The organism is Providencia sp. PROV182, from assembly GCF_028480325.1.
In the GTDB taxonomy this organism is placed as follows: Bacteria; Pseudomonadota; Gammaproteobacteria; order Enterobacterales; family Enterobacteriaceae; genus Providencia; species Providencia hangzhouensis.
This window is the reverse complement of the sequence record NZ_JAMPOL010000018.1, coordinates 1-57,671: the sequence shown is the minus strand read 5'-3', so window position 1 is coordinate 57,671 and position 57,671 is coordinate 1. Positions and strand designations below refer to the sequence as shown.

General features: G+C 41.1%; 55 protein-coding genes, 1 tRNA gene and 3 pseudogenes (1 of these 59 running past the window's edge). 26 read left to right on the top strand and 33 right to left on the bottom strand.

All coding sequences use genetic code 11. From position 1 onward, the window contains the following. Positions 1-933: the 5' portion of a sensor histidine kinase gene (locus PR834_RS14955; protein WP_272525361.1), read on the bottom strand. 753 nt of this gene lie to the left of the window's left edge; 933 of the gene's 1,686 nt are visible here — the first part of the coding sequence; it begins with the start codon at positions 931-933; its stop codon lies off the left edge, out of view. Positions 934-1,466: 533 nt separating this feature from the next. Between PR834_RS14955 and PR834_RS14950 the strand changes: the two genes are divergently transcribed. The 5 genes from PR834_RS14950 (at position 1,467) to PR834_RS14930 (ending at position 5,465) form a co-directional block, all read left to right on the top strand. Then, on the top strand, positions 1,467-2,438 hold the full coding sequence (locus tag PR834_RS14950; protein ID WP_004905881.1) for an HlyD family secretion protein: 972 nt from the start codon (positions 1,467-1,469) through the stop codon (positions 2,436-2,438). 11 nt (positions 2,439-2,449) lie between these two features. Then, a complete protein-coding gene (locus PR834_RS14945) occupies positions 2,450-3,595 on the top strand; it encodes an ABC transporter permease (protein ID WP_004905879.1) in 1,146 nt (381 codons plus the stop codon). Continuing rightward, positions 3,595-4,749, top strand: coding sequence for an ABC transporter permease (locus tag PR834_RS14940; RefSeq protein ID WP_004905877.1), 1,155 nt, complete (start codon positions 3,595-3,597; stop codon positions 4,747-4,749). The genes PR834_RS14945 and PR834_RS14940 overlap by 1 nt, the downstream gene beginning before the upstream one ends. 130 nt (positions 4,750-4,879) lie before the next feature. After that, on the top strand, positions 4,880-5,167 hold the full coding sequence (locus PR834_RS14935) for a type II toxin-antitoxin system RelB/DinJ family antitoxin (RefSeq protein ID WP_004905876.1): 288 nt from the start codon (positions 4,880-4,882) through the stop codon (positions 5,165-5,167). Beyond that, positions 5,148-5,465 carry a type II toxin-antitoxin system YafQ family toxin gene (locus tag PR834_RS14930; RefSeq protein ID WP_004905874.1) on the top strand — a complete coding sequence of 106 codons (318 nt, stop codon included), beginning with the start codon at positions 5,148-5,150 and terminating at the stop codon, positions 5,463-5,465. Before PR834_RS14935 ends, PR834_RS14930 begins: the two co-directional genes overlap by 20 nt. A 39-nt stretch (positions 5,466-5,504) precedes the next feature. On the opposite strand, the gene PR834_RS14925 is transcribed toward PR834_RS14930, so the two are convergent. Together PR834_RS14925 and ubiU are read right to left on the bottom strand one after the other, a co-directional pair. Next, on the bottom strand, positions 5,505-6,380 hold the full coding sequence (locus tag PR834_RS14925) for a U32 family peptidase (protein WP_112308102.1): 876 nt from the start codon (positions 6,378-6,380) through the stop codon (positions 5,505-5,507). A gap of 17 nt (positions 6,381-6,397) precedes the next feature. Beyond that, positions 6,398-7,393 (bottom strand): ubiquinone anaerobic biosynthesis protein UbiU, encoded by a 996-nt coding sequence (ubiU, locus tag PR834_RS14920; RefSeq protein ID WP_094961644.1) that lies wholly within the window; start codon positions 7,391-7,393, stop codon positions 6,398-6,400. A 514-nt stretch (positions 7,394-7,907) separates the two neighbouring features. On the opposite strand from ubiU, the gene ubiT reads away from it, so the two are divergent. After that, entirely contained in the window at positions 7,908-8,432 is a 525-nt protein-coding gene (ubiT, locus tag PR834_RS14915) for a ubiquinone anaerobic biosynthesis accessory factor UbiT (protein ID WP_112308101.1), read from the top strand. Continuing rightward, entirely contained in the window at positions 8,426-8,929 is a 504-nt protein-coding gene (locus PR834_RS14910; protein WP_272536756.1) for a GNAT family N-acetyltransferase, read from the top strand. The genes ubiT and PR834_RS14910 overlap by 7 nt, the downstream gene beginning before the upstream one ends. Here the strand turns inward: PR834_RS14910 and PR834_RS14905 are convergent. Continuing rightward, positions 8,902-9,240: a GIY-YIG nuclease family protein gene (locus PR834_RS14905; RefSeq protein ID WP_004905864.1), complete on the bottom strand. Its 339-nt coding sequence runs from the start codon at positions 9,238-9,240 to the stop codon at positions 8,902-8,904. The two genes, PR834_RS14910 and PR834_RS14905, sit on opposite strands and share 28 nt — an antisense overlap. Before the next feature lie 270 nt (positions 9,241-9,510). On the opposite strand from PR834_RS14905, the gene bhsA reads away from it, so the two are divergent. Both bhsA and PR834_RS14895 read left to right on the top strand, forming a co-directional pair. Further along, positions 9,511-9,762 carry a multiple stress resistance protein BhsA gene (gene bhsA / locus PR834_RS14900; protein WP_094961642.1) on the top strand — a complete coding sequence of 84 codons (252 nt, stop codon included), beginning with the start codon at positions 9,511-9,513 and terminating at the stop codon, positions 9,760-9,762. Between the two features lie 290 nt (positions 9,763-10,052). Further along, positions 10,053-10,490, top strand: coding sequence for a YhbP family protein (locus PR834_RS14895; RefSeq protein WP_196725062.1), 438 nt, complete (start codon positions 10,053-10,055; stop codon positions 10,488-10,490). Here PR834_RS14895 and nrdG read toward each other — a convergent pair. From nrdG to phnR, 12 genes are all read right to left on the bottom strand, one after another. Beyond that, positions 10,487-10,951, bottom strand: a complete 465-nt coding sequence (nrdG, locus tag PR834_RS14890; protein ID WP_112308098.1) for an anaerobic ribonucleoside-triphosphate reductase-activating protein — start codon at positions 10,949-10,951, stop codon at positions 10,487-10,489. The genes PR834_RS14895 and nrdG overlap by 4 nt on opposite strands. A gap of 4 nt (positions 10,952-10,955) precedes the next feature. Next, complete coding sequence (gene nrdD / locus PR834_RS14885; protein WP_262960869.1) at positions 10,956-13,094, bottom strand: anaerobic ribonucleoside-triphosphate reductase; 2,139 nt, start codon at positions 13,092-13,094, stop codon at positions 10,956-10,958. A 401-nt stretch (positions 13,095-13,495) separates the two neighbouring features. Further along, positions 13,496-13,882, bottom strand: a complete 387-nt coding sequence (gene ridA, locus PR834_RS14880; protein ID WP_004907508.1) for a 2-iminobutanoate/2-iminopropanoate deaminase — start codon at positions 13,880-13,882, stop codon at positions 13,496-13,498. A gap of 162 nt (positions 13,883-14,044) precedes the next feature. After that, complete coding sequence (gene pyrI, locus PR834_RS14875) at positions 14,045-14,509, bottom strand: aspartate carbamoyltransferase regulatory subunit (protein ID WP_004905852.1); 465 nt, start codon at positions 14,507-14,509, stop codon at positions 14,045-14,047. A gap of 12 nt (positions 14,510-14,521) precedes the next feature. Then, on the bottom strand, positions 14,522-15,457 hold the full coding sequence (gene pyrB, locus PR834_RS14870; protein ID WP_172767474.1) for an aspartate carbamoyltransferase: 936 nt from the start codon (positions 15,455-15,457) through the stop codon (positions 14,522-14,524). Positions 15,458-15,816: 359 nt separating this feature from the next. Continuing rightward, positions 15,817-16,332: a hypothetical protein gene (locus PR834_RS14865; RefSeq protein WP_196725029.1), complete on the bottom strand. Its 516-nt coding sequence runs from the start codon at positions 16,330-16,332 to the stop codon at positions 15,817-15,819. 109 nt (positions 16,333-16,441) lie between these two features. Continuing rightward, the gene (locus tag PR834_RS14860) at positions 16,442-16,945 is read right to left on the bottom strand and encodes a hypothetical protein (RefSeq protein WP_272536755.1); all 504 of its coding nucleotides are present in this window, start codon (positions 16,943-16,945) and stop codon (positions 16,442-16,444) included. A 403-nt stretch (positions 16,946-17,348) separates the two neighbouring features. After that, on the bottom strand, positions 17,349-18,146 hold the full coding sequence (gene phnV / locus PR834_RS14855) for a 2-aminoethylphosphonate ABC transport system, membrane component PhnV (RefSeq protein ID WP_047757060.1): 798 nt from the start codon (positions 18,144-18,146) through the stop codon (positions 17,349-17,351). A gap of 2 nt (positions 18,147-18,148) precedes the next feature. Further along, on the bottom strand, positions 18,149-19,009 hold the full coding sequence (phnU, locus tag PR834_RS14850; RefSeq protein ID WP_112308095.1) for a 2-aminoethylphosphonate ABC transporter permease subunit: 861 nt from the start codon (positions 19,007-19,009) through the stop codon (positions 18,149-18,151). A 1-nt stretch (position 19,010) separates the two neighbouring features. Then, positions 19,011-20,120, bottom strand: a complete 1,110-nt coding sequence (phnT, locus tag PR834_RS14845; RefSeq protein ID WP_272536754.1) for a 2-aminoethylphosphonate ABC transport system ATP-binding subunit PhnT — start codon at positions 20,118-20,120, stop codon at positions 19,011-19,013. A 6-nt stretch (positions 20,121-20,126) separates the two neighbouring features. Further along, entirely contained in the window at positions 20,127-21,140 is a 1,014-nt protein-coding gene (locus PR834_RS14840) for a 2-aminoethylphosphonate ABC transporter substrate-binding protein (RefSeq protein ID WP_094961637.1), read from the bottom strand. Between the two features lie 127 nt (positions 21,141-21,267). Continuing rightward, positions 21,268-21,987 (bottom strand): phosphonate utilization transcriptional regulator PhnR, encoded by a 720-nt coding sequence (gene phnR / locus PR834_RS14835; RefSeq protein WP_112308094.1) that lies wholly within the window; start codon positions 21,985-21,987, stop codon positions 21,268-21,270. Between the two features lie 139 nt (positions 21,988-22,126). On the opposite strand from phnR, the gene phnW reads away from it, so the two are divergent. From phnW to PR834_RS14815, 4 genes are all read left to right on the top strand, one after another. Next, a complete protein-coding gene (gene phnW / locus PR834_RS14830) occupies positions 22,127-23,230 on the top strand; it encodes a 2-aminoethylphosphonate--pyruvate transaminase (protein WP_112308093.1) in 1,104 nt (367 codons plus the stop codon). A gap of 9 nt (positions 23,231-23,239) precedes the next feature. Beyond that, positions 23,240-24,049: a phosphonoacetaldehyde hydrolase gene (gene phnX / locus PR834_RS14825; protein WP_112308092.1), complete on the top strand. Its 810-nt coding sequence runs from the start codon at positions 23,240-23,242 to the stop codon at positions 24,047-24,049. Positions 24,050-24,200: 151 nt separating this feature from the next. After that, positions 24,201-24,740 carry a hypothetical protein gene (locus PR834_RS14820; RefSeq protein WP_144139671.1) on the top strand — a complete coding sequence of 180 codons (540 nt, stop codon included), beginning with the start codon at positions 24,201-24,203 and terminating at the stop codon, positions 24,738-24,740. Positions 24,741-24,834: 94 nt separating this feature from the next. Next, positions 24,835-24,987, top strand: a complete 153-nt coding sequence (locus tag PR834_RS14815; protein WP_153673787.1) for a hypothetical protein — start codon at positions 24,835-24,837, stop codon at positions 24,985-24,987. Positions 24,988-25,105: 118 nt separating this feature from the next. Here the strand turns inward: PR834_RS14815 and argF are convergent, their stop codons facing one another. Further along, a complete protein-coding gene (argF, locus tag PR834_RS14810) occupies positions 25,106-26,131 on the bottom strand; it encodes an ornithine carbamoyltransferase (protein ID WP_196725026.1) in 1,026 nt (341 codons plus the stop codon). 169 nt (positions 26,132-26,300) lie between these two features. Between argF and rraB the strand changes: the two genes are divergently transcribed. Further along, a complete protein-coding gene (gene rraB, locus PR834_RS14805) occupies positions 26,301-26,714 on the top strand; it encodes a ribonuclease E inhibitor RraB (protein WP_172412242.1) in 414 nt (137 codons plus the stop codon). A gap of 58 nt (positions 26,715-26,772) precedes the next feature. Here the strand turns inward: rraB and PR834_RS14800 are convergent, their stop codons facing one another. The 5 genes from PR834_RS14800 to pepA form a co-directional block, all read right to left on the bottom strand. Next, positions 26,773-27,126 (bottom strand): hypothetical protein, encoded by a 354-nt coding sequence (locus PR834_RS14800; protein WP_196725025.1) that lies wholly within the window; start codon positions 27,124-27,126, stop codon positions 26,773-26,775. A 166-nt stretch (positions 27,127-27,292) separates the two neighbouring features. Continuing rightward, positions 27,293-27,787, bottom strand: a complete 495-nt coding sequence (locus PR834_RS14795) for a GNAT family N-acetyltransferase (RefSeq protein WP_004264338.1) — start codon at positions 27,785-27,787, stop codon at positions 27,293-27,295. Positions 27,788-27,945: 158 nt separating this feature from the next. Then, positions 27,946-30,816 carry a valine--tRNA ligase gene (locus PR834_RS14790; RefSeq protein ID WP_196725061.1) on the bottom strand — a complete coding sequence of 957 codons (2,871 nt, stop codon included), beginning with the start codon at positions 30,814-30,816 and terminating at the stop codon, positions 27,946-27,948. A gap of 37 nt (positions 30,817-30,853) precedes the next feature. Further along, positions 30,854-31,303 (bottom strand): DNA polymerase III subunit chi, encoded by a 450-nt coding sequence (locus PR834_RS14785; protein WP_272536753.1) that lies wholly within the window; start codon positions 31,301-31,303, stop codon positions 30,854-30,856. Positions 31,304-31,560: 257 nt separating this feature from the next. Beyond that, the gene (gene pepA / locus PR834_RS14780; protein WP_004264329.1) at positions 31,561-33,072 is read right to left on the bottom strand and encodes a leucyl aminopeptidase; all 1,512 of its coding nucleotides are present in this window, start codon (positions 33,070-33,072) and stop codon (positions 31,561-31,563) included. A 339-nt stretch (positions 33,073-33,411) separates the two neighbouring features. On the opposite strand from pepA, the gene lptF reads away from it, so the two are divergent. Then, positions 33,412-34,509, top strand: a complete 1,098-nt coding sequence (lptF, locus tag PR834_RS14775) for an LPS export ABC transporter permease LptF (protein ID WP_036958756.1) — start codon at positions 33,412-33,414, stop codon at positions 34,507-34,509. Beyond that, positions 34,509-35,585 carry an LPS export ABC transporter permease LptG gene (gene lptG / locus PR834_RS14770; protein ID WP_004264322.1) on the top strand — a complete coding sequence of 359 codons (1,077 nt, stop codon included), beginning with the start codon at positions 34,509-34,511 and terminating at the stop codon, positions 35,583-35,585. Before lptF ends, lptG begins: the two co-directional genes overlap by 1 nt. A 56-nt stretch (positions 35,586-35,641) precedes the next feature. Here the strand turns inward: lptG and PR834_RS14765 are convergent, their stop codons facing one another. From PR834_RS14765 to ampH, 3 genes are all read right to left on the bottom strand, one after another. After that, positions 35,642-36,121, bottom strand: a complete 480-nt coding sequence (locus PR834_RS14765) for a hypothetical protein (RefSeq protein ID WP_196725024.1) — start codon at positions 36,119-36,121, stop codon at positions 35,642-35,644. A gap of 181 nt (positions 36,122-36,302) precedes the next feature. Continuing rightward, positions 36,303-36,746: a hypothetical protein gene (locus tag PR834_RS14760; RefSeq protein ID WP_110591072.1), complete on the bottom strand. Its 444-nt coding sequence runs from the start codon at positions 36,744-36,746 to the stop codon at positions 36,303-36,305. A gap of 203 nt (positions 36,747-36,949) precedes the next feature. Further along, the gene (ampH, locus tag PR834_RS14755; protein WP_110591073.1) at positions 36,950-38,173 is read right to left on the bottom strand and encodes a D-alanyl-D-alanine-carboxypeptidase/endopeptidase AmpH; all 1,224 of its coding nucleotides are present in this window, start codon (positions 38,171-38,173) and stop codon (positions 36,950-36,952) included. Between the two features lie 414 nt (positions 38,174-38,587). Here ampH and PR834_RS14750 point away from each other — a divergent pair. From PR834_RS14750 to PR834_RS14725, 6 genes and pseudogenes are all read left to right on the top strand, one after another. After that, positions 38,588-38,672, top strand: a tRNA-Leu gene (locus PR834_RS14750). A 188-nt stretch (positions 38,673-38,860) separates the two neighbouring features. Beyond that, positions 38,861-39,082, top strand: a pseudogene (locus PR834_RS14745) (Arm DNA-binding domain-containing protein); the annotation flags it as partial. Next, positions 39,069-39,281, top strand: a pseudogene (locus PR834_RS14740) (DUF932 domain-containing protein); the annotation flags it as partial. The pseudogenes PR834_RS14745 and PR834_RS14740, both read left to right, overlap by 14 nt. A 138-nt stretch (positions 39,282-39,419) precedes the next feature. Beyond that, the gene (locus PR834_RS14735) at positions 39,420-40,187 is read left to right on the top strand and encodes a hypothetical protein (RefSeq protein ID WP_272536752.1); all 768 of its coding nucleotides are present in this window, start codon (positions 39,420-39,422) and stop codon (positions 40,185-40,187) included. Positions 40,188-40,645: 458 nt separating this feature from the next. Continuing rightward, positions 40,646-40,831 carry a hypothetical protein gene (locus PR834_RS14730; protein WP_004264230.1) on the top strand — a complete coding sequence of 62 codons (186 nt, stop codon included), beginning with the start codon at positions 40,646-40,648 and terminating at the stop codon, positions 40,829-40,831. A 149-nt stretch (positions 40,832-40,980) separates the two neighbouring features. Next, complete coding sequence (locus PR834_RS14725) at positions 40,981-41,460, top strand: Hcp family type VI secretion system effector (protein WP_110591088.1); 480 nt, start codon at positions 40,981-40,983, stop codon at positions 41,458-41,460. Positions 41,461-41,588: 128 nt separating this feature from the next. Here the strand turns inward: PR834_RS14725 and PR834_RS20450 are convergent, their stop codons facing one another. The 6 genes and pseudogenes from PR834_RS20450 to hsdR form a co-directional block, all read right to left on the bottom strand. Further along, entirely contained in the window at positions 41,589-41,924 is a 336-nt protein-coding gene (locus PR834_RS20450; RefSeq protein ID WP_369097859.1) for a DUF1240 domain-containing protein, read from the bottom strand. A 55-nt stretch (positions 41,925-41,979) separates the two neighbouring features. Next, positions 41,980-42,858 carry a hypothetical protein gene (locus PR834_RS14720; RefSeq protein ID WP_112308068.1) on the bottom strand — a complete coding sequence of 293 codons (879 nt, stop codon included), beginning with the start codon at positions 42,856-42,858 and terminating at the stop codon, positions 41,980-41,982. A gap of 419 nt (positions 42,859-43,277) precedes the next feature. After that, positions 43,278-43,412, bottom strand: a pseudogene (locus PR834_RS14715) (nuclease); the annotation flags it as partial. Positions 43,413-43,422: 10 nt separating this feature from the next. Next, on the bottom strand, positions 43,423-45,111 hold the full coding sequence (locus PR834_RS14710; RefSeq protein WP_272536751.1) for a restriction endonuclease subunit S: 1,689 nt from the start codon (positions 45,109-45,111) through the stop codon (positions 43,423-43,425). Beyond that, positions 45,111-46,583, bottom strand: coding sequence for an N-6 DNA methylase (locus PR834_RS14705; RefSeq protein ID WP_094961541.1), 1,473 nt, complete (start codon positions 46,581-46,583; stop codon positions 45,111-45,113). Before PR834_RS14705 ends, PR834_RS14710 begins: the two co-directional genes overlap by 1 nt. Before the next feature lie 71 nt (positions 46,584-46,654). Then, complete coding sequence (gene hsdR / locus PR834_RS14700; protein ID WP_110591092.1) at positions 46,655-49,096, bottom strand: EcoAI/FtnUII family type I restriction enzme subunit R; 2,442 nt, start codon at positions 49,094-49,096, stop codon at positions 46,655-46,657. A 556-nt stretch (positions 49,097-49,652) separates the two neighbouring features. On the opposite strand from hsdR, the gene PR834_RS14695 reads away from it, so the two are divergent. Both PR834_RS14695 and PR834_RS14690 read left to right on the top strand, forming a co-directional pair. Then, a complete protein-coding gene (locus PR834_RS14695) occupies positions 49,653-50,543 on the top strand; it encodes a LysR family transcriptional regulator (protein ID WP_036958742.1) in 891 nt (296 codons plus the stop codon). A gap of 14 nt (positions 50,544-50,557) precedes the next feature. Then, complete coding sequence (locus PR834_RS14690) at positions 50,558-51,442, top strand: dihydrodipicolinate synthase family protein (RefSeq protein ID WP_094961543.1); 885 nt, start codon at positions 50,558-50,560, stop codon at positions 51,440-51,442. A gap of 60 nt (positions 51,443-51,502) precedes the next feature. On the opposite strand, the gene PR834_RS14685 is transcribed toward PR834_RS14690, so the two are convergent. Continuing rightward, a complete protein-coding gene (locus PR834_RS14685) occupies positions 51,503-52,882 on the bottom strand; it encodes an MmgE/PrpD family protein (RefSeq protein ID WP_272536750.1) in 1,380 nt (459 codons plus the stop codon). A gap of 77 nt (positions 52,883-52,959) precedes the next feature. Next, a complete protein-coding gene (gene purB / locus PR834_RS14680) occupies positions 52,960-54,327 on the bottom strand; it encodes an adenylosuccinate lyase (RefSeq protein WP_094961545.1) in 1,368 nt (455 codons plus the stop codon). Positions 54,328-54,718: 391 nt separating this feature from the next. On the opposite strand from purB, the gene metC reads away from it, so the two are divergent. Next, the gene (metC, locus tag PR834_RS14675; RefSeq protein WP_004264200.1) at positions 54,719-55,894 is read left to right on the top strand and encodes a cystathionine beta-lyase; all 1,176 of its coding nucleotides are present in this window, start codon (positions 54,719-54,721) and stop codon (positions 55,892-55,894) included. A gap of 34 nt (positions 55,895-55,928) precedes the next feature. Beyond that, complete coding sequence (gene dcuC / locus PR834_RS14670; protein ID WP_047756434.1) at positions 55,929-57,299, top strand: C4-dicarboxylate transporter DcuC; 1,371 nt, start codon at positions 55,929-55,931, stop codon at positions 57,297-57,299. Positions 57,300-57,671 lie beyond the last annotated feature (372 nt).

Genomic DNA, 57,671 nt, shown 5'->3' with positions numbered 1-57,671 from the left:
TAATGCAGAACCGAGTTTACAGGTGGGGCTTAATGAACACTTGTAAGGCGTTTCATTGCCATCGGCATATACAACTTCATTATTCTCAATAGCTTGCCTTGACTGACTCGACGAAATCGGTGTTCCCGGGCGATGGTGATCAGCGCCAATACCAATAAATGCGAGTATTTTTTCACGATCAGTGATGGCGACGGCGCCAATTTCTAGTTCTTGATAAATAATCTTGGCAACTTTCATACTGTTATCAGCATTAAAGCCTTTACGCAGAATTCCTTCAGTGGTTAAGGCGATTTTTAGCGCCTGAGCAGAGAATGCAGTTGTGTATTTTTCAACAATAGCGCGGCGGTCGAGTAAAATACGAATAAACATAGCTGCGCCAATCGTATTTGCGATGACCATAGGTGCAGCGATATTTTTAACAAGTTCGAGGGCTTCATCGAAAGGTTTTGCCAACAATAAAATAATTAGCATTTGTATGATTTCAGCAATAAAAGTGACACAGCTGGCAATCATAGGATTAAAAATTTTATTAATTTCGCCACGTTTCATAAAGTAACGATGAACTAACCCGCCAATCAACCCTTCAACAATCGTTGAAACCATACAGGCAAATGCACTCATACCACCCAATGAATAACGATGCAACCCACCAGTAAAACCAACGGCAAAGCCGACAGCGGGGCCGCCTAATAGGCCCCCAAGCACGGCACCAATGGCGCGAGTATTGGCAATAGAATCATTGATATGCAAACCAAAATAAGTACCGATAATGCAAAATACTGAGAAAATCAGGTAGCACATCACCTTGTGAGGTAAGCGAATAGTGACTTTAAGTAATGGGGTAACCAGCGGGGTACGACTGAGGACCCATGCGATCACTAAGTAGACGCACATTTGCTGGAGGAGGAGTAATATTAAGTCAAATTCGTACATGCTCGTCATATTTCACATTCTGGGGGTGTTGACTACGTTCAGCTCCTTGGGTCACATACTTGTGTATGCTCCCCAAGCTATCTTCTCTTGTCGCCTACCCATAATGCGAACTATTTAGAGCATGGCTCGTCATGTTTCACATTCTGGGGGTGTTGACTACGTTCAGCTCCTTGGGTCACATACTTGTGTATGCTCCCCAAGCTATCTTCTCTTGTCGCCTACCCACAATATGAACTATTTAGAGCATGATACATTGTGGGATTTTTATTTTGTGGCGGAATTATTTATTCTTGCTATCTATTATTAGTCTTTATTCGGCTTGAAATTATATCGTAAGTCACTGGTTAAGTAATCGACATTTGAGAAAAGTACACTCATCAATATTTGACATAAGGCTGAAATCGCTTCAATATTAGTCAATGACCTACCTTTTCGTGATCTTGCGCACGAATTTATTAACGCTGTATTTAACTTTCTTGTCATACTCTAGGGATGGTAGTTTCCCCCGTTATTATTTAAGGTTCACATAAATAATGAAAAAAAGAACAATAGCACTGATTTTGCTGATGCTTATCTTAATAGCAGCAGCGGCACTTTTTCATTCCCATAACCAATATTTATTGTTACAGGGGGAAGTAGATGCACCTGAAGTTATCGTAACCTCGAAAGCAAAAGGGCGGGTGATTGAGCGCCATATTGAGCGTGGTGATGATGTAAAACAAGGGCAACTTCTCTTAACATTAGAAAGCCCTGAGCTACAGGCGCAGTATGCAGCATCAAAAGCGGCAAGAGACCAAGCAAAGGCGCAGCTAGAACTCTCTATTAATGGTACTCGCGAAGAAACTATTCGTGATCTTCAAGCCACCTTGGCACAAGCCAACTCTCAATATCAAAATGCCTCTCGTGAATATGCCCGTTTAAGTAATTTAAAAAACAAAGGGTATGTTTCAGCGAATGAGTTAGATAACGCACGTAAGGCCAAAGAAGTGGCATTTTCGCAAGTCCAGGGGGCAAAAGCACGGTTAGAAGAAGGCTTACATGGTGACCGTATTGAATTACGTCAGCAATATGAGGCGGCGCTTGACCAAGCAGAACAAAAATTGGCTGAATTGCAAGTTCAGGTGGATGATTTGCAAGTTAAAGCCCCGGTTGATGGGGAAGTAGGACCTATCCCCGCTGAAATTGGCGAACTATTTAATGCAGGAAGCCCTTTGGTCTCATTAATACGCCTGCCGCAAGCTTATTTTGTCTATAACTTGCGTGAAGATATTTTAGTTGATGTGAAAAAAGGCGATAAAGTACAGCTGGATATCCCAGCGTTGGGTAATAAGGTGGTTGAAGCTGAAATTCGTTATATTGCACCAAAAGGTGACTATGCTACTAAGCGAGCAACACGTGCAACGGGTGACTTCGATTTAAAAACATTTGAAATTCGCTTATATCCTGTAGAGCCGATCGAAGGGTTAAGGCCTGGCATGAGTGTGTTATGGCACTGGGATAAGTAAAAGGTGTTGCCATGAAATTTAAGTTCGCTTGGCACGGTTTTGAGCACGCCTTTAGCCGTGAAACCCAAATGGCTATTCGTAGCCCTGTTTTTCATTGGTTAAGTTGGCTGTTTCCATTAATGCTGTTTACGTTAGTTAGCGCTAACTTTTCAGAGGGGACATTAATGGATTTACCCGTTTCTGTGGTGGATGACAACCATAGCCCCGTGTCTCGGCAAATTATTCGTGACCTTAACGCAGGCCCGCACGCTGATGTAAAAACGATTGATGATAATTTGAGTACGTCATTAAAAAGACTCGGTAGTTCAAAAGATTACGCGTTATTGTATATTCCTCATAACTTTGAAGAAGATGTCTTACGAGGGCGTCAGCCTGAGCTGCGGATGTATTATAATGCGCTCTTTTATGCATCAGGCAGTTATGCGATTCAAGATTTTAGTGGGCTAGTGGCAGAGCTGAATGCGAAGTATCGCCAAGAGATGGCCAAGTCCATGGGAAAGGCATTACCGCCATTAGCTCAAGTCACACTTTCTTATGACAGTTTGTTCAACCCGAGCGGTAGTTATATTTATTATCAACAATTTGCTGCAACTATTCATATGCTACAGCTATTTGTTGTTACCGCAACAATCTACACCATGTCACGAGGTTCTACCTTACAAAGTGTTAAACCGTTTGTCATGGCGTTACTTGGGAAGTTAGCTCCTTACACCTTATTTTTCAGTATATTGCTCGCCGTAGAGATTGCGGCGCTAGTCACTATTTTTGATGCTAAAGTGGTAGGGAACCCGTTATATATGATTGTATTAGGGTTTTTCTATGTGATAGCAGCGCAAAGTATCGGTTTATTGCTGTTTAGTTTTACCTCAAGTGCCATCATGGCGTATAGCTTGATAGGGATGCTGGTGAGTATCGCCTTAGCCTTTTCGGGTATGGCTGTGCCTGAGCTATCAATGATATTGCCTGCACAGATTATTTCTAATATTGAACCACTTACACATACATTGAATGCTATGTTTGATATTTTCTTGCGGGAGATTTCTTTTACTCGCATCGTTCAAGTGTGTCTATTTTTATTGATTTACCCATTTGTGATTGGCTTTTTAATCCGTAAGCGACTAGTAAAACGGTTAGAAAACCAAGGAGGGGTTGTCTAATGGCTATCTATTTTGCAACCTTTCGTAAAGTGCTGCTGGGGATGTTGGAAAAACCGATGTGGCTGTTATTATTGGTTTCTCTATGCGTTATGAGCTTAGTTTATGCCAAGCCTGTTCTTTGGGACTTACCTGTTGCAGTTATTGATATGGACCACAGCACAGCAAGTCGTGAGTTAATCCGTGATCTTGATGCGACGCCGAAGGTGCAATTGCAGAGTTATGATAACCTTGCTCAAGCTCGTCAGGATATGATTGCGAGAAAGTTATTTGCGATAATTATCATTCCAACAGATTTTCAACAACACTTATTGAGTGGTAAAAATATCACTGTGCCAGTGTATGGTGATGGCACCAACCGGCTAGCAAGTGGGCAAATTCAGCAAGAGTTATCAAAAGCCTACCAAACACTGCTCAATGCCTATAACACCCAGTTACTCACTAAAGCAGGCTATAGCCAAGAACAAGCGAAAGTGATTATTACCCCTATTCGCAGTGAAACTGAGCCACTGTATAACCCAGGGATCAGCTTCGCAGCAATCGTTTTTCCTGGCTTGTTAGTGATGTTATTACAGCACTCCCTGTTGATTGCCTGTGTGCGAGTCAGTATCGCGGTCCGTTCTACGCCGAAAGGAAAACCGCCATTAGCCGTTTATTTAGGGGCACTATCTGCTTTAATTCCGATTTGGTTATTTTTATCTACCGTATTTTTTGCCCTTTGGCCGTGGGTATTGGGTTACCGGCAAGAAGCGCCATTGTATGTGATTTGGATGTTCACGTTCCCATTCCTCTTGGCTGTTCTGGGGCTTGGCAAGTTAGTGACGGAATGTTTGCGCAGTGTCGAAATGATTTATTTAACTTTGGCATTTATTACGACCCCTGTGTTTTATATGTCAGGTACGATTTGGCCACTGCAAGCGATGCCTGATTGGGTTCGTATGATTGCATCAGCACTACCATCAACATGGGCCACAAACGCTATGGCAGGTCTTAACCAAATGGGACTACCGTTTAGCGATGTCCTGATGGATATCGTGATGATGCTGATTTTAGGGGTTATTTATACGGTCATTGGGGTATTTATTGGTATGCTCCGAGATGGCGAACTGCGTCATATTAGCCATATGTTTAACCGCTGGCGCAGGCATCGGCATTAATATTTAATCGTGTTTATGGTCTATTAGAAAAGGCGGCCTAAAGAAATAATGACTAATTAATCGACAAATGCTAAACTCAACCACAATGTAGTCACAATGTAGCTACGTTTGATATGTGTAGGGGGATGATATGTCAACACTATTGAAAACAACAGATGTTCGTAGTCGAATTGATGAACAATTAAAAGCGGAAGCCACGAGTGTATTACAAGATTGTGGTTTGACTATTAGCGCAGCTATTCGTTTGTTTTTAGAACAAGTAGTTCAAGAGCAAAGAGTTCCCTTTGAAATCAAACGTAAGCAACCTTCGCTGAAAACTACACTAGCGTTGAAAGAAGCTAAAGCTATTGAGCAGCACTACGATTCAATTAACGAAATGATGGTGGAGTTAAGCAAAGTTGACTCAGAAGCCAAGTAATAAGCGAGCTAAGCAACCAAGGCAGGTTGCTTATACACCAACGTTTAAGAAGTCATGGGAACGATATAACCGAGCGGGCCGTAGGGATATGAATGCGGCTGTTCTCGTTATGGAAATACTGTTTTCTCAAAAAATAATACCAAAAGAATATCTTGACCATGAATTAGAAGGTCATGAATGGCAAGGAGCTAGGGAGCTTCATATTGGTGGTGATTTCTTACTGGTTTATCGCTTGTCAGATAAAGGTAATTTAATCACTTTCGTTGATATTGGTTCGCACAGTGAATTATTTGGTTAAGGTAATGAGCTATAGTTCGAGCTCATTACCTATTGTATATCAAGGCACTAGCAACAACCCTGCAATTTGTCGCCAATAACCATTACAGTTTTGGTTTACGATATTCAGCGGAATATCCCCATTTTCATTGGCTTTAAACTGTTTGATTATCTCAAGGGACTCTATACTTTCAGGGGAAATGCGCACAATATCTACAAGATCATGCATTGAATGCAGGTCATTGCCAAGGTTATAGCAAGCACCACTGAGCGTTTGAATGCCATTCAATGTAAACACCTGTTGATGTTCTTGGGAAAGCACCTTGCGCCCTTGTGGGTAGTTTATACAGCAAGTTTCACACTCGTCTTTTTGCTTATTTTCAGAGCGCGCAGTAAAACAGCGTGCGGAATAGGCAAGTGGTAAGTGACCGTAGCTCATCACTTCAACATCAAATTTGCCACGAATACCGATGTCATCACATTGGTGAAGTAAATTGACTAGCCAATCACGAGAAAGTTCTACAGGCATACACCAGCGCACCATGCCTTGGCGTAAGAGAATATTTAAGGTTTGTGCGTTATAGCAATTCAAACCGTGGCCCGCGACAAAAGGAAGTCCTCTCTCGGCTAACATGTTGACCACACCAAAATCATGCGCTTCAACGAGAAACTCGCCATTATCAACTAACTTGCTGATCTCTTTAAGTTCTGAAGGTGCTTGAAGGAGAGCAAGGGTGCTCAGCACAATCTGTTTACCACTTTTCGCGAGTTGTTGTGCGAGTTCTATCCAATCATTGGGCTTCATTTCTCGACGTTTACTGCACACTGTCTCACCGAGATAGATAATATCGGCGTCACTTTGTATGGCGTGTTGATAAAAATCTTCCAGCGTTTGCTTTGGCCAGTAATAAAGAATAGATCCTAACGAGTACTGCATGATATTTACCTTTTAAATTACTGCCATTTACGATGATAGGCACCCAATGTAGTTTGGCTTCCTTCAGAAAGCCCACCTAATGCTTTTAGCCATTTAGGATCGGTGACAAAGTTATTCGGGTTGGATTTGTAACGGTCGATGGCTTGGCGCCAAATACGGGTCACTTCAGTCACGTAAGCAGGGCTGCGCTGGCGGCCTTCAATTTTGACAGAGGCAATATTCGCTGCCATTAATTCAGGTAATAATTCAATGGTGTTGAGGCTGGTGGGCTCTTCAAGGACATGATATTTCTGTTCATCGACAAGATAACGTCCTTTACATAGTGTTGGGTAACCGGCATTTTCATCTTTTTGGTAACGGTCTATCAACACATTATTAAGGCGTGATTCCATTCCTTCCTCAGTTTGTTGCCAACGAACAAAACGGGCTGGAGAGCATGCACCTACGGTATTTGGCGACTCACCCGTGAGATAAGAAGACAGATAGCAGCGGCCTTCAGCCATGATGCATAAACTACCAAAAGCAAACACTTCAAGCGGTACAGGGCTATTTTTGGCTAATTGTTTCACTTGGTGAATAGATAGCACGCGCGGCAGGACGACACGATGGACTTGAAAATTACGTTCATAGAAGCGTATGGCTTCAGTATTGGTCGCAGAGGCTTGAACAGAAACATGCCTTTCAATATGCGGGTATTTATTTGCCGCGTACTCTAACATTGCGATATCGGCTAAGATCAAGGCATCGGCACCGAGATCCGCGGCAAGATCGACAGAATTTTGCCAACGTTCGTAACCATTAGGGTGCGCAAATGTATTAATCGCAATATGTAATTTTCGTTTACGGTTATGGATATAGCGCTCAGCTTCGTGCAGTTTTTTTTCAGTAAAATTGAGTCCTGCGAAATGGCGCGCATTGGTATCATTTTTTAATCCAATATAAACGGCATCAGCACCGTTATCGACAGCCGCTTTTAACGCGGGCAAATTCCCTGCGGGGCAGAGTAATTCCATTGTCCTATCCCTGTATAAAATTTAATAGCTGCCATTCTAGTCAACAGAACTGTTATAGATTTTGATTTAGAGCAGAGAAATTGTTAATGGATATCAGTATTCGTTAATTAAGGTTGTTAGGGAAATAAGGGGACTGGTGGGTAATAAAGAAACTGTATCAAATAGTAGGGAATAAGTTTAATAAATAGGGAAAATGAATCATTTTTGACTAAATTTTGAACGTTAATTGGATAGTATCGGTAATTAGAGATAGTTTTTTATCAATGGGAAGTGAGAAATAAATATTGGCGGGATGGGCAAAAATTGATATAGGATCAAACCAATAATGTCATTTTTTGGCAAGATAACTTATCGTGAGTCAAATGTTAGGTTAATGACTTCAATAAGTGGGGTTATTAGCGTTGAAAATTTAATCATCTAAATATGCAATATGTTACCCTAAATAATTCGAGCTGCTACTGCGGTTAAGTAGTTACACGAAAACGGGCAGACAATTACTACGGGAGTCAGTACTGTGTTAGGTAAAATTCGTTCTCAACTCATCACAAAAGGCCCTTCATTTTTGAAACTGCCTTTAAAAGTGACCCCATTCGCATTACAGCGTCAGGTTCTCGAGCAGTTGCTAAGTTGGCAATTTCGCGAATCAGTAAAAGAAGGGGAACTTGATTTTCTCGAAGACAAATGGCTAAAGGTTGAAGTTCGTGACTTAGCGTTAGTCTGGTTTATCAGTTTGCAAGATGGCCAACTGTCTGTAAAACAGCATGCAGAGGCTGATGTTAGTGTGAGTGGTAATGCGAATGATCTGGTACTGATCGCCGCGCGTAAAGAAGACCCCGATACGCTCTTTTTCCAACGTAGATTGGTGATTGAAGGGGATACTGAGCTCGGACTCTATGTGAAGAATTTAATGGATGCTTTCGAACTCGAAAACATGCCAGCACCGCTGCGTTTTGCTCTATTACAATTAGCAGATGTGATTAAAACCGTGCATGAAACTGAGGACGCAGAGCATAAATCGCCTGCGTTAACTTCATGTTAATTCGAGTTGAAATCCCTGTCGATGCAATGGGTATTGATAAATTATTGCGTGAAACGTTTCCAACTGAAGCGGAAGCTAACCTTGTTCAACATTTGCGTGAGGATGGTTTGCTAACTCTCGGGGTTGTGGCAACAAATGATGATGGTGAAGTGATTGGCTATGTTGGCTTCACACCCGTTGATGTTAACGACGAAGACGTACAATGGGTAGGTCTTGCGCCATTAGCGGTAAGTAAAGCGCATCAAGGCCAAGGGATCGCAGAAAAACTGGTCTATGAAGGGTTAGATAGCCTTAATGAGTTTGGTTATGGTGCTGTCGTTGTACTGGGAGATGAAGGCTACTATTCGCGTTTTGGTTTTGAACCGGCTTCAAGCCACGGCGTAAGCTGCCAATGGCCTGAACAACAGGCTCATTTTTTGGTTTGTGGCTTAGAAAATGGCGAAATCGGGGAACACCAAGGTTTGGCGACTTACTCTTCACACTTCAATAATTTATAGTTAGCTAAGTAGTCAGTTAAATCATCAGGCTGGTCAATGACCAGCCTTTCTTTTATCTTTTTATTCAGTTGCTTAACTTGATATTCTATTTTTGACGCGGCTGAGCGAGAACCAATAAAACAAGAAAATACCAGTTCTAGTGGCATTTTTCCTTTCAATGCTTTTGCCCCTGTTCCTGCCTTATGTTGCTCAAAACGACGTTGTACATCGGTGGTGATACCACAATACAAGGCGTTATTTTTCTCTCTTACTAAGTAAAGATACCAATCACTTTGTTTTGATTGTTTTTTTTCTAGGGTTGTTTTTATCATTCTGTGCTGATTTATAAGAAGAAAATATTAGGTTAACAACGAATATATTCGTTAAGTAAGATATTTATAACATATTAAAATTTAAATAAAAAATGATATGAAACTGTCACAAATTTGTAACCTCAACCTAGGTTTCCATTCAAAATATTTGAATGACTATAGCAAAATTAGCTAATTCTCTTTTCAAAATAAAGCGCATAATATGATCCATATCACAGAGGGACAGTAAAAATCCCAACTAAAAATCAATTTTACAAGAAGGTATATACAATGAAAAAATCAACATTATTCGCTGCTGCTTTAACTTTAGGTGCTGTTTCATTTGGCTCAATGGCTGCTGAAGAAGTTCAACATACTAGTCAGCCTGCAGCAGGTTATGTTTCAGTAACAGGTGCTGTGAGTGTAAATGACCTGACCGCACAATTGGCCAAAAAAGCTGATGAAGCTGGCGCAACCTCATTCCGAGTGATTTCTGCTGGCGGTGAGAATAGCATGAGTGGTACCGCGGCTATTTATAAATAAATTTATTCGTCATAATTCACGTCACAGCGTTGTTGGCTACGTTTACTCGCACTAGTCACATACTTATGTATGCTCCTAGCGTCTCGTTCACTTGCCGCCTAGCTGTACCACGAATTATTTAGAATAAATACTCGAATTTAGTTGGCGTATAGGCCTAAAAAAATTTAGGTTAATATTTCAGCTAGTTAGGCTATAGTAATAGCGAATTTTATGCCTACGTTCAGAACAGTTTAAGCAAGCTTAGGGGTAACCCGAAAGCTTGTTCTGAACGGGTTTATATGGAAACCGCTATGACGCCTGAACAAGCTTTAAAACACATCCAACGCTATATTGCTCGCCAACACGTTTTTTCCCTTTTTGCTAATCACAACAATGATATCTGGCCTGCCAGTTGTTACTATGCATTTGATGCGAAAACGATGTGTCTGATTTTAATGACAGACCCGAATTCCAAGCATGGGCAATTGATGGTGGCTAACCCGCAAGTGGCTGGCACAATATCGGCGCAAACTAAAGCTGTGAATACAATACAAGGCATTCAATTTACAGGTGAAATTAAAATATTAGAAAGTGAGGAAGCACAACTCGCTCGCGGTTTCTACTGCCGCCGCTTCCCTGTGGCAATAGCAGCGAAACTGCCAGTTTGGCAGCTTCACTTACAGAATGTCAAAATGGTGGATAATAAATTAGGTTTTGGCACCAAGCTATATTGGGAATGCCAAATTTAACGAAGCCTATGGATCACTTGATTTGAGCTACCGCGCCAAATTAAGCGCGGGTCATGTAAATCCTGCACAAATTTACCGTCAATCACGGTATTAACAAAACTCACCACTTTTTGCTGTTCAAGCGTAAAATCACCCAATGTGTATCCTGTCCATAACCAGATGTCTTTATCTGGGCAAACGGCTTTAACGCGCTTTACCAACTTGAGCACCGCAGGTAAATTGGCTGGGTGTAGTGGATCTCCGCCAGAGAGGGAAAGCCCTTGCCGACGAATACGCGTGTCCTGCAAATCTTGGATAATCTGGTCTTCCATTTCTTGGGTGAATGGCACACCCGAATCCACTCGCCATGTACTTTGGTTGTAGCAACCACGGCATTGATGGACACACCCTGCTACAAACAGTGTACAGCGGGTTCCGGGGCCATTGACCACATCAACAGGATAATATTGGTGATAATTCATGGCATTAACCTATTTGGCCGTTACCTAAATGCTTAATACGGCGTTTGACTTCCTCTTGTTTTCCTGCATTAAATGGCCTTGCATCTGGGCTGCCTAAATAGCCACAGACACGGCGGATAACTGAAACGCGGTTAGTATCATGATTACCACAAGCCGGGCAGGTAAAACCTTTGCTGGTGCAGGAAAATTCACCGGAGAAACCGCATTCATAACACTCATCAATGGGGGTGTTAGTCCCATAATAAGGCACATGTTGATAGCTGTAATCCCACACGTCTTCTAAGGCTCTAACATTATGTTGTAAGTTTGGGTATTCGCCATAACAGATAAAACCGCCATTCGCGAGCGCAGGGTAAGGCGCTTCAAAATCAATTTTATCGTAAGGATTTACCTGTTTTTCAACATCTAAGTGGAAGCTGTTTGTGTAGTAGCCTTTGTCGGTAACACCTTGTATCACACCAAATTCAGCGGTATCGAGACGGCAAAAACGGTCACACAAATTTTCACTTGGTGTGCTGTATAAACTGAAACCATAGCCTGTTTGGGCTTTCCATTCATCGGTGGCTTGGCGTAAGCGGTTGACAATTTCGACGGCTTTTTCACGTAATTTTTCATCATCATACACATGAGTTTGTGTGCCAAAAAGTGCATTGATGGTTTCATGCAACCCAATGTAACCTAAAGAAATAGATGCACGACCATTTTTGAATATCTCAGCGACGTTATCATCCGCTTTTAAGCGAACTCCACAAGCGCCTTCCATATATAAAATTGGCGCAACACGTGCTTTTACGGTTTCTAAACGGGCAATGCGAGTCATTAAGGCTTTTTTGGCAATAGCTAAGCGATCATCCAGTAATGCCCAAAATGCATCTTCATTGCCTTGAGCTTCGATAGCAATACGAGGCAAATTGAGGCTGATAACCCCTAAATTGTTGCGCCCATCATGAATTTGTTGCCCATTTTCTTCATAGGTACCAAGGAAACTGCGGCAGCCCATTGGCGTTTTAAATGATCCAGTAACATCAACGACGCGGTCGTAATTAAGAATGTCAGGATACATACGCTTACTGGCACACTCTAAAGCGAGTTGTTTGATATCGTAATTAGGGTCGCCTAGCTTATGGTTTAGGCCATCTTTAATTGCAAATACGAGCTTAGGGAAAACGGCCGTTTTACGGTTTTTACCAAGTCCCGCAATGCGGTTTTTCAGAATAGATTGCTGAATTAATCGTGCTTCTTTAGAGGTTCCGAGACCAAAACCAAAGGTGACAAACGGGGTTTGGCCATTTGCGGTGTGAAGCGTATTGACTTCATACTCTAAGGATTGAAAGGCGTCGTAACACTCTTTATCGGTGCGGCTGTGTGCATAACCTTCTGCGTCTGCTATTCCCCATTCTTTGGCGACTTTTAGGTGCTTTTCGTAGCTGATAGCGACATATGGTGCTAAAATTTCGTCAATACGGTTAATGGTTGTGCCCCCATAAATATGGCTCGCAACCTGTGCAATAATTTGTGCTGTAACAGCTGTTGCGGTTGAAATAGACTTTGGTGGCTCTATTTCTGCATTTCCCATTTTAAACCCGTTAGTTAACATGCCTTCAAGGTCAATTAACATACAGTTAAACATCGGGAAGAACGGCGCATAGTCGAGATCATGATAGTGAATTTCACCACGTTCGTGTGCGATAACGACATCTCTCGGCAAAATATGTTGTTTTGCATAGTGCTTAGCGACAATACCGGCGAGTAAATCGCGTTGTGTCGGGATCACTTTACTGTCTTTATTGGCGTTTTCATTAAGTAAAGAGACGTTACTTTGTTCGATTAGCCCACGAATGTCATGTGTCAATTGGCTGCGTTTTTCACGTTCGCTGTCTCTGTCGTGGCGATATTCAATATAAGCACGGGCTAAGTCTTTATAAGGCCCCGCCATCAATTGGTTTTCGACAGCGTCTTGGATTTCAGCGATATCCACTCGGTCACGGCTGCAAAGTTGCTCTGTGACAACAGAAGCAACCTGAAGACAATAATCGTCATCCTTAACATTCACAGCAGCCGCTGCACGTTTAACGGCTTCCTGAATTCGTGGAAGGTCAAAACCGACCTGACAACCATCTCTTTTTATAACAACCGTTCCCACGGGCATTCTCCTTGTTAAGTTATCCACAATACGACTTCAGCTATTCGCCATGTTTATCACGGGGACTAATCTGTGGATAAAATGTGAATAAATACTATATGTTGTGTCATTAGGTGCAATTAAAGCACAATATGTGGGATTTTGCTTTTATTTAGATCGCCAATATTTGATTTAAAACAAAGAAAAAAATAATTTGTATGAAGATCAAAAGCGCAGAGGAAATAAATCTTTTCAGTTGCCAGTATTCATATCAGTGAGCTAAATAAAAAAAGAGATGTGATTTTCTTTATTCGCAAAGCATGAAAATGACTACTGTGGCGGGGAGTTTATTCTGTATCGGAGGTAGACAGTAATGAAAGACACCCCACCCAAAGCATGGGGTGTTTGGCTCGAACTAATCGTTATTTACGTACTGCGATTGCTTCGATTTCAATTTTCACGTCTTTTGGCAGACGAGCAACTTCAACGCAAGAGCGCGCTGGGAATGGTGCATTATGTTGTTTGAAAAATTCTTCGTAGGTTGCATTCACTGTCGCAAAGTCATTTAAATCTTTTACAAATACCGTTGTTTTCACGATATTAGCCGCACTTAAGCCAGCTTTTTCTAAAATTGCTTTTACGTTAGCCAGTGATTGGCGAGTTTGTGCTGCGATATCTTCAGGCACTTCACCCGTTTTAGGGTCAACAGGGATTTGCCCTGATGTGATAACCATACTACCCAAATCTACGCCTTGAACGTAAGGACCGATCGCTGCTGGTGCGTTTTCTGTATTGATTTCGTATGACATAACTACTCCGTTTCATCACGTAAAGAGAAAATACTCGTCATATGGCAAGCCACAGCGGTGTTTGTGGCTTGGTGTGACTTTGAGTATAACTTTATGGGGTGTTAGGCACCATTATAAACATGGATTGCACCTACACAACACCGCAGTCTACGCAAAAACAACCTATTGGTTATTGATCACAGCGTCTCTATCGAACTCTTTTTCGCAGAATTTACACGTCAGTGCGACTTCTTTGCCGATTTTTTTCACACGGAAACTGCTTGATACAGGTTCATTATGGCTAATACAGTTGCTGTTTGGGCAAATTAACACATTGTCGATATACTGAGGCAGTGTGAGTTCAAGCTTTTCTACCACTTGGTAATCTTCAATACGGTTAACGGTGGCTTCAGGGGCATACATGGCTAATTGGTTAGCTTGCTCTGGAGTTAAAAAGGTATTTTCGATTTTGATAATGTCTTTTTTACCTAGATTGCTTGATGGCAAATTTAAACCAATTGTGATGCGTTCATCTGTTTTTGTTAGTTTAAATAACTTTAGTAATTTGAAACCAATTTGAGCAGGAATGTGGTCAATAACGGTACCGTGGCTGATTGCTTCAACTTGTAATTTATGATCTTGTGTCATGGTATGTCCTCCTCAGATAGCTAATTCTTTATTTAAAACTAGAGATAACAATGCCTGCCTTGCATAAATCCCATTTCCTGCTTGTTGGAAATAGTAAGCATAAGGTGTGTTATCCACATCAACTGCGATTTCATCAACCCGTGGTAGTGGGTGTAAGACTTTTAAATTCGGTTTTGCACAATGCAGGTCAGCCGCACTTAAAATAAATTGTGCTTTCACATTCGCGTATTCAGAGGGGTCGAGGCGCTCTTTTTGTACACGGGTCATATACAGAATGTCGAGTTCTGGCATCACTTCATCAATATTATTATGCAGGCTGTAGGTTGCGCCTTTTTCTTCTAAAATGTGCAGAATATGGTTTGGCATTGAAAGCGCTTCAGGGGCAATAAAGTAGAAGTGATTGCCTTCAAATTTAGACAGTGCTTGGGTTAAGGAATGCACGGTTCTGCCATATTTTAGGTCACCGACCATGGCAATTTGCAGGTTCTCTAAACGGCCTTGCGTTTCTTGGATAGTAAACAAGTCGAGTAATGTTTGTGTGGGATGTTGGTTTGAACCATCGCCTGCATTAATGACAGGAATGTGGCCTGCAAACTGGCTAGCGAGGCGAGCGGCACCTTCTTGCGGATGGCGCATGACAATAGCATCGACATATTGGCTGATAACAGAAATGGTATCGGCTAATGTCTCCCCTTTTTTACCGAGGGATGTGTTGGTGCTATCAGAGAAACCAACAACGGAAGCGCCTAAACGATGGATAGCCGTTTCAAATGACAAGCGTGTGCGTGTAGAGGCCTCAAAGAAACAACTTGCGATGACTTTATGTTTTAGAAACTCAGGTTGCGGCTGTTTTTTTAATGAAGCCGCAACATTAAGCACTAATTCAAGGTCTGAACGGTCTAAATCATTAATCGAGATGATATCGCGGTGGTATAAAGGATTCGGCATTGTTGTTCTCCTGTGTCAGCAAGACATGTTAGGTCTATAGGCCAAAAAAAAGCCCCTCAATTGAGGGGCTTTTCTATAAATAAGAAGGGGAAAAACAGGCTGTCCAGACCGCCAGAAGGCAGTGCAGTGGAGGTATTCTCTGTAAAAAATAGAGCAGCAGCGTTCATGGTTTCTCCCGGCAAATTGTGGCGCATTATACGCATCTCATTCTATGACGCAAGCGTTTGCATAAAGAAAAATATATTTTTTTTATTTTTGCATTTACGTTTCTATTTTGTACAAAAACTAGACGATGAGATAAAAGTGGAAAAATCAACAAGATGACGGAAAATTGAGCGATAGTAGAAACCAGCCAGTATCTATGGGTAATCTACCGCTAAGTTTCCAGCAATATTAAACGAGTGTTCGCCATAATCTCCGGGCTCATTAGGGGCAACTCTGACTAATACAGCATCGATATAGTAGCTTTTTTGATTCTGAGTCATGGTAATGGCGACACTTTCATTAGGAAATATGGATTCCCCTTGCCAGCTTAATTTAACGCCGAATGCATTGCTGGAAGTTTGAAACAACTTACTGGAATATGAGGTTGGTGGAGCGTTAAAAGATAATTGTGCTTTGGCGTTCGTATTGCAATCAATATTGAGCTCAATTTTATGCGGTGCGATTTCTTGACCTATATTTCTATTTCTCCCAACAGATAATACACGATAGCTCGATATTATATCGCTCGACATATGGCATATTGCGGTTGTTGCTGAAAATGAGCCACTAATATGAATAGGCATATTTTGCGTTGCCGCTTGAGAAATAGAAATTGCACCGAGTAATAACACGTAGGGTAATAATGCTTTTAAAGGAATGACATAACTCATAGTATTTCTCAAATGATAAATCATGCTTTATCTATTTTTATATTATTAAACCATTATTGTGTGACTGAGTAATGAGCTTACTCAGCCACAAATATCTATTTTTTATATATTACTGGTAAGTAATGGCTAAATTAGCTGTAATATCAAAGGTGTGATTACCAAAGTCACTAGGACCATTTGCCGTTAAACGAGTTAGGCTGGTATTAAATGTAATATTATTTGCACCTTTTCCGATTTTAATATCATCACTTTGGCCAGGTTTAACTTCCACATTGTTATATTTTAATTTTACACCAAATGCATCGCTGGAGGTTTTAAATACATGTGGTGCGTTTGGCGCATTATTTGCCACGAAAGTGAGTTTTGCATTCGCAGGGAATTGACATGTAAAATATAAAGAGCCAGAGCTATGGTATGCAGTTTCATCACCCACTTTTTCTAATGTATTGATAGCACCAAAATTTGTTGTATTTTCAAGCTTGGCATCAGTACAAGGCTGGGTCACGTTTGAGAATGTGCCTTTAATATTGATTGGCATATTTTGAACGGCGGATAGAGCGGGTAAAGATACACACAGTAAGAGTGCTAGGCTGCTTTTTTTTAGCAAACACATAATAAAAATCCTTTTATTGATTTTGAGAAGTTTTATATTCTAATAAATATATTAATTCTATTAAATAGACGGAGATTAAATAACTATTTAATCTTGCTTTTGAATTTCAATTTGATTTAAAACTCTTTTTTTAAACCGTGGCGGTTTATCATATTTAAGCGTTTGGGTGTAAATACGTAGATAATATATTTGATTTAATAGTTATATATTTTAATGGTTATGTTTTTTTACTTAAGTAATCTGCGTGTTTTTTTATGGTTGGTTTTTTAATTTAATTTTAAGAATATAGTTTATTAATTTTAAATTAAATAATGGTGTTAATGTGAGTGTATTATCGTTAATAACTTTTAGCGTTATGGAAAATAGATAAAAACCCATTATGGGCTTTTATCTGGCCTTGTATTTATTTTTGCCCTAATTTAACCGCTATCTTTTCGAGTTTAAACATTAGGAATAATGTTACTGCAACTAATACAATTGTCAGCGCTGAGCCGTCAGCAATATTTCCCCGATCCGTTAAGCTAAAAATAGAGACGGGTAAAGTTGCCCAGCCCGGGGGATATAACATCATCGTGGCGCCAAGTTCCCCTAAAGACAGTGATAGGCTTAATGCTAATGCTGAAATCATCCATGGCATCAATAGTGGTAGGGTGACATGGCATAAACGATACCAAGGAGAAGCGCCTAAGCTAAAAGCAACATTTTCAATATCGGGAGAAATACGGGTTAACCCAGTGGAAACATTGCTAAACGTAAAAGCAGAAATCAACACAAAATGAGCACTAAATACAATCCAAAAAGTGCCGTTCATCTGTAAATAGCCTTGGCTGAATGCCACAAGGATCCCAAGCCCAATAGAAACAGAAGGAATAGCGCTGGGGAGGTAAAATGCAATACTCAGCCACTTTTGTATTTTCCCACTGTGTCTTCTTAGTGCTAACGCAGCCCAAAGCCCACAAAACAGCGCAAATAGACTGGCACTAAAACCAACCACTAGGCTGGATAAAATGGCATCCCAAGCTGGCCCACTAAACGCATTCACAAAATGTTCAAAAGTAAAGCCTGAAGGTAAAATGCCATTCCATTGGCGGCTGAAACTCGACATTAAAATCATCACTAAAGGCAGTAAAAACAATAAACCAAATAAGCTGATGGCAATGATAGTGGCAGTGGCTCGTCCTTTTTTAGACCAAATCAACATAATTAATTCCTTACTCCAAGGCGAGTGGTCGCCATTCTGTATAGGAAAAATAACCCGAGTGAAAGCAAGATGTTAATTAAGGCAATCATGCATGCCACCGCATAATCTGACTCTAATATTGCCTTGCTGTATACCATCATCGGCAAGGTATTGACGCCTTTCGCCCCGATAAACAGTACGATGCCAAATTCATTGGTGGTTAACAGCAGGCACAGGCTACCCCCTGCTAATAAGGCGGGTAGCGCCGCAGGGAAAATAACTTGCGCGATAACCCGTGCAGGGTGTGCGCCTAAAATACTTGCCGCTTCTAACTGGCTCTTGTCGATTTGCCGCAGTGCCGCCATAAGGGGACGCATGACCAAAGGGGTAAAAACGGTAATTTCTGCCAAAATCACCCCATGGATAGAATAAAGAAACTCAACGGGGGGGAATTCTAAATCAAACAATGCCATCAAGGTGCCATTGAGTAGCCCTGCAGAACCATAAATGAAGGTAAAAGCGAGGGTAATCAAAAAGGTCGGTAGAGCAATAAAAGTATCAATCACTTGCGTGATAAAACGGCTTCCCGGAAAAGGAATAAACACTAAGATCAGTGACAATACACTACCTATCACAAGGCAACCTAAGGTGGCCAAAATGGCGATGTAGAGTGTATTCCATAACCCATTAATAAAGCGTTTTGACTCAATAAGTTGCCAAAATGCATCCAACCCCCATCTACCCGCCTCATTTTGTAGTGCTTGTTGGGCTATCAACAATAAGGGATAAAAAAACAACGTAACTAACACCAGTAATGGCGGCAATATCCAATAAATGGGCTTTATCGTTATTGATGAACCTTTTGGCACGCTAATATGTGACATGTTATTCCTCAATTAAAACGGTATCCGCAGGTGAAAACCATAAAGTGAGTTTGTCGCCTATTTTAGGCGGAGAGGCCAAATGGGTGATGGCAACACTCACGGCTTCACCAGCAACATCACAAATTAAATGCGTTAAATCCCCCTGCCAGCGAATAGACGTCAATGTGGCCTGTAATTGATTGGTGGCATTGGAATTTGGTACTAGCGTGATGTGCTGTGGGCGGATACACACCCATTTGTGAGTGCCTGCTCGCATGCCTAATGTATGAGCCTCCAACAATGTTCCACCACAACTGACATTCACTTTTCCAGGGCTTGTTGAAAAACCAAGCGCAGTAGCGGCTAGAATATTGGCTCGGCCTAAAAACTCAGCAGCAAAACGGTTGGGTGGGCGGTGATATAAGGCATTTTTCTCACCATGTGCGACTAAGTAGCCATCTTTCATAATGCCAATTTTATCACCAAGTGCGAGAGCTTCAGTTTGGTCATGAGTCACATAAAGAATAGTTAAATCGGGCAGTTCGCGGTGTAAACGGGCAATTTCTTCAACCATATTATGACGAATTTGCGCATCTAGCGCAGAAAGCGGTTCGTCGAGTAACAGAACACGAGGCCTTACGGCTATCGCTCTAGCAATCGCAACTCGCTGTTGCTGCCCCCCTGAAAGTTGGTGAGGGTAGCGGGTTGCGTAATCCGTCATTCCGACGATTTTAAGGGCTTCAATGACTCGCTCGTTAATGAGTGCTTTAGGTTGTTTCTGAGCTCGTAAGCCAAATGCGACATTCTCTTCCACTTTCATATGGGGAAATAGCGCATAATTTTGTACAACCATACCGAGTCCGCGTTGGTATGGGGGAAGGTGGGTGATATCCATATCACCTAATAAGATGCGCCCGCTGTCAGGTTGAGCAAACCCCGCAATGGCTCGCAATACCGTGGTTTTTCCTGAACCAGACGGGCCAATCAACACCAATATTTCCCCAGAGTCGATGGTTAAATCTAAAGGTTTTAGCACGACATTATTATGATATGAGACACGTAAAGACTCTAATGTGATCCCAGAGTGCTCGGTTTGCTGCATTGCAGTAGTGGCTTTTCGTTTCATCAACATCACAAGTTACTCACCATCAGTGACTTTTTGCCAACGGGAAATATCATCGGATAGGGAAACTTCAACTTCATCCCAATTAGGCTGCCAAGTTTTCACACCTTCTAACATTTGGACAGCGCTCTGGTATTGCTTATCAGATGGTGTGATATCTGAACGAACAGGCATACCCCATGAAAGCTCACTAACACGGCTTTGTGATGGTTTATCCAGCAGGAAATTAATGAGTTTTTTACCGTTTTCGGTTTCAGGGCCGTTGTTAACTAAGCCGACAACATAAGGTAAAACCAGTGTACTACGTTCCCCATTGGCATCTTTTGGCCAGAAAATTTGGACATTAGGGTTACGTACCATTTGGGATAAATTCATTTGTAAGTCGCCATTAGCGACATAGAGCTCCCCTTTATTCACGAGGGCGGTAAGCTTACCTGTCGAGGCGGATGGGCCAACGTTATTAGCCTGCAACTTACCGAGATAATCAAACCCTGCGTCTTTGCCATTAAAACTGTGGAAAACTTGTAACATCACTGCAGTACCATCCCCAGCTTGTCCCGGTGTTGAATATTGAAGTTTATTTTTAAAGCGAGAATCGAGTAGGGAGTCCCAATTTTCAGGAGGAGACTTAAGCAGCTTAGCGTTATAGATAAAGGTCAGGTAATTATTGACCAACGGCGTGTAAAAGTGATTTGAATTAGGAATATTTGCTGCATTTTCTGGCATAAATTCAGCTAATAACTGGTTTTTTGCGGCACGTTGGATAAAAGGCGGAACGGTAATAAGCACATCGGCTTGTGGATTGGTGCGTTCTTTAGCGAGCCTTTCAACTATCGCCCCTGAACCACTTTCGACATATTGTACTTTAATGCCTGTTTGTTTGGTAAATGCCTCGAACTGATTTTTATACCAACTGTTGTTGCCATCGTGCAGGCCATCAGCGGAGTAAACAGTCACAACATCAGCGGCAAAAACAGAGGTAGAGCAAAGGGTTGCCATTAATAGACCAGCTAAGTAGGTGCGTTTCATGGTTATCTCCTGTTAAGGTAAAATGTATTCTGGTATATACCAGATGTTTTTTACGCTAACGGGTTTATATGACAGAAAGATGAAATGCAGCTAAATAGCTAAAATTATTTTCTATAAATAGAAATAATCACAAAGTATCGACTTCGATGCGCAAGCTATCGTGGCGCCAGTATTCAACATCATAATCTAAAATTCGCCCATGTTGGTCATAGTTTAAGCGTTGCAACAATAAGGCTGGACGGCCAACCGTAACCCCCAGTGCTTGTGCTGCTTGGGCAGGCATTGCCGTTGGGTAGAAAGACAAATGCATACTGGTATAGATTAAATTGAAATGAGCTTCGTACACTTCCGTTAAACTGCCGTTGAGGTCGTGGCGTAGCAGTTCAGGAACGCGAGCAGGTAAACAATGGTTCTCACAGTAACAAACGGGTCTGTCATCAGCAAAACGTAGGCGGGTGAGTAAATAAATTTGTTCAAATGATTGAAGTTTTAACGGCTCCATAGCTTCGAGAGGAACTGTAATAACTCTTCCATCCAGTAAAACTGTCTTCGGTTGGCGACCTTGTTCGAGGCAAAGTTTATGGAAATTAGTATTTTGGGTTGGGTCTAACCAAAGGCGCTCAGGTGTGACAAACCAACCACGACGTTCAGACCGGTAAATTGCCCCACTGGATTCTAGCTGTGCCAAACTTTCGCGAATAGTGACACGAGTGGTATTGAAAATGGCACAAAGTTCGCGTTCCGAGGGGAGTTTATCACCACATTTTAGCGAGCCATTTTGAATCTTTTCCTGTAATTGGGCTTTGATAAGCAGATATTGCGGGGCTTCATCCGCTGATAATTTCATGGTTATTTCCTGTCATTGTTTCAGTCATATTATACATAGTTATATGAATTTTTTGTTTCACGAGCACTTTTCCTTTGACCTTTTAAGCAGCCTACGACCATTATAATGGAAATCTGGTATAGACCAATAGGTGGGTTGAATGACAAACAATAATTATTTGCTATTAACACCGGGGCCGCTTACGACGTCTAAAACGGTGAAAGAAGCCATGCTGTTTGATAGCTGTACATGGGATGATGATTATAATTTAGGCGTTGTACAAAATATTCGTCAACAATTAGTGGCACTGGCAACGGCCAAAGCAGGGTATTCTTCGGTCCTGCTTCAAGGAAGTGGAAGCTATGCGGTTGAAGCGGTTTTAGGTAGTGCAATCGGTGATAAAGAGAAAGTTTTGATTATCAGTAATGGCGCTTACGGTGCTCGAATGGCTGAAATGGCTCAGCGATTGGGTGTGGCTCATTGTGTTTATGATTGCGGTGAAGTGTCGTTGCCAAATGTGCAACAGATTGAACAGTTATTGCAACAAGATAGCCAAATCACTCATATTGCGATGGTGCACTGTGAAACTACGACAGGGATTTTAAACCCGATCGAGAAAGTCGCGAAGTTAGCGAAGCAGTATCAAAAATGCTATATCGTGGATGCAATGAGCAGTTTTGGTGGGGTCCCTATGGATGTTGCTGAGCTTAACATTGATTTTTTAATTAGCTCTGCGAATAAATGTATTCAAGGGGTTCCAGGGTTCGCTTTTGTTATCGCTCGTACCGAGGCGCTTGAACTTTGTAAGGGGCATTCCCGTTCATTATCGTTAGATTTATATGCGCAGTGGCGCTGTATGGAAGATTTCCAAGGTAAGTGGCGATTTACTTCTCCAACTCATACCGTATTGGCGTTTGACCAAGCACTCAAGGAGTTAGCTCAAGAAGGTGGCGTAGCCGCTCGCTTTCAACGTTATCAGGGGAATCAATACAAGTTGGTGTCCGGTATGCGTAAATTAGGTTTTACCACGTTGTTAGAAGATAACCTCCATTCGCCAATTATCACCGCATTTTACTCACCAAATTCATCTGATTACCAATTTAAGCAATTTTATCAGAGTTTAAAATCTCAGGGTTTTGTCATTTATCCGGGCAAGGTCTCGCAAAGTGATTGTTTCCGTATTGGAAATATTGGTGAAGTTTATGAAAAAGACATTGATGCATTGTTGGTGGCAATAAAAAAAGCCATTTACTGGGAAAAATAAGGAAAAGAAATGAACCGTATTGAAGCCGTTATCCTTGACTGGGCGGGTACCACTGTAGATTTTGGTTCTTTTGCCCCTACTCAGATTTTCATCGAAGCATTTAAATCTGTGTTTGATATAAATATTACATTGGCTCAAGCGCGCATTCCTATGGGACTAGGAAAATGGCAACATATTGAAGCACTGGGTAAATTGCCTGAAGTAGACGCTTTATGGAACGCAAAGTTTGGCCGCTCAATGAGTAGTGAGGATATCGATAAAATCTACGCGGCCTTTATGCCATTGCAAATTGCTAAAGTTGTCGATTTTGCTGCGCCAATCACCGGAGTTGTCGACACAATCGCTACATTACGCAACCAAAATATTAAAATTGGCTCTTGTTCAGGTTACCCTCGTGCCGTGATGGAAAAGTTAGTTCCAGCAGCAAAGGCATTGGGCTACCAACCCGACTACTGGATAGCAAGTGATGATCTACTTGCTGGTGGGCGTCCGGGACCTTGGATGGCATTACAGAACGTCATTGAGCTAGGTGTTGGTTCCGTATCCGCTTGTATCAAAGTGGATGATGCCGTTCCCGGAATTGAAGAAGGGCGCAATGCGGGAATGTGGAGCGTTGGGTTAGCGGTTTCGGGTAATGAATTTGGTAAAACATGGGATGAATATCAAGGGATGCCAATTGATGAAGTTAACGCGTTGAAACAACAAGCCACAGAGAAACTATATGCTGCTGGCGCTCATTATGTGATTGATACTTTAGCTGATTTGCCATCAGTTATTGAAATAATTAATAGCCGATTGGCTAATGGTGAAAGATCCTAATCAGTATATATTATTTCTTTATTAATCACTTTTTTCTATCTGAATGGCCTACTTTTATTTGATATAAATTTTCAGCAAAGTAGGCCAAAATATTTTTGCAGGTGAGGTATGAGGAGCAGAGTATAACGGATAACAATATAGGGAGTCGCATGTGTCTTCGGAGTCTAATCTACATAAAACAGTCGATTTTTTACAGGAGTTTGTTGATGAAGCTCTCTTAGATTTACAAGTAAGTATGCTATCAGAAGATGACTTTGAGTCCTTAGTGAGAGATAAACGGTCTGTGTTAAATTGGCTTAGCAAATTTGGACATTTTCTCAGTGAAGACAGCTTTCATATGGGGTTCAGATTAGAGAAAGGTTCTGAAATTGATGGTGCAGTACTTGGTGTTTACGCGACTAAGCGTGGCGACTTACATATTTTTTTGATTGAGTCTTTTGTGCGAGACCTCCCAGAGCACCCTCTAAATGGGCGTTTAACTACTTTAGTTATTATTGCGGTAACTTTTTTCCTTACTCAATATCCAGATAGTAAAGCCGTTTATATTATTGAACCTGATGAAGGCTTGATCTCACATTATCAAAAGTTTGGTTTCAAATTATTAAGGGATGAAAATGTTATGTTTGCAACCAGTGACGCTTTGCAATTAATTCAGCTATCGTTACTTACGGAATTACTGTCGAATCAATAGTGCTATTAAAATAGTCTATTTTTCACCATGCTGTAAAATTATTGTGGAATTTGATACAATACAGCTTGTGAACATTAATGATACGGGGTGATTTATGGGGAATAATAAGGTTGAAAGATTATCGCCTCAAGAAATGCGCGATATTATGTTAGCGAATGCTAAAGTACTAATGTCTGACCGGTTTAGAACAACAGCCCCTGAAGTTACTGGTCAAAAAAAGAAAGTGATATCAACGCTTCAAAAATAAAGATTTTTACAATGTAATTTTGTTGTAGCGCCTGATCTATCCCTGATAGCCACTTCTAACTCGTCAAACTTTTCTGTAGACATCCTTTGCTTAAATTGATGTCTACAGAGCAGCATAATTAAAATATATTAACAGGCAATTCTGGCGCTAATGTCGCCACCATCACCGCTTTGATAGTATGTAAACGGTTTTCTGCTTGGTCAAAGACAATGCTATAAGGCGATTCAAAGACTTCTTCCGTGACTTCTAAGCCACCAAACATATTGAATTCTTTAGCTAATTGAGCGCCCAATGTGGTATCTTCATTATGAAAGGCAGGCAAACAATGTAGGAACTTCACTTTTGGGTTGCCAGTGAGCTTAATCACATTCATATTCACTTGGTATGGTTTTAATAAATTAATGCGCTGTGCCCATACTTCTTTGGCTTCTCCCATCGATACCCACACGTCGGTATAGATAAAATCAGTATCTCTAACGCCTTCGGCGACATCTTCCGTGAGCGTGATCTTCGCACCCGTTTTTTGAGCTAGTGCTTGGCAAGTGTTCACTAAGTCTTCCTCCGGCCAGCAACTTTTTGGCGCAACAAGGCGTAAATCTAAACCTGTGAGCGCAGCAGCTTCTAGCATCGAATTCCCCATGTTGTTACGCGCATCGCCTAAATAGGCAAATTTAATTTCTGAGAATGGCGTATTTGGTCGGTGCTCTTGAATGGTCAGCAGATCGGCTAATAACTGTGTGGGATGGAATTCGTTAGTTAATCCATTCCATACAGGCACTCCCGAATGCGCGGCTAAGAGTTCTACCGTGTTTTGGGCGAATCCACGGTACTGGATACCGTCATACATCCGACCCAACACTCTAGCGGTGTCTTTCATGGTTTCTTTATGGCCGATTTGGCTACCAGAAGGCCCTAAATAAGTGACTCTAGCACCTTGGTCAAATGCACCAACTTCAAATGCACAGCGTGTCCGTGTTGAATCTTTCTCAAAAATAAGGGCAAAGTTTTTACCTGAAAGGAGGGGCTGCTCTGTGCCCGCTTTTTTTTCTGATTTTAACCAAGAAGAGAGTTTTAAAAGTGAATGAATTTCGCTAGAAGTAAAATCAAGTAACCTTAAAAAAGGTTTATTATATAGGGGATTCATAATTGGTAGCCTTTTTGATTTGAATTAATATTCAATTTATATTCATAAAAATTCAAAATCAACCCCCAATGTAAAAGAAATTATCTTTAAATATATGGTTTCACTGTCAACCGTGTGGGAGAATGGCGCAAAGAAAGATGAGCGACAAAGAAACAAAAGGGGTGTGGATATGGTAGATAAAGCTGAACTCGATGCGCAGTACGAAGAAACTCGCTTGATCATCGAGGAATTACTGGAAGATGGTAGCGATCCTGATGCATTGTATGCGATTGAGCATCACTTCTCAGCGGACAACTTTGCTCTGTTAGAGAAAGCAGCCGTTGAAGCTTTTAAACTAGGCTATGAAGTCACGGATGCAGAAGAGCTCGAAATTGAAACGGGTGAAACCCTTATGTGTTGCGATGTAATCAGTGAAAGTGCTTTAAATGCAGAGCTGATTGACGCACAGGTTGAGCAATTAATGAAGTTGGCTGAAAAAATGGGCATCAACTATGATGGTTGGGGCACGTATTTTGAAGACCCAGATGCAGAGTATGACGACGAAGACGGTGATGATGTTGACCCTGAAGATCGCGTGCATTAATCTTTAATCGACTAATGTATTTTAAGAAAGGATAGCAAAAAGCTACCCTTTCTTATGGCTACTTTTGCATAAATTCAGGTAATGGTGGGATAGACTTGAAATTAAAGTTCTTAAAGGATTTAAAGTTAGACAAATCAGGTTCATTACGATCTAATAGGGCACTAGTTAGGCGTTTTAATACGTCTATTTGATATTCTTTAGGAACATTTTCTTTTACCCACGTCGACCATTTAGGTAAAAACTCCTTTTTCTCAGCTTCTCTTGCCTTTTGCTTAGTTATCTTTAATACACAATTCTCTGAGGTGTTATGTACTCTTACTACCGTATTAGAAATTGGATAGATAGAAACGTGAATACCCTTAACGGCTATTTTAATGAGCTTGATATTGTAATTATTTATTGAAGTTGTCATGTATATACTCCTGTTAAATGAAAAATAGAAGTATAAAGAAGTCGCTTTAAAAAACTTGTTTTAATCGATGATGAAGCATTAGAGCTTGGTATAGAAAATCATTTTTTGTTATTTGTCGACTATTTCTATCGTGCGGCAAAATAATTCACCGCACTTGCATGATGAATTATAACGCTTTCAACATACGAATTTCACAGTCACTGTGGCCAGTATTACCCAGTGGCTCATCAATAAATTCAAACCCTAATTTTTCATATAACTTAATAGCAGCTTGAAGTTCTTTGGTTGTTTCTAAATAGCAACGAGTGTAGCCTTGCGCTTTAGCAAATTCCAGTGACATCAGTACGATTTGTTTTGCTAAGCCTTTGCCACGTAACACGGAAGATAAATACATTTTCTGTAATTCTGCCGTATCGTTATCACCTCCCGCGACTTGTGAAACACCGCCACCGCCAACAATTTCGCCATCCATTTCCACCACCCAGTAAGCACTACGCGGTTTGCTATAAACCTCAAATAAGGTATCTAAAATAGGGTCAGCAACAGCAAAGCCTTTGTCTGCGGTTAAGCCATGCTCAGCAGAAACTTCGCGGATCACCGCGGCAATACCTGCGTTATCTTGTTGTTCGATAGGACGAATTTTGTAGTTTTGTGTTGTCATGTGAAACTCTTGATTATTATTGTGTACAACTCAGTGTAGAGAGAACCAGAAGGGAACTTCAATCTGAGAACTGCGAACGCAGTCATTTGATGATACTCGAATAAAAAGCCCTTATCAACGAATCGATAAGGGCTTAAAAATGATTAGCTAATTAATAATTATAAAGAGGCGATGGTCACTTTTTGCGCTTCAATTTTAGCTTTTGCTTCAATATTGGCAGTTAAGCGTTCACGTTCTTTTTCAACAACGGCAGCAGGCGCACGGCTCACAAAACCTTCGTTAGCTAATTTGCTTTCAATGGTTTCGATTTCTTTCACCACTTTTTCCAGCTCTTTATCTAAACGAGCCAGTTCTGCGTCTTTATCGACTAAGCCAGCCATTGGGATCAGCAGCTCTGCACCGCCAACGAGTTTAGTGACAGAAACCGGTGCTTCTTCACCATCAGCCAGTACGCGGATGCTTTCTAAACGTGCCATTGATTTGATAAAGCTTTGGTTTTCTTCAACGCGACGTTTTGCATCAGCAGAAGCACCACGCAGCATCACATCCAGTGGCTTACCTGGAGAGATATTCATTTCTGCACGAATATTACGTACAGCAATAATGGCTTCTTTGATCCACTCAAGGTCACTTAGCGCGAGCTCATCCACTTTAGCCGCATCGAACTCAGGGAACGCTTGCAACATAATGGTATCGGCATCAATACCTTTAACCACTTTGACGCGCTGCCAGATGGTTTCAGTGATAAATGGAATGATTGGGTGAGCAAGGCGCAGTAAGCCTTCTAATACCTCAATTAAGGTGAAGCGAGCCGCACGTACTTGTGCTTCGTTACCTTTATGAACAGCAGGTTTAGACAGCTCTAAGTACCAGTCACAGAATTCATTCCATGTGAAATCATACAAAATACCCGCTGCGATATCGTAACGGTGAGTATCTAACGCTTCACGGTAAGCTTTCACTGTTTGATTGAATTGCGCTATGATCCAGCGGTCAGCCAGTGAGAAGCTCATTTCGCCGCCGTTTTGACCACAATCTTGGCCTTCAGTATTCATCAGAACGAAACGGCTCGCATTCCATAATTTATTACAGAAGTTGCGATAGCCGGACAGGCGTTTCATATCCCAGTTGATATCACGGCCTGTTGACGCTAATGCCGCCAAAGTGAAGCGTAGTGCATCAGTACCATGGGCTTCGATCCCTTCTGGATACTCTTTACGAGTACGTTTAGCAATTTTTTCAGCCAATTGTGGCTGCATCATGTTGCCAGTACGTTTTTCAAGTAAATCTTCCAAAGAGATACCGTCAATCATATCTAATGGGTCGATAACGTTCCCTTTGGATTTCGACATTTTTTGGCCTTCTTCATCACGGATCAGGCCTGTCATATAAACGGTTTTGAATGGCACTTGTGGCTCGCCGTTTTCATCTTTGATGAAATGCATGGTCATCATGATCATACGGGCAATCCAGAAGAAAATAATATCGAAGCCACTGACTAATACATCTGTTGGATGGAATGTTTTCAGTGCGTCGGTATTTTCAGGCCAGCCGAGAGTAGAGAATGTCCACAGACCGGAAGAGAACCACGTATCCAGTACGTCGTCGTCTTGGCGCAGAGCAATATCCGCACCTAGATTATTTTCACGACGAACTTCGTCTTCATCGCGACCCACGTAGACATTGCCTTTTTCGTCATACCATGCAGGAATGCGGTGGCCCCACCACAGTTGGCGAGAAATACACCAGTCTTGAATATCACGCATCCAAGAGAAATACATGTTTTCGTACTGACGAGGAACGAACTGAATACGGCCATCTTCAACGGCTTTAATGGCATCACGAGCCAAAGGCTCAGTACGCACGTACCATTGGTCGGTTAGCATAGGCTCAATAACTACACCACCACGGTCACCGTAAGGCACCGTCAGGTCATGAGGTTTCACTTCAACCAGCAGGCCAAGTTGTTCGAATTCTGCGACGATAGCTTTACGCGCTGCAAAACGTTCCATTCCACGGTAAGCTTCTGGGATTTCGCAGCTATAAGCGGTAGATGGGTTACCGTTGGTATCGAAAATTTCCGCTTCGTTACGAACGTTGCCGTCTAAGTCCATCATGTTAATCATTGTTAACTGATGGCGTTTACCGACTTCATAGTCATTAAAGTCATGAGCTGGAGTGATTTTCACACAGCCAGTACCTTTTTCCATGTCAGCGTGTTCATCACCAACAATTGGAATACGGCGGTTAACGATTGGCAAAATAATTTCTTTACCAATTAAATCTTTATAACGTGGATCTTCAGGGTTAACGGCGACACCGGTATCCCCTAGCATGGTCTCAGGGCGGGTAGTTGCGACCACTAAATAGTCTTTGCCTTCAGCCGTTTTTGCGCCATCAGCCAATGGATAACGCAGGTGCCACATAGACCCTTTGATTTCACGGTTTTCAACTTCTAAGTCAGAAATTGCCGTGTGCAGTTTTGGGTCCCAGTTAACTAAGCGCTTACCACGATAAATCAAGTTTTCTTTATAAAGGCGAACGAACGCTTCTTTAACGGCTTTAGATAAGCCTTCATCCATAGTAAAACGCTCGCGATCCCAATCAACAGAATCGCCTAAACGGCGCATTTGCTGTGAAATTGTACCGCCGGATTCCGCTTTCCACTCCCAGATTTTGTCAATGAACGCATCGCGGCCGTAGTCGTGACGGTTTTTACCTTCTTCTGCTGCAATTTTACGCTCAACAACCATCTGAGTTGCGATACCTGCATGGTCAGTTCCCGTTTGCCATAAGGTATTTTTACCTTGCATACGTTGATAGCGGATCATCGTATCCATGATGGTTTGTTGGAAGGCGTGCCCCATGTGCAGGCTACCAGTGACATTCGGTGGTGGAATGACAACACAGAAGCTGTCTTGGGTGGTATCCCCATTAGGTTTAAAATAACCGCTTTTCTCCCAGTGAGCATATAGAGATTGCTCAATTTCTGCGGGGTTATACGTTTTATCGAGCGAAGGCTCATTCATTGGGCTATCTGGTTTCTTTTCCATTATCTTTTTGTATTCAGTAAGTTGGCAGCGCCGCCATAGTCAAATTGAAGCCGACGCTACGGTAAGTTTTATACCGCTCACGCGCCAACTGTTTTAAAGTTTCATCAATAGGTACGAAGTCTACCACTTCATGGAAAGCCGTGGCAAAATCTGCGAACTGATTTTGTAAATTAATCAGGATATCACGTGGGGTATTTCCCCGTTTAGCAGGCCAACAAATTTCAATCGGTGCACCATAACGCGGCCCTTCACCCGCCAAATTATGCGGGACAAACTGGTGTGGATCGCGTTGCCACAAGGCCTCATCAATCTTTTCAGCTTGTTGCTGTGTTTCGCAAGCAACTAAAACACGCTTTCCACTGCGCCACATTTGTGCGGCAAGCTCACAAGCTAGCCATTCATGGGCTTCAAGTTCAGGATGTGGTGATGCCTGTTTTAGTTGGTAAAATGTACCTTTTTTCATATACCCGTCATACTTCAATTTGTAGGGGTGTTGGCTACGCACTTTCGCCTTAGTCACATACTTTTGTATGGGATGTGGGCTACGCGTTTTTGGTGACCAAGCGCAGAATTATGTCTATGTTGAATTATAACCTTTTTTATAGCTGCCTCAAAATGGCTTTCTTGGTGTATCAAAAAACCAAAAATAATATCCCGAGTCGCATAAATGCTCATCGGGATATTTTTACAAGTGATGTACAGCTAAAGCGCTAAATGGGATTACTCATCACCATTAAGGCCTGCACGGTTCAATAAGAACTGCGCTAGCATGGAGACAGGGCGACCAGTAGCGCCTTTTGCTGCACCTGAACGCCAAGCAGTCCCTGCGATATCAAGGTGTGCCCAGTTATATTTCGTCGCAAAGCGAGACAAGAAACAACCCGCGGTGATAGCACCAGCAGGACGGCCACCCGTATTGGCTAAATCAGCAAAATTAGGCGTGATTTGGTCAAAATACTCATCAGCCAGTGGTAGACGCCATGCACGGTCACCCGCTTGCTCTGATGCGTTTAATAACTCATGAGCCAATGGGTTGTGGTTTGACATCAACCCAGTGTAGTGACTGCCTAATGCAATGACACAAGCCCCTGTTAAGGTCGCGATATCAATAACTAGCTCAGGTTCAAAACGCTCAACATAGGTGAGTGCATCACACAGAACTAAACGGCCTTCGGCATCCGTATTGAGGACTTCAACGGTTTGCCCAGACATGGTAGTAAGAATATCACCCGGACGATAAGCACGCCCACCAGGCATGTTTTCACAGCCTGCTAATACCCCAATGACATTAATTGGCAACTGCAATTCAGTGATAAAGCGCATTACACCGTAAACAGAAGCCGCGCCGCACATATCGTATTTCATTTCATCCATGCCTTCGGATGGTTTGATTGAAATACCGCCAGAGTCAAAGGTTAACCCTTTGCCTACGAGTACGATAGGTTTGCAGTCGGGATCTGGATTGCCTTTATATTCCATGATGGACATCAGCGATTCATTTTGTGAACCTTGACCCACCGCGAGATAGGCGTTCATTCCTAACTCTTTCATTTGCTCTTCGCCGATCACTCGCGTGGTTAGTTTGCTGTCTGAAATGTCAGCTAATTGACGTGCTTGAGACGCTAAATAACCTGCGTTACAGATATTTGGTGGCATATTACTTAAATCTTTTGCCGCTTTAACACCTGAAGCAATCGCTAAACCATGGGAAATAGCACGTTCACCACTGGTCAATTCACGGCGAGTTGGCACATTGAAAACCAGTTTACGCAGTGGACGACGATGTTCTGTTTTATTACTTTTCAGTTGATCAAACACATACAGTGATTCTTTGGCTGTTTCGACGGCTTGGCGCACTTTCCAGTAATTATTGCGGCCTTTAACGTGTAATTCAGTTAAGAAGCAGACGGCTTCCATTGAGCCAGTTTCATTCAATGTGCTGATTGTTTTCTGAATAATTTGTTTAAATTGGCGCTCATCTAATTCGCGTTCTTTACCGCAACCGATAAGTAGAATGCGTTCAGACAGAACGTTGGGTACATGATGGAGTAGCAGGGATTGCCCTACTTTACCCTCAAGTTCGCCGCGGCGCAGCAGGGCGCTGATATATCCGTCACTGATTTTGTCCAGCTGTTCAGCAATTGGGGACAGACGGCGTGGTTCAAAGACTCCGACAACAATACAAGCGCTGCGTTGTTTTTCCGGGCTACCACTTTTTACACTAAACTCCATGCGTTCTCCTGAATCTTAAAGACAAAGGCCGATGCTCCCGCTAAAATTAGCGTTTCGCATGATCTACCTCATAGAGAATGAACTCTTTATGTTAAACTAACCATCTATACGCGAAATAGCTCACGTTGTATGCTGTTAATTGCGATACACCATGAAGTATGGCGGGTATATCTGGTTTCTCGAATATTAAGCATGTTCTGATATTTCAACCAGTATAGAGAATGCTTTTATATCATTGTAGCCATACAATAAACTAGAGTATATGTTAGTAAATGGCAGACATCGAACGAACTTAGCCATTTTCTTCCCAAAAGACAAGTTTTCACAGGCGTAATAAGCGTGATCATTATTAGATATTTGGTACGGGAAACCCTGAAAAGTCAGTTAGCCATACTTTTTGTATTGATGCTAATCTTTTTTAGCCAGAAGTCGATAGATATTCTTGGCGCTGCGGTTCAGGGCAACATTCCCTCAAACTTAGTACTTCCTTTACTGGGGTTAGGTGTGCCTGAAATGGCGCAGCTTATCTTACCTTTGAGCCTATTCCTTGGGCTTTTGATGACCTACAGTAAACTTTACACTGAAAGTGAAATCACGGTAATGCACGCCTGCGGTTTAGGTAAAAGTGTTTTAGTAAAAGCCGCGTTAGTCCTAGCGGTCATTACCGCGATGGTTGCGGTGGCTAATATCACATGGATGTTGCCGTGGTCATCTCAATATCAAGAGCAAGTATTGGCTGATGCAAAAGCGAACCCTGGGTTAGCCGCGATGGTGGAAGGGCAATTTAAAACCACTAAAGATGGCAATTATGTCCTGTACATTGGTGATGTAAAAGGTAGTAATTTTAAGAACGTATTTCTTGCACAGCTACGCGCTGCAAATGAACAACGGCCTTCAGTTGTGGTGGCTGATAGCGGTTATATGAAAGAAGACCCCGATGGCCGACAAGTCGTTGTTTTAAACGAAGGTACTCGCTATGAAGGAACCGCGTTACTGCGAGATTTTCGAATAACTGACTTTGTTAATTACCAAGCTATTGTTGACCACCAAACCGCAGAAACGCGTAGTGACCGAGTCGAGCAAAAAAATATGCTACAACTGTGGTCTGAAAATACTCCTGAAGTGAACGCGGAGTTCCATTGGCGTTTAACGATTGTATTCTCCGTTGTCGTTATGGCCTTGATGGTCGTGCCATTAAGCGAGGTTAATCCACGTCAAGGACGGGTATTAAGTATGCTTCCAGCGATGCTGCTATACCTCATTTTCTTTTTATTACAAAGTACATTGCGTAATAGTGCCGATAAGGGTGACCTTGACCCAAGGTATACTATGTGGGCGGTGAATGTGGGGTATTTGATATTAGCGATAGTCCTAAATGCGTGGAATACCGTCCCAATGCGACGTATGCGTCTTAAATTGAGTAAAGGGGTTGCCTGATGTTTGGTGTTTTAGATAGGTATATCGGTCGGACCATTTTAAATTCGATTTTAGTGACGCTATTTCTGCTCGTTTCACTGGCAGGGATCATTAAATTTGTCGAGCAGCTTCGCAAAGTGGGTGATGGCGACTATACGGCATTGAGCGCAGGTGTATTCACTTTATTAACTGTCCCAAAAGATATTGATATTTTCTTTCCAATGGCAGCATTGTTGGGAGCACTCATGGGGTTAGGAGCACTGGCTTCACGTAGTGAGCTAGTCGTCATGCAAGCCTCTGGTTTTACCCGCTTACAAATTGCATTATCGGTGATGAAAACGGCGGTTCCATTGGTCATTGTCGCAATGTTTATTGGTGAGTGGATCGCACCTGCGGGAGAACAGTGGGCAAGAAATTATCGCGCAGAAAAAATCGTGGGTAACTCATTAGTTGTGACAGATGAAGGTATGTGGGCAAAAGATGCCAATGATTTTATTCATATTCAGCGGATTAATAATGCGACATCGATTCAAGATGTGTCGATTTATCGTTTTGATGACCAACGTAAATTGAAGTCGGTGATGTTTGCTGCGAATGGTGAGTACGATTCGACAAATCAGCTTTGGGTGTTATCTCAAGTGGATGAGTCAATTCTAAGTAGCGAGAAAAAAATCACAGGTTCACAGCGATTGACGGTGGATTGGAAGACCAACCTAACCCCGGAAAAACTAGGAATAGTTTCACTGAATGCTGATTCGCTATCAATCCGCGGCCTGTATCAATATGTCTCGTATTTAAAAGAAAGTGGCCAAGTGGCTGCGGTTTATGAGTTGAGCATGTGGAAAAAAATCCTCGCACCACTTTCTGCGGCAGTCATGATGCTAATGGCAGTTTCATTTATTTTTGGGCCGTTACGTACCGTTCCTATGGGCGTGCGTGTTATTTCAGGTATTGTGGGGGGATTCCTCTTTTACGTACTTAACCAAGGGTTCGGTAATTGGAGCTTAGTGTATTCGGTGCCACCGATTATTGCAGCAGCATTGCCAAGCGTCCTATTCCTGATAGTAAGTATCACATTGTTAGTTAAACGAAAATAACCGTTTATAGGCAAATAAAGGGCTGTGAGTCTTCGGGGTTCACAGCCCTTTTCTTTTTAGCATCGCTGACTTAGCAGGACATTACCTAAGTGACTAATAATCCCTAACAGTTTGTTTTGAGGGCGAAACATAATATATTGCAGCTTGTTTCCCTCTAATGCAGGGACATATTCACCTTTAACACCAATGATATTGCAACCGCTTTTGTTGGCTAATTGTTGGGCGTAAGAAAATATCCCGCCGTTGGCGGCGTATGATTGATTAAGTGAGTAGGCATTGTGGCGTTTTTTTCGGCGAGAATTATCGACTAACTGTTTATATTCAGCGGTTTTTTCTAACTCTTTTTGATTGTTTCCCAGTTTAAGATATTTCTGTTGGTTAAGGTCGTTTTCTATCTGAATGGATTTCTGGGGAGTAGGATGAACTAATGCATGACCGCTAATTTTAAGCAGTTCTGAGGAAAAATTTGAAAAGTTTCCCCTTCTAATCATACTAGCGCCAAGTAATTGGCGGGGCAGAAATATAGCTATTTTCATCTGATTCCTATTTTAACGAAATGAGAGAGAAAATAATCCTAGCTTTTCCACAGGTAAAGACATTGTATAAAGCGACATTGAGGGTGAAATAATAGCTTGAAGGGCCAAGCTATTATATTTATCAGGTAACGACATGGTTTCGCTAACTATTTTGGCGTTTATAACTCAGCGTTTTTTACTGTTAGCTAAAAAGTGTATAACCGAGTGCGCTGATAAAGGCGATAAATGGCGGTTGTGGCCGAAATAATTTTCTTTTGGGGAGGGCTGCGTGAGGCTGGGGATCCATCGCTAAAATATTTTCACCGCTTTTATTAGCCAGTTGTTGAGCTAAAGAAAAAATGCCTCGTTTCATCCCATTATGTGTTTTGAATTTGAAAGCAGCAGAACATTCTTCTCGATAAATACGCCGCTCTTCTTGTCGACAGGCTTTAATCGCTAGCATTTCAAGATCATCAGAATAGCTTTTGGGGATTGAGATAGTTATCGATCTTGCTTTTAACTCTTTTGGGCTGTTAATACAGTGGTTTTTAATATCATTCAGAATGTTATTAAACTCGATTGGGCTAATTTTACGTTGTGGTTCGGAATGATAGTTCAATATTGTTGAGGAGTTCTTGGTTCTCATTATGGACTCTTATAAGTAAATGACATTACTAAAATATTATCGAGAACCTAATAAAATTGATTATAAAAAAGGCTAAGAAAATTATCAAAAACAGCCTGAATATCTCAGGCTGTTGTCGCAATTAATGTAATAACGCGGGTAAATCCACGTTTTAAGGTTGGGGTGTAACTCGCCATTGCTTGTAACGCTTCGGCGGTACTCCTTCAATGCTTCCCATACGCATGGTTAGCAGACAGTGAAGCGACCAGTTCGTTAACTCCAATTGTTAATTTACTGAATTTACTGTTATCTTTGCGGGTCATCACCACAAATACCCCAATATTTTGCTGTGGGATCATCGCCATATAGGTATTAAACCCACCGCCACCGCCAGTTTTTTGATAAATTCCCGGAGTGCCGTTTTTAGGCTTCATATACACCCACCCAAGGCCGAGTCCATCCGCATGCCCTGCAACATCCATCCCTTTAATTTCCAAAAGCTTTTCACGTGGAAAATAGATGCCTTGTTCACGGGCAGCGGTGACTTTTCTTAAGTTACTGTCTGTCGATAAAAATTGCTGCATCCATTTTTGCATATCTGCAGGGGTAGAATACACGCCACCACTTCCTGCTGCCGCGAGTGTGTTATGGCAAGGGCTTGGTTTTGTTCCTTCCATTAACCGTGCGCACTGCGCATTGTTAGGGGTATAAGTGGTATTCGTCATTTTGGCGGGAGATGCCACATAGTGGTTAAATAATTGGGGATAAGAGACTCCCGAAGCTTTAACCATCGCATCAGCCAATAAGTCATATGCTAAGTTGGAATAAGAAGCTTCTGTGCCTGGTGTAGCATCTAACTTACCTGTTTTTAGCCATGTCCAACGGTTATCTTGAGTTGGCCAAATAAAAACAGGGCGGCCCCATTTTCCACCGGGTTGTTCTCGAGGTAATCCACTGGTATGGCTCGCTAAATGATATAAGCGAATAGGCTGCCCGCTGGCATTATCAGGCACATTAACGCCGTGGTAGGCATACTGCTGTAACGGATCAGTAATTAACAGCTTCTTATCCTGTTCGAGCTTAATTAATATTTCGCTTGTCATTAATTTGGTAATTGATGCAATGCGAATTAATGAATTTGGACCGGGTTTTTTACCATTGCCAGGTGCGGTTTCACCATAATAGCGTGATAACGCCTGATTATTATCGATAACAATGATTGCCATGCCCCGTGCATTGCTTTCATTAAAAATGCGGTTAGCATACAAATCGACAATCTTAGCGACGCGCTCGTAAGTCCTTCTATCTCCCTCAAAAACCTGCCAATCTGAGGATTCAATATCATTACTTTGCAGAAACTTTGGTGCTTTTTCTGTCTTACTTGAGCACGCCATTAACACCAAAGACAATGCAGATACAGACAGAATTTTTAGAAATGATTTCTTCATGTTGGAAGCCAGCCGATATGATTGTTTGCAAATGACCTTTCAGCCAATATTATTTTTTCTTAGCGAAAATCTTCATTACGACACCAATTAAGATGCCAATAAAGATACCTGTTGCTATCCACCCAACAAAACCCATGATTAAACCTTAAATATTGACATTAGATTGCAGATAAACTAACAAAAATAATGACCTGCCGCCAGCCACAGAGCCTTGCGATAAGAAAAATAATTTGGGAGAAGTTAACATACTCATTAATAGATATATAAACAAAAGAAGCTTTCCCAGTGATTTAATCAGATCTAAGGAATATGCTTTTTTTTTAATCGAACAAACTGTAACTTCACGAATAAGTGTTGCCAGTAGACACAAGGCAAGTATAATGGCAGCGTTTTCCAAGAAACACATCACTTCGTGCCGGAGTGGCGGAATTGGTAGACGCAGTTGATTCAAAATCAACCGCCTTCGGGTGTGCCGGTTCGAGTCCGGCCTTCGGCACCATAAGAACATCAAGAGACGTCAACCGACGTCTTTTTTTGTATCTAAAATCCCAGTTTTACAAGGCTTTTCCCCACTTTTCAGTCTTCCCAAGTATACTAAGGTCAACCCACATCAAGTACCTACTGTTGGTATATGTGTTGGTATCTCTCGATTCGATAATAGTTTGTACCAACAGAAGGAGATAAATCATGGCTCTTACTGATGCTAAAGTCAGGGCTGCCAAGCCTTTGGATAAATCGTATAAATTGACCGATGGTGATGGTATGCACTTGATGGTACATACCAACGGCTCAAAATATTGGCGTTTACAGTATCGCTTTAGTGGTAAGCAAAAAATGTTGGCTCTGGGTGTTTATCCTGACATCTCGCTTGCAGAAGCCAGAGAGAAAAGAGATGCCGCCTCGCCGTTGGGAAGGTAAAAAAGATGATCTTTGGACGGTATATCAACGTTTGCAGGAGAATTTAATCAAAGGCGGATTATCAGGCAGGAATGCAAAAGGTAAGCGAGCTCGCACTCGTTCAGTGAATGGAATTGATGGAGATATCAAATTGAATAAGGCGCTGTGGGTGATGACTGAAAAGATGCATGAGAGTTTTCAAAATAAATAAAAATATTTATATTAATGAATTATACGGGATATAAATGCTAATGCGCTCATTATTTATGATTCAGCTATCATTATAATGAGCTTTATGATTAATTAGTGCTTATGATAGAGGAATACCAATAATTAAAGGAGCATTAAAATGTTTGATAGTTTACTGAGTGTCGAATCTATTGTCGCACTATCTATTGGTGCTATATTTAGCTTCAAAATTGGAAAGGTAAATATCAGCATTAAGAATGACTTTAGAAATCAAAGTCCTGAGATAAATGGCAATAATAACTTAGTCATTTATAATCAAGCGATGGGAAATGTTAGAAAAGAGATTGCATTTTCTATAAAAATTGCAATTGTTGTGATGATGATTGTATTTCATTGGTTTCCTACTTTTTTTCTGAATCTCTTGATATCATTTTCATTCTTTCTACCAATATTTAGTTTATTCGGTATTGTGAATGTTATACGGCTTAATGGTATTTATAGAGGATGGGATTTTTTATATTTTTTTGCATCATTAATAATGGGGATATTGTTTTATTGTTCAGCAGCAATGATGACTAAATATATGCCTATTTATCCGGAGTTAACAGCAATTTACACACATATGTCAGAATATAGACTCATGGGGCTTTTTGATGCACCAAATTATCTTCACTATTTCATTCTTGTAGTTATGACTAGTATTGCATGCCCAGCCTTAATAATTATAGGTTTTTATCTTACTTTTGCATATACAAAAGCAAGGGATGGAAACGAGGTTTTTCGGTATGCATCTACATTACTGATTTCTGGATATGTAGCTTACTTATTTATATCAGGTGTTTTCTTTTCGCCAGACCGACAAAATCATGAGCAATTTTTATTAATTCTGGCTTATCCATTTAAAGTTGCTTTATCATTTTTTATTTAAAATTTAGTAGTATGTTATTATTCAAAAAGTATTAGTTTTACCGAAATTCTAAAGGGTCTCTCAAGTAAGAGAATGAAGGGAAGGAGTAATGAGTTATTGTGTGAAAAGAAAACTCATTACCAGCGGTAGTCAACAAAATCTCTTTATGTATTCAAATATATAGTTTTCTGTTTCCTTTAGCTAAATAGTAAAATTCTAATACGGGAACATATGTGGGTATAAAAAATAGTTATAAAAATATATTATTTAAATTTCATGTTGTTAGTCTTTCTTTGCGAGTCCGGCCTTCGCACTATCTTGACGTATGCTAACGTCTCAAATCATCCATAAAATAAAAAATATCTAAAAAAAATTAATGACAACTTTATCCAGTGGCATCTTATAACGTCTCTTGTGCCCATCCCCAAAAGGGGCCAAATAAGGGGCACTTCAATTCGATTGTTATAGGTGCCCCCTCAATGCCACTCAACGTTAAGCAAATAGAGGTTTTAAAGCCCAAACGCATGGCGATAGCGGAGAGCTTTATCTTAGGCTGTTTAATCGCGGTAGATGAGCCTTTAGAGCTAGATTTTATGGCTTTCCCTGCCTCCAGCAACGCGTACAGCCACAAAATGCCTCTGTTCTTAGATAATAACCCTGCCTGACATATGCCAAGCCCTACAAAGGGCTGTAGGTTTTCACTCTTACCCATTCTTGATTCAGCCTTTAAACGTGAATTAAATTGGTGTACTTAACCTAAATTCAGGTAATATGAACAATTAATAGTTAAAGGCCAACGATTACAGGAGAGAGTATGGCATATCCGACGTATTTAGTGTTAAAAGGTAAAAGCCAAGGTTTGATTTCGGCAGGGTGCTCATCTCAGGATTCAATCGGTAATCGCTATCAGATAGGCCATGAAGACGAAATTCAAGTAATAGGCCTAAATAGCGGTTCTTTTCGCGAGCAGAATGCTTCATATAAACCCGTCGTATTTACTAAGCCGATTGATAAATCATCTCCTTTACTTTCGGTGGCTTTGGATAGTAACGAAGTGCTAGAAGCAAAATTTATGTTTTACCGCACCAGTCAAGCGGGGCAACTTGAAAAATACTACGAAATTAAACTCACTGGCGTTTCCTTGATTGAGATTTCTGACATATTTCCTGATTCAATAAAAGATAATGAATCCATGCCATATCAACGGGTTCAAATGAAATACGAATCTATATCAAGAAGTCATTTAATGGCGAATACATCAAGCTATAGTATCAATAGTGAGATGGTTAAGTAGTAATTCTCATAAAAAGAGATGTGTAAGTAGCACTTCTCTTTTTATGTAAGGTATTAATTTGGTACGAAAATATATGATGTTTAGCATGAATTTTCGTACCATTGAGTGACTGACCTCATTTAATAAATTTATTTTTTACATAATGCTTTATCTATTGTGTATGTGGTTACCATTGTTGATGATTTATCTGTACATCTAATGTAACCTTTAGATAAAAGGTTGCTTTTCATGCCTATAAAAATAATCAAGCTTATTAATAACCCTATTATTGCTATAAATAAAAGATATTTGAATATTTGGTTGTTTAATTTTATTTCACTTGATGATTTTGCAGCTCGGTAAAAAATAAACGATAAATATAAGGTAAATGGAGAGAAAAAAATTAAGGATGTAAAATATAGAGACAAAGTTATTTTTTCCTCTAAACTTAAATATTGGATGTATGTAGATAAGGAAATAAACACACTTAATAGCGAAATGACAAGAAAAAACAATGAATTAAGTTTATTTTTTGTATTGTTATCCACGGCTAAGGGCCTTCCAGTTATTAAATATAGGTTGAGGACTTCTTGTTTCAGCTTTAGCGCGGCGGTGAAATTTTAGGTCTCTTATTATAGATTCACTGATTCCTAGTTCACTATCAAGCCAATACAAAATACCAACAACTACAAAACCTATAAAAAAGACACCTAAAGTCACTAATATAATACTTGTTCCGCCAGTTAATGCAGCAGTTACTAAGCCACCTGTAACTGCTGTTGTTATTTGTGCGCCAATAGCCAATTTTGCCATATCCATAGTTATGTTTACGAAAAAATTAACTAGTGTGTATTCATCCCTAAATATTAGTTCTACAACTCGATAAGCTGCTGAGAATACAATGGAAAAACGAGCAGCTCCCACAGATACATTATTCACCCCTTGAGTTCCTACGCCCATGTATAAAATTCGAGGATTGTTTGCTAAATATCGAGTTCCGTCCAAGAACGTTCTAATTCCCGCATGACCAGATAGACGGATATAAGTATTCCCATTGGGGCCTATATATTCTGTTGCTATGATATTGAAGTTACGAAACTCGTTAACAATTCTTTCTACTCTGTATGCTTCGTAAATATTTCCTGAGAATGAAGACATTATATCGCCAATACCAAATAGTGTTTCTTTGGGATCTTTGAAAGGCGTCGGAGTCGATAAGTTTTTTAAAATATAATCCGCTTCTTCAATGGTGATTATAGCTGCGACATTATCATCGTCTTTTTCATTATTCAGGATCCCCCTAATTTTTGTGAGATTCGCTTGGTAGTATAGTTCATCATAATTAGGTACCTCTTCGAAGCTAAATTTCGCGTCCGCATCAATGAGTGTTTTTGATACGGGATCATATTTATACGCCATGTTAGTTCCCTTTCTAAAATTTAGCTTAGGTTAAGTTTATGAGAAGTGTTGATAGTATTCAATGAAAATATAAATGAGATTATGGATCCTAATAGATAACCCAGTCTGACACATGAAAAGCCCTGATTACACTACTGAGGTAATAGGGATATAATCTATGATATTCAATAGGTTGCCTTAATTTTTCATTGGCTTATTGCAGAGGGATAGTTAATTTGATCGCCAAATCAGGGACGATATTAGGGAAATGTGAATTCCCCTAGTTTCCCCATAAACTAACAAAACCTAAATTGTCTAAATCCTTATCACCTAAGATTTACTCTTCTTCACCCTCTTGTAATTAAGCCACTTTGTTTGAGTTGAATAGAAAGCTCTACAAGAGGCTGTCTTAAATCAACTTCTAATTTTGACGTGTTCTAAATTATCCATTGGTCAGAGAGAATGGCTGGGTCGTTTAAAATCATTTTTTCCAGTAGTTGTTCGCTGGCAAGTTTGCTAGTCGTTAGCGGTTGGGGATTATCACCCACACGCCAGATAGCATGATTAATCGACATCGTTTGTTCCTTAGTTTAATGCTGCGTCGGTGAGTGCATCCGCTAGATGGAGCTGGGTTTGTTGGGCGGATTGCAGGTGGGATTTTAGTGTATCACCGAGGTTTAATAGTTCCTTAACTCTTGCAATTATTTGATATTGTTCTTCTTTCGGGGGAAGAGGAATAAGGTAATTTTTTACAGTAGAAACGTTAATTCTTGGTGCTGCTCCACCCGTTGTCATCTGTCGAGCTAAAATTGTAATTAATGGACTGTTCAGAACAATCTCAAGATACTCAGATAAAACTTTATCACCAGAACGAATTAACATCATTCTTTGTCCAAGACATACTTTAACATCTTCGGGAATTCGGCACGCAACACCTAATACCCCACCTTCACGGCTGTAAAGAATATCATTAAAAGATGGTTCTAAGCGCTGAATCCTTTCGATATATGTTTGTTCACTTACATAACGAGAATCATTTAACTCTAAATAACCCGGCTTAATTTGATTGGTTCTAACACAAATGAATCCTTTATCAGCCCACTTTGGTGTTGAATGAGGACAATCAATGATTGCAGAAGATATATTATCTAATTTACTTAGACTCCAAGTTTTTGGGATTCTTTTATCAATATCATCATAAATAGAAAGCCCATCAATTAGAGAGGTCTTGCACTCTAATGTACACGCTTTCTCCTGCTCAGTTAGTTTACCCATAACAGCCAGTTGCAGAATGGTTTGCTTTAGCGCATCGATGCTCGCTTCGGTGGTAAACAGCGTGTCGAAATGCTGATTGATTCGTGACCAGTTTTCGGCGAGTTCTTTTGCGTTTTGGCTATCAGTAAGCGTCGCTAACAGGGTTTCAACGAGCTGTTGATGGGCATCAAGGCTGGTTAGCGATTGTTGCTCTAGTTGATCACAGAGTGACATGAGCTCGTTAACCTTATAGACAATTCTATTCTGTTCAGCGTTAGGTGGCAGTGCAATCACTGTAGCAATAAGTTTTTCCCTTGATATATTTGGTTGAGCCCCACCAGCCCCCATACCTATAAATATTCGTTTGTATGCTTTTAATAAAGTTAATAGATAAACATTTGAGATTCCGCTATATGGAGTGCAAGCACATACAGCTTGATTAGTTGTACCGCGGACATTTAATATCGATGTTTTTCCAATTGTTGCGCCATACATTGCAATTAAAACATCTCCCACTTTATTATCTCTGAGTGAACACTCTTTTAATGCCAGTTCTGTCACTTTCTCCTCAGACTCTGAAATAAAATCAGAGGAGAGTTCACCTGATTTAAACCATGGAATATTTCCATCATAATATTTTGAATTAGAGCGATTTGGAGTAGCTCCAGCCCCCCAATTTCCAACATCATTTAAATAGCACCACTCCCAGCCACGCGGTAATTCAAATGGTAATTCTGAGGTATCAACTGGCTCAAGTACTTTAGATTTCCTAATTTTCCGACTCTTAACTAATCCCTCTCTTTCTTTCTCAATACGTTTTAGTAACTCAGAAGCAGGTTCATCATTTGGGTCTTGCGGTACTAATTTACCACGTACTGCCAGTTCTAAGATCAGCTCACGCAGTTTCTTAATACCATAAAGATCAATTTTACCGCTGCTGCCACGTCCTGCGGTGGAGCGAGTTTGTAGCGCAGAAGACCAAATATCGATATGGTCGGTAATCAGTTTCTCAACGGTCATCAGTTTGTTTCCTTATTGCCAGTCAATGCAGCACCGAGAATATCGCGTAACTGATGACGCAGTTTACTGATTTCAGCTTGTTGTGCTTGGTACTGCGCCAGTAATTCGTTGGGATCGTGGCTGATCGTTTCACCTTGATACGGATTTTTGATATCGAGGTTAAAATTACGGGCAATGATTTCATCAATGCTGACTTTCCACGCTTGATTGTTTTCTTCACGGCTTGCAAAGCCATCGGCTTCATTGCCCCACCAGTCGATTTCTGTTTGGAATTCTTCAAACTTCATCGGTTTGGTTTTGCTATAGTTTTTAACTCCCTCAGGGTAGGGGTGTTCGTAGAACCAGATTTCTTTGGTTGGCTGGCCTTTGGTGAAGAAGAGAATATTGGTTTTGATTCCGGTATATGGGTTAAATACACCATTTGGCAAACGAACAATGGTGTGTAAGTTGCACTCTTCGGTCAGCAGTTTTTTGATTTTGGTTTTGACGCCTTCACCAAACAGTGTGCCATCTGGCAGAACTACGGCTGCACGGCCTTTATCGGACAGCACTTCAATGATCAATTGCAGGAATAGGTCAGCGGTTTCGCGGGTCTGCATTTCTGCTGGGAAGTTTTTCTCGATCCCATCTTCTTCAGTGCCGCCAAATGGCGGGTTGGTAATAATGACGTCGAATTGCTCATCCCAAGCGGATAGAGGCTTGTTTAATGTATTGTCATGACGAATTTGTACCGGAATTTCAATACCATGCAGTAGCATATTCGTGGTGCACAGCAAATGTGGGAGCTGTTTTTTTTCAACACCAAAGATCTGCTGTTGTAGCGTTTTATGATCTTCAGTTGTCTTAACATAATGCTCTTTCACATGGTCGAACGCACAGGCAAGGAAGCCGCCAGTACCACACGCTGGGTCCATAATCGATTCACCCAATCTCGGGTCAATACGGTTGACCATAAAGCGAGTGACCGCACGTGGAGTATAGAACTCACCTGCGTTACCTGCGCTTTGTAAGTCGCGTAGAATTTGTTCATAGATATCACCGAATAAGTGGCGTTCGGTGCTGTTGCTGAAGTCGATTTCATTCAGCTTATTGATGACTTGGCGTAAGAGCGTACCATTTTTCATGTAGTTATAGGCATCGCTAAACGCTTGTTTCACCACAAAGCCCCGAGGGTTTTTATCGATAGGCGCGGTCAGGTTTTTTAAAGCAGGGAATAAATCGTCATTAACGAATTCGAGCAGTTCATCCCCTGTGATTCCCTCGCTGTTTGCCGCCCAAGTACGCCACAAGTAACGCGAGTTAATAGGGAGTTGGTAGTCGTCTTGCTCGAGTTCAAGCTCTTCTTCCTGAGTATCAAATATTTTCAGAAATAATAGCCAAGACAGTTGCCCAAGGCGTTGAGCATCACCGTCTACACCTGCATCTTTGCGCATGATGTCTTGTAAGGATTTAATGACTGAGCTAATCGACATGTTTGTATTCCATTGGTAAAAATGAAGCCACCGGGAGCGGGTGGCTCACGGTGGTAAAATAATATGGGTTATTAGGCCTGGCGAGGTGGTAACTGATAAATTTGGTCTTCCAGCTCATTGACGGCTTGCTCGTATGCTTGTTTATTTCCAAAACTACTTTTGATGATTTCTAGCGGACGGCCTAGGCTGTCGAACGGTTTTAGTTTTAGCACCTGAATATCTTCGATTTCCTGCACACCTTCATCCGCGTATTTATCCAGCAAGGTATTGAGTACATGCTGTGCAGGTTCTGAATATTTGGTGAAGTAATTACGTTTACGCACGTTGTCAGCCCGTTCTTTACGCGTCAGGGGCGGTTGACCATAAACTACATGGCAAAGGAGATCGAATGGGTCAAGGTCTTTACCCACTTCTTCTGCTAACACTTCCCAAAGCACACCAAGCTGCTGAAGTTCATCAATGATAACCTGTTTGCGCTCGGCAGAGTGCCATTTTCGAATGAAGTTATCAAGAGAGGCAAAGTCTTTATCTTTGAGTAGCGTTTTACGGGTGTAGTCCTGAAAGGATTCGGTGACTAATTTGCCATCGGCATCGTAATATTGGACGCGTTTTGCTAGCACTTTTACGGTGACGCCGTTGACATGATATTTGCGAATTCTGTTTTCTTCGCACTCTTCGAAAGCACCATTGGCACTTTCTGATGTGGCGCCATAGTGAGCGGATGATTCTTCTGCGCCCATAAATACGTCGTTATCTAACGTTTCGCTTTCTGACGTTTCACCTTCGAGTATTTCATTGAAATCCGATTCAGGATCGGAAATATCTTTAGGTGTTGTGCGGATCACTTTTTCAGGCACGCCATCAAAGCGCTCATCTGCAAACAGTTCGGTGGCTTTTTTGAAATCGAGAATGGTGAACCAGAGTTTATCGAACTTCTCGTTAATACGTGTTCCACGCCCGATGATCTGCTTAAATTTGGTCATGGATTGAATGTTTTGATCTAGCACGACTAGTTTGCAGGTCTGCGCATCCACACCCGTACTCATCAGTTCTGAGGTGGTTGCAATCACTGGGTAAGGCTTTTTCGGGTTGATGAAATTATCGAGTTGCGCCTTACCGATGTCGTCATCGCCAGTGATTTTCATCACGTATTTTTCATTTATTCGCACTTGTTCTGGGTTTAGGTTTACCAACGCACGGCGCATACGTTCAGCGTGGTCAACATCGTTACAAAAAACGATGGTTTTATCCATAGGATTAGTGCGTTTTAGGTAGTCAGTGATGGTTTGTGCGACCAATTGGGTACGCTCATCAATCACCATAGTGCGGTCAAAGTCTTTTTGGTTATAAATTCGGTCATCAATCAGTTGGCCTTGTTTATCAACTTGGCCTTTAGTGGGGCGCCAACCTTGTAAGTCGACATCGATATCGACTCGAACGACTTTGTATGGTGCAAGGAAACCGTCTTCAATACCTTCTTTAAGTGAATAAGTATAAACGGGGTCGCCAAAGTAATCGGTGCTGGAAACGTCATCGGTTTCTTTTGGTGTTGCAGTTAAGCCAATTTGGGTCGCACTGCTGAAGTATTCAAGAATTTCTCGCCATGCGCTGTTTTCCGATGCACTACCGCGGTGGCACTCGTCGATAACAATCAAATCAAAGAAATCGGGAGCAACTTGCTTAAAGGCTTTTTGGTGTTCTTCTGGGCCTGTAATTGCTTGGTAGAGTGCCAATTGAATTTCATAAGCTGGGTCAATTGTTCTACCTGTCACCTTTGCCATTGCGCTGCCAAAAGGTTGGAAGTCGTTATTTTTAGTTTGGTCGACAAGGATATTGCGGTCTGCAAGAAACAGAATGCGTTTTTTATTTTTAGCTTTCCATAAGCGCCAAATAATTTGAAATGCGGTATAGGTTTTGCCAGTACCCGTCGCCATTACGAGTAATACACGTTTTTGCCCAGCAGAAACGGCTTCTACAGTTTTATTAATGGCTTGTAGCTGGTAATAACGAGGGGATTTGCCGCTACTGTCATCGTAATAGTCTTGGCTGATGACAGGCAATTGTTCAGCGGTAAAACCTTTCCAAATACAGTATTTAGTCCAAAGCTGTTCAGGTGTTGGAAAATCGTCGAGTGTAATTTCGGATTCAAGCTGCGCAGGATTTGTTTTGTCGTGGAAGATAAAACCATCACCATTAGAAGCAAAAATAAAAGGGACATCGAGTAGGCGCGCGTAATCTAGCCCTTGCTGCATCCCTTTTCCCATCTCGTGTTTATTCGCTTTAGCTTCTATGACTGCAAGTGGTAACCCCGGCTTATGGTAGAGCACTATGTCGGCTGATTTCACTGTCAACCGTGCTGCTAGCTTACCACGCACAACGACTTTACCATCGCGAAGTTTGACTTCTTGGCGGATCTGCGACATCAAGTTCCAACCCGCATCTTTAATTGCAGGGAGGATAAATTTAGTGATGATGTCTGTTTCAGTCAGATGAGTTTTATTCATACCAGCCATAGCAGCTCTCTCAACAAAATTGGGATTAGTGCTTAATTATACACAGAATATAGGGGTGAGTTAGGTTATAAAATGAATAGCATTATAATTATTAAAATCCATTAATATTTAAATTGTTTATATGCAAATCACTCTTCTATTTTAAGCCGATGTTCCTCTGTAACATTCTTCGCAGCAATACACAAAATCCCCTTTTGGCAGTTCGGGCAACATTTTTGATTGAGTTTGAAGTAGTCACGACACTGCACACAAAATCAATCAGTGACTTTTGAAATTGGGGATACCGAATGAAATTACTGACTAAGTTTATCTGATGGCAAACTCTTTTGAGGAGAATCGCCTATAAATAACCATTTGTTATGTCTTTCCATCTGTAGCTACTTTATTAATCATATTATGGCGGATATTCAGGTAGTCAAATTTATTATTAAGTCGCTACAATTTAGAGCCAAACTATTGAGCTCTAACATAGATTATTTAAGGCTTTCTTCTTAGTATGTAAATTAAACACTTTTGTTGGATGACACCACACACCTTAAGAAAAGAGATAACTAAAATGCCAGCTGCTAAACGTCCTATTTTTAATTTAGAGCTTGATTTACTTCGCACTTTTATTGCGGTTGTTGATGGTGCAACTTTTGCCGCCGCCGCAGAATCTGTTTGCCGAACGCAATCAGCGGTGAGTCAACAAATGCAACGGCTGGAGTCACTCATTGGCAAGGAGTTATTTGTCCGGCAGGGCAGAAATAAAGCATTGACGGACTCTGGTACACAACTATTGAGCTATGCCCGCCGTATTTTACGTCTTAATGATGAGGCATGTTTATCACTAGTTTATGAAGAAATTGACGGAGTATTAAAAATTGGTTCGCCAGATGACACTGCGAATACTATATTGCCTGATTTATTAGCCAGATTTTCAGGAGCTTATCCAAATTTAATCATGGATATTATTGTCAAACGCAGCCCATTTCTTATGTCAATGTTAGAGGATAATGAACTCGATTTGGCGATCTCAACCGAGGAGCATGTTGGCTACCCTAAAATTGTCTTACGTGTTTCCCCTTCACTATGGTATTGCGGGAAACATTTTAGTTTTAACTTAGAGCAGCCGCTGCCATTAGTTGTGTTAGATGAGCCGAGTACTTATCGCGAGATGATGATCAATCACCTCGAACAACAGCAAATACCTTGGCGCATTGCTTATATGGCGACAACACTATCTGGAGCACGCGCTGCGGTTAGGGCGGGATTGGGTATTATGGCTCGCTCAATTGAGCTTTCAGGGGAGGATTTACGCATACTCGGTGAGGATGAAGGGCTACCAGTACTTCCGGCAATTCGATATAACCTGTATCTCAACTCAAAAAGCCCAACCAAAGCCGCACAAATTCTTTTTAACTCATTAAAAAATGAACAAACAGCCGTTATCTCCCATAACAACTAAAATTAGGAATAATTATGACCCATTTTCACGGTATTTTTCCTTATCTTGTTTCACCAGTCGATCAAACTAAAGGTACTGTTCTTGAATCATCTCTTCGTCACCTAATTGAGCACCTCATTTCGAGCGGAGTTCACGGATTGAGCCCATTAGGGAGCACTGGTGAATACGCATATTTGTCACAGGAATTACGAAATGAGGTGGTTCGCATTACAGTTGATCAAGCTGCGGGGCGAGTACCTGTATTAGCGGGGGTTGCCAGTTTCTCAACGTCAGATGCATGTTTTCAAGCGGAACAGTATGCCAATTTAGGTGTGGATGGCATGGTGCTGATATCGCAAAAAATGTACCCTCTGAGTGATAAAGCCCAATTGGGTTATTTCCAAACAATAGCGGAGTCTTTTCCTGAAAAATCCATGACGGTCTATACCAACCCTGGTTTGCTGGGGGATGTACTGTCTATTTCTCTTTTGAATGAATTAAGCTATATCCCTAATATCGAATATGTTAAAGATGCATCGAGTAATACTGGAAGGTTATTAACGATGCTCAACACCTTCGGTGAGCGGGTTAAAATTTTTAGTGCCTCAGCTCATATTCCTTTATTAGTCATTAAATTAGGTGGTGTGGGCTGGATGGCGGGTCCTGCCTGTGTGTTGCCAAAACAGTGTGTTGAACTGTATGAGTTGGCCACTAGAGGGGATTGGGATACAGCGTTAGCAAAACAGAAAGAAATGTGGCAAATCAACGAAGCTTTTACGCAATATGCATTAGCGTCATGTATTAAAGCATCTTTAAACATTCAAGGGTTTAATGTTGGTGACCCGATCCTTCCACAAGAACCTCTCAATGATGTTGCTATTGCTCATTTACAGCAAATTATTGCTCAGTTAAATGAATAATAAGAGGAAGGAAAAATAGAAGCCCATTCAGTGTGGGCTTCTATTCGTTAGTCGGTCTTATTAAAGACCAACACGCAATAGCTGTGTGATAGTCGATATAGTTTTCGCTTCAAAAGATAATACACTTTTAGCAAGCTGCGCAGCTTGTTCATTTTTCATTACCAGCCCTGCATTGTCATAGAATTTGCTCACAATATCCCCCAAAGACATTGGATTTTGTGGGTTACCGTATTGGATATCTAATCGTTCCGTTATTGTCTCACCATGGGTTAATGTGACAAAAATTAGGCCGGGAAAATAGGTTGGGAAAGGAATTTCATTTTCAGTGGGATAACGATAGCTGACTTTTTTCGCGAGGTTTTGGATATCTGCTCGCTGTAAATTTTCGGGAGAGAGCAAACTTAATGTTAATTTGTCTTCGATAAAACCAGCGGCAAACAACCACGGGAGGCTAAATTTCGCTGCATAGGCACTCTGAGGTGCCCATTTTTGTTCTGGTGGCTCACAAATTAAGGCCGCTGCAACGGGATCGACAACGCATTCTACTTTTGCAATTTGATCGAGGGTTATTCCTCGTTGTAATAATCGTCTCCCACAATCGACGGTGGCATGAGCAAAATGGCAAACAGGGTAGGGCTTAATGGAAACATTCATGAATTGCCAAACATTACCTAAGTCTTGGGCGACTTGCTCGGGATGTGCCTTTTCACGGAGACCATGTGTTTGGTACAGACTATAGCGTCCTTCAAAAATAGTTTCTGGCCCTGTCATTCCGCCTTTAGCTAAACATGCTGCAATAATGCCTGATTGCGCAGCCCATCCCGCATGAAAACATTTTGCTGACGAGCTATTGGTTAGGTATTCAGCAACACCACTGGCTTGGCTTCCTGTTAGGCCTAGAGCGTTAACTGTTTGTTCCCGAGTTAATTTGAGTAATGAAGCTGCACAAGCCGTCGCACCAAAAATACCCGCTATAGCTGTAGAGTGGAAGCCGCGTAGGTGAAACCCGCTATGACTTGCTAATCCCACTCTGGCTGCGACTTCCCAGCCAATAATCCATGCAGTCAGGATCTCTTTTGTTGTCGCCTGTAAATGTTCACCGAGTGCAAAGGCTATAGGAGTAAGTACGGCACTACCGTGAGTGATTGAGTCGGTGTGTGTATCATCAAAATCTAATACATGCGCAGAAATACCATTTGCTAAAGCGGCGGTGGTAGTTGAAACGGTTTGGCTACTTCCCCAAATTGGAATTTTTCCTTGATGATCAGGTAAATAAGCGACTCCCTTACGGCATTGTGTTGCGCTTTGTTGGAGGCTTCCGGCAAGTGCAACGCCTAATGTATCGAGTAAATGATATTTGGCGCGTTCAATAACTTGCGGTGGAATATCAGAAAATGATAGGGATGTGATAAATTGGCTTAGCTGTTGGCTTAATGTCATAGATACCTCTGGTGAATGAAAAAGCCAGCACTTGACTGGCTTTAAGAAAGTAGAGATTTAAACTTTGCTAAAATGCATTAGTCATTAAGCCAACCGGATGCTTTGGTTTGTTCTATTACTCGAGTGACTTGTTCAGGTGCATTCCCTACATAGGTCGTTGGGTCTAATAGGGCATCAAGTTCTTCTTGCGTTATATGGTCACGAATGCGCGTGTCACGGTTAATGGCCTCAATAAAGGTGATGCCTTCTTCTTGGCCAGACATAGAAGCTTCATAAACAATTTCATGGGCAGTTTGTTTACCCGCTTTGTCTGACAACGCAAACATGACGCGCTCAGCAAGCATAAATCCACCTAAAATATCTAAATTTTGGCGCATCTTATCGGTATGTACGTTTAATCCCCCTAATACAGTTTTCATGTTATCGAAGATCACCGAAAGCATCAGGCACATTTCTGGCATCACTTTCCATTCCATCTTCCAAATCGCACCATCTCTTTCGTGTTGGTGTTTCATCATGTCGGTAAGCACAGAAAGGTTAGCTTTCAATGTATTACTGACACAGGCCGCATTTTCGACAATGGCAGGGTTACGCTTGTGTGGCATCGTTGAGGAGCCAACTTGACCTTTACTAAAAGGCTCTGAAAGTTCATCAATTTCATTGTGGGCTAATAATAAAATTTCATTGGCAATTTTCCCTAATGTGCCACTAATTAAACCGATCAGCATGCCATATTCACTAAATCGGTCACGAGCCGGCTGCCAAGAAATCTCAGGGGTGCCTAAACCGAGTCGATTTAATACACGAACTTCAAGCTCATCTGCTTTGTCGCTCAATGAGGCCTTAGTTCCAACAGCGCCAACAACGCTACCAACGAATAAGCGAGGTTCGATTTCTTTTAACCGTTGATAATGGCGTGCTAATTCCGTTAACCAAATAGCAGTTTTGTGGCCAAAAGTAATCGGTAGGGCTTGTAAGGCTAAGGTTCGTCCAGGCATTGGTGTATTGCGATGTTTTTCGCTTAACGATAATAGAGAACGCCCTAATATTTTGATATCACGTAAAAAAATGTTATGAGCCTCTTTTAGTTGAAGCACTAAGCCTGTGTCCATAACATCTTGTGTCGTGGGCCCAAAATGGACATATTCACCAAAATGTTCAGGGCAAGCATGCTCTAAACCACGAATGGTTGGAACAAGTGGATGACGAGTTAAACGCACTTGCTCTAAGATGAAATCCATATCTAACTTTTCAAGTTTTGCCGTATCAGCAATGACCTCTGCGGCTTGCTTTGGAATTAAACCTAATTCAGCTTGTTCAATCGCTAATGCAGCTTCGTAATCAAGCCAATTTTGCATTCTGACCTTATCAGAAAAAATAGCGCGCATTTCTTCTGTAGACCATAAGTTTTTTAATAATACAGAATCAAAAACACTGGTACCCATAATATTCCCCTGTATAAGAATAATATTGAAAATTAAAAGGTGGTTATTTGTTAGAGAGTTGCTTTATTTATGCAATAAAAAATAAAAATAAACACCTTAATAAGATTAATGTTAATAAAAGACTTTCTTATGTATTTATTTTTCCATTTAAATCAATTTGTTATATTTTAATTTATTGTTTATTACATATCGATTTTAATTCTTAATTTTCTCTTAAGTTTTCATTAATTTAATTAATGCTCATTTATATGATGAAGATCATCTTTTTAAATAAGTCATGTTTTAAAAGGAAAGTAATTTGATATACATAATATGAAATCGAACTTTTAAAAATAAATAACCTTCCTTTTAATTACTAGGGAATATATTTCTATATTTGGAGAAATAAACAATGACATTAAATAAATATACAAAATTAATACATAGTGGACGACAACCAATTACAACATCAGGACCAATTAATCCGCCAGTAATGAGAGCGAGTACTATTGTTTTTGATTCAATTAAAAGCTGGCGTGATGTTCGCGATCGCCGCGCAACGGAACGTGTTTTAAGTTACGGTGCGCGAGGTACAGAAACCGCATTTGCACTCGAAAGCCTGGTGACTGAATTAGAAGGGGGCTATAGAGCGCAATTATTTCCTACGGGTCTAGCCGCGATTGCAGTCACTATTATGGGCTATGCACACAGTGGTGGGCACGTATTGTTTGCAGATTCTGTTTATGAACCTGTACGTAAAATAGCCGATGCTTTTTTAAAACCAAATAACATCGCCTACAGCTTCTTTAAAACAGATGCTTCAGATTTTGAGCAAAAAATTCAAAGTAATACACAACTTATTTTTGTTGAATCCCCAGGTTCATTACTTTATGAAATGTTGGATTTACCCGAAATATGCCGTATTGCACATGAAAGAAATATCCCAGTGGGTGTTGACAACACTTGGGGTTCAGCATGGCTATATAACCCGTTGGAATTAGGCGCAGATGTCTCTGTGATTGCAGCGACAAAATACCTTTGTGGGCACTCTGATGTGATGATGGGAATTATGGTTGCGACAGAAAAAGCGTGGAAACAAATTGGCGCTTTGCCAGAAGCTTTAGGTCAAGCCAGTAGCCCCGATGATGCTGCCTTAGTTTTACGAGGGATGCGTACTTTAGGGCAGCGATTAGCTGCGCATGGCAAAGCTGCACTAGCGATTTCGCAATGGCTGGAAACGCGTTCTGAAGTGGAAAAAGTCTGGTTCCCTGAATTGCCATCTCATCCACGCCATGATTTATGGAAGCGTGACTGCAAAGGTAGTAATGGCTTATTAACCATTGAATTCAAAAAACAATATACCGCGAAGCAAACAGAAAACTTTATTGATGCTCTAGCCCTGTTTGGTATCGGCGCATCGTGGGGTGGGTTCGAAAGCCTCGCACTACCCGCTAACGTAGTCGGCGCAAGAACAGCATCAGATTGGAGCGAAGGTCATGGGCCTTTTGTTCGTTTACATATTGGCTTGGAGTCTGTGGATGATTTGATAGCGGATATTACACAAGCATTTTCAACATTAAATCAATAACAATAAAGCTGCACCAATACTGGGGAATTCTTCTATGACAGGTTTAATCATTGCCGCGCTAGTTACAGCGCTGGTTGTTTACCTGCTGGCTCGGGGTTATAAACCTCAGCCAGTCTTGTTGCTAGGGGGCTTACTTTTGTTGCTCCTAACCGCATCTTTAGATCTTAATTCATTGTTACCAGAAAATAAAACCACGCATTTTAAGTACTTTGATATCTTCCAAATTTTTACTGATATCATGAGCTCTCGATTAGCTGGCTTAGGGTTAACATTAATGGCGATTGCTGGATTCTCCCGTTATATGGAGCATGTGGGAGCTAGTCGCGCATTATTTGCTATTTTTGAAAAGCCGCTAAAGACCATTAAATCACCTTATTTGCTATTAGTGATTTCATTTCTAGTGACGCAAGTTCTGGTGATTTTCATTCCAAGCCATGCAGGGTTGGGGATGTTATTAATGGTGACAATGTACCCTATATTAATTCGTTCGGGAATCAGTCCACTCTCTGCTTTAGCGGTTATCGGTTGTTGCCAGTTTATCGACCATGGACCCGGTTCTGGTAATGTCATTATGGCAGCGAAAACCGCGGATATTGAACCCGCTGTTTACTTTGTTCAACACCAATTACCCGTAACTATCCCTATTATTATTGCAGTGGCAATCACCCATTTCTTTGTTCAGCGTTGGTGGGATAAGCGTGAAGGGTTTGTTTTTGACTTGAGCAAAATTGATACTATTAAAGAAGATGGCGGTAATAAAGTCCCATTGTCTTATGCGTTGTTACCAGTTATTCCATTGATCCTAATTATCGGGTTTAGCCCATTATTACACCCATATATTAAGTTGGAAGTTACCACCGCGATGATTATCAGTACCGTCATTGCACTGATTTTTGAATACGTCCGTTTACGTGATGCGAAAGCCGTCATGGACAGCTTTATGTTGTTCTTTGAAGGAATGGGGAAACAGTTTGTTTTAGTCGTTTCTTTGATTGTTTCAGGGGAGTTTTTCGCAAATGGATTACTCAAAAGTGGGGCGGTGGATACGTTAATTAGCGCAGCTCAAGATGCCGGCTTTGGTATTGGTGCGATGATTATTGTTATGAGTGCCATCCTTGCACTCGCGGCTTTCCTGATGGGCTCAGGGAATGCAGCATTCTTCTCTTTTGCTGCATTGACACCGAAAATTGCTGCTTTCCTTAAAGTGGATGTGGTGACACTCATTTTACCGATGCAAATTATGACAAGCTTTGGGCGTACTGTGTCACCTATCACTGCAGCAATTGTTGCAATTGCAGGAATTGCAGGGGTTTCGCCGTTCCAAATAGTAAAACGAACGGCAATCCCAATGGCAGTTGCTGCAATCGTTAACCTTGTCGTAACTTTCTACTTTTTATACTTCTAATTAGACTCGCGCATTTATCCCTTAAACTTTTCGTTACTCTTCGGTTTAAGGGATTTTTTTATTGATAAGCGGGCTATTATTCATCCTTTTATCAAAAGCTATCTCAATGATAGTATGGTGTTTGATGGTAACCAATTGTTTTGTAATATATTTTGTTTTGTCTACTTTACCGGATAAAAATAAGTGAAAAATAACCGAATATCGCCTTCATTTAATCCCATCAAAAATAACATTAAAAAACAAACGATTAGACTAGTTTTCTATGCGAGTTAATTAATCTAACGCGATAAAGTCATTTCAAACTCATAAACGGATGTAAATAAATATCTCAATAACTCGGTTTTTGATTATTTAAGATATATTTCACTGCCC

Excerpts from the sequence above, each read along its gene's own strand:
- metC (WP_004264200.1), top strand. The coding sequence starts at position 54,719 with ATGACATTAAATAAATATACAAAATTAATACATAGTGGACGACAACCA.
- PR834_RS14730 (WP_004264230.1), top strand. The coding sequence starts at position 40,646 with ATGCCACTCAACGTTAAGCAAATAGAGGTTTTAAAGCCCAAACGCATG.
- pyrI (WP_004905852.1), bottom strand. The coding sequence starts at position 14,509 with ATGACACAAGATCATAAATTACAAGTTGAAGCAATCAGCCACGGTACC.
- hsdR (WP_110591092.1), bottom strand. The coding sequence starts at position 49,096 with ATGGCTGGTATGAATAAAACTCATCTGACTGAAACAGACATCATCACT.
- pepA (WP_004264329.1), bottom strand. The coding sequence starts at position 33,072 with ATGGAGTTTAGTGTAAAAAGTGGTAGCCCGGAAAAACAACGCAGCGCT.
- PR834_RS14905 (WP_004905864.1), bottom strand. The coding sequence starts at position 9,240 with ATGATAAAAACAACCCTAGAAAAAAAACAATCAAAACAAAGTGATTGG.
- PR834_RS14945 (WP_004905879.1), top strand. The coding sequence starts at position 2,450 with ATGAAATTTAAGTTCGCTTGGCACGGTTTTGAGCACGCCTTTAGCCGT.
- PR834_RS14800 (WP_196725025.1), bottom strand. The coding sequence starts at position 27,126 with ATGACAACTTCAATAAATAATTACAATATCAAGCTCATTAAAATAGCC.
- PR834_RS14705 (WP_094961541.1), bottom strand. The coding sequence starts at position 46,583 with ATGTCGATTAGCTCAGTCATTAAATCCTTACAAGACATCATGCGCAAA.
- phnR (WP_112308094.1), bottom strand. The coding sequence starts at position 21,987 with ATGAAATTATCAGCGGATGAAGCCCCGCAATATCTGCTTATCAAAGCC.
- purB (WP_094961545.1), bottom strand. The coding sequence starts at position 54,327 with ATGGGTACCAGTGTTTTTGATTCTGTATTATTAAAAAACTTATGGTCT.
- PR834_RS14725 (WP_110591088.1), top strand. The coding sequence starts at position 40,981 with ATGGCATATCCGACGTATTTAGTGTTAAAAGGTAAAAGCCAAGGTTTG.
- PR834_RS14690 (WP_094961543.1), top strand. The coding sequence starts at position 50,558 with ATGACCCATTTTCACGGTATTTTTCCTTATCTTGTTTCACCAGTCGAT.
- ubiU (WP_094961644.1), bottom strand. The coding sequence starts at position 7,393 with ATGGAATTACTCTGCCCCGCAGGGAATTTGCCCGCGTTAAAAGCGGCT.
- PR834_RS14765 (WP_196725024.1), bottom strand. The coding sequence starts at position 36,121 with ATGAAAATAGCTATATTTCTGCCCCGCCAATTACTTGGCGCTAGTATG.
- PR834_RS14785 (WP_272536753.1), bottom strand. The coding sequence starts at position 31,303 with ATGAAAAAAGGTACATTTTACCAACTAAAACAGGCATCACCACATCCT.
- PR834_RS14685 (WP_272536750.1), bottom strand. The coding sequence starts at position 52,882 with ATGACATTAAGCCAACAGCTAAGCCAATTTATCACATCCCTATCATTT.
- PR834_RS14925 (WP_112308102.1), bottom strand. The coding sequence starts at position 6,380 with ATGCAGTACTCGTTAGGATCTATTCTTTATTACTGGCCAAAGCAAACG.
- bhsA (WP_094961642.1), top strand. The coding sequence starts at position 9,511 with ATGAAAAAATCAACATTATTCGCTGCTGCTTTAACTTTAGGTGCTGTT.
- PR834_RS14790 (WP_196725061.1), bottom strand. The coding sequence starts at position 30,816 with ATGAATGAGCCTTCGCTCGATAAAACGTATAACCCCGCAGAAATTGAG.
- dcuC (WP_047756434.1), top strand. The coding sequence starts at position 55,929 with ATGACAGGTTTAATCATTGCCGCGCTAGTTACAGCGCTGGTTGTTTAC.
- PR834_RS14695 (WP_036958742.1), top strand. The coding sequence starts at position 49,653 with ATGCCAGCTGCTAAACGTCCTATTTTTAATTTAGAGCTTGATTTACTT.
- phnV (WP_047757060.1), bottom strand. The coding sequence starts at position 18,146 with ATGTTGATTTGGTCTAAAAAAGGACGAGCCACTGCCACTATCATTGCC.
- PR834_RS14735 (WP_272536752.1), top strand. The coding sequence starts at position 39,420 with ATGTTTGATAGTTTACTGAGTGTCGAATCTATTGTCGCACTATCTATT.
- nrdG (WP_112308098.1), bottom strand. The coding sequence starts at position 10,951 with ATGAATTATCACCAATATTATCCTGTTGATGTGGTCAATGGCCCCGGA.
- PR834_RS14950 (WP_004905881.1), top strand. The coding sequence starts at position 1,467 with ATGAAAAAAAGAACAATAGCACTGATTTTGCTGATGCTTATCTTAATA.
- pyrB (WP_172767474.1), bottom strand. The coding sequence starts at position 15,457 with ATGCCGAATCCTTTATACCACCGCGATATCATCTCGATTAATGATTTA.
- PR834_RS14935 (WP_004905876.1), top strand. The coding sequence starts at position 4,880 with ATGTCAACACTATTGAAAACAACAGATGTTCGTAGTCGAATTGATGAA.
- phnU (WP_112308095.1), bottom strand. The coding sequence starts at position 19,009 with ATGTCACATATTAGCGTGCCAAAAGGTTCATCAATAACGATAAAGCCC.
- PR834_RS14940 (WP_004905877.1), top strand. The coding sequence starts at position 3,595 with ATGGCTATCTATTTTGCAACCTTTCGTAAAGTGCTGCTGGGGATGTTG.
- ampH (WP_110591073.1), bottom strand. The coding sequence starts at position 38,173 with ATGAAGAAATCATTTCTAAAAATTCTGTCTGTATCTGCATTGTCTTTG.
- PR834_RS14895 (WP_196725062.1), top strand. The coding sequence starts at position 10,053 with ATGACGCCTGAACAAGCTTTAAAACACATCCAACGCTATATTGCTCGC.
- PR834_RS14840 (WP_094961637.1), bottom strand. The coding sequence starts at position 21,140 with ATGAAACGCACCTACTTAGCTGGTCTATTAATGGCAACCCTTTGCTCT.
- PR834_RS14815 (WP_153673787.1), top strand. The coding sequence starts at position 24,835 with ATGGGGAATAATAAGGTTGAAAGATTATCGCCTCAAGAAATGCGCGAT.
- PR834_RS14760 (WP_110591072.1), bottom strand. The coding sequence starts at position 36,746 with ATGAGAACCAAGAACTCCTCAACAATATTGAACTATCATTCCGAACCA.
- PR834_RS14720 (WP_112308068.1), bottom strand. The coding sequence starts at position 42,858 with ATGGCGTATAAATATGATCCCGTATCAAAAACACTCATTGATGCGGAC.
- lptG (WP_004264322.1), top strand. The coding sequence starts at position 34,509 with ATGTTTGGTGTTTTAGATAGGTATATCGGTCGGACCATTTTAAATTCG.
- phnW (WP_112308093.1), top strand. The coding sequence starts at position 22,127 with ATGACAAACAATAATTATTTGCTATTAACACCGGGGCCGCTTACGACG.
- PR834_RS14795 (WP_004264338.1), bottom strand. The coding sequence starts at position 27,787 with ATGACAACACAAAACTACAAAATTCGTCCTATCGAACAACAAGATAAC.
- phnX (WP_112308092.1), top strand. The coding sequence starts at position 23,240 with ATGAACCGTATTGAAGCCGTTATCCTTGACTGGGCGGGTACCACTGTA.
- PR834_RS14865 (WP_196725029.1), bottom strand. The coding sequence starts at position 16,332 with ATGAGTTATGTCATTCCTTTAAAAGCATTATTACCCTACGTGTTATTA.
- argF (WP_196725026.1), bottom strand. The coding sequence starts at position 26,131 with ATGAATCCCCTATATAATAAACCTTTTTTAAGGTTACTTGATTTTACT.
- ridA (WP_004907508.1), bottom strand. The coding sequence starts at position 13,882 with ATGTCATACGAAATCAATACAGAAAACGCACCAGCAGCGATCGGTCCT.
- PR834_RS14910 (WP_272536756.1), top strand. The coding sequence starts at position 8,426 with ATGTTAATTCGAGTTGAAATCCCTGTCGATGCAATGGGTATTGATAAA.
- rraB (WP_172412242.1), top strand. The coding sequence starts at position 26,301 with ATGGTAGATAAAGCTGAACTCGATGCGCAGTACGAAGAAACTCGCTTG.
- PR834_RS14710 (WP_272536751.1), bottom strand. The coding sequence starts at position 45,111 with ATGACCGTTGAGAAACTGATTACCGACCATATCGATATTTGGTCTTCT.
- PR834_RS14860 (WP_272536755.1), bottom strand. The coding sequence starts at position 16,945 with ATGTGTTTGCTAAAAAAAAGCAGCCTAGCACTCTTACTGTGTGTATCT.
- phnT (WP_272536754.1), bottom strand. The coding sequence starts at position 20,120 with ATGTTGATGAAACGAAAAGCCACTACTGCAATGCAGCAAACCGAGCAC.